Origin of the sequence: Streptomyces sp. NPDC049837, assembly GCF_040674455.1 — a bacterium.
Lineage (GTDB): Bacteria > Actinomycetota > Actinomycetes > Streptomycetales > Streptomycetaceae > Streptomyces.
The window spans coordinates 57672-112760 of record NZ_JBFAMP010000004.1 but is presented as its reverse complement, the minus strand read 5'-3'; the positions used below and the strand labels follow the sequence as shown (position 1 = coordinate 112760).

The window sequence follows — 55089 nt, the reverse complement described above, 5'->3', positions numbered from 1 at the left end:
CGCCGTGGCGAACAAGGCCCTGCCGAGCGTCGTCACCATCGAGGCCAAGTCGGGCGGCTCGGCCGGCGAGGGCGGCACGGGCACCGGGTTCGTGTACGACAAGGAAGGCCACATCCTCACCAACAACCACGTGGTGGAGTCCGCGGCGGAAGGCGGCACCCTCTCCGCGACCTTCTCCAACGGCAAGAAGTACGACGCCGAGGTCATCGGCCGCGCCCAGGGCTACGACGTCGCCGTACTGAAGCTCAAGAACGCCCCGTCCGGCCTCGCCCCGCTCCCGCTGGGCAACTCGGACCGGGTGGCGGTCGGCGACTCGACGATCGCGATCGGCGCGCCGTTCGGCCTGTCCAACACCGTCACCACCGGCATCATCAGCGCCAAGAACCGCCCGGTCGCTTCCGGTGACGGCAGCGGCGCCGGCCGGAACTCGTACATGAGCGCCCTCCAGACCGACGCCTCGATCAACCCGGGCAACTCCGGTGGCCCGCTCCTCGACGCACGCGGCGCGGTGATCGGCATCAACTCCGCCATCCAGTCGGCGGGCAGCGGCGGCCTCGGCCAGTCGCAGGCGGGCTCCATCGGCCTCGGCTTCGCCATCCCGGTCAACCAGGCCAGGAGCGTCGCCGACCAACTGATCAAGACGGGCCAGCCGGTCTACCCGGTGATCGGCGCCACGGTGAACATGACCGAGGAGGGCGAGGGCGCCCGCATCGCCGACCAGGGCGAGGGTGGCACCCCGGCGGTCGTCCCGAACGGCCCCGCCGCCAAGGCGGGCCTCAAGCCCGGGGACGTGATCACCAAGTTCGGTGACCGGACGATCGACAGCGGCCCGACCCTGATCAGCGAGATCTGGACCCACAAGCCCGGCGACAAGGTCACGCTCACCTACGAGCGGGGCGGCAAGGCATCGACGGTCGACGTCACCCTGGGCCAGCGCAAGGGCGACAGCGACTGACGCGCGACTGACGCGTACGACGTCACCCGTACCCGCCTCCCGGCGTGCCCGGAGCCGGGTACGGGCCCACAGTGGGTCCATGACCGCCACACCGCCGCCCGTGACCGTGTCCCCGCCGAACCCCTCCGGCGGCCGAACCGTACACGCCGACGGAAAGACCCTCGGCCTCGCCCACAGCATCGCCGACCTCGTCGACCTGCTCAGCACGGTGGGCCTGGAACTGGGCCCGGACGAAGCGGCCACCACCCACCTGATCCACTGGCAGGGCGGCGGCCCCGCGGTCTGGGCCGAGTCACCCCCCTGACCCCGCTCCGCCGCCCTCCCCCACCCGGTAGTCTGTAGCCGCCCCACTCCAGGCGACACGGGGCAAGGGTGGGTTGCCCGAGCGGCCTAAGGGAACGGTCTTGAAAACCGTCGTGGCGCGAGTCACCGTGGGTTCAAATCCCACACCCACCGCGCAGCAGGTCAGCGTCCGTGCTGGTCGACACACAAGGGGTGCCCCGATCACAGGGCACCCCTTGGTTGTGGGCGGCCTGGACCGGGCGCCTTGGTATGCCGGGCGGGCGGCCGCAAGTGAGCTCAGGCGCTTTCGCGCCACCACCATCCCGGGGTTCGTCGTCGCTGGTCCCAGACGCGTGCCTGACGGTCGGCCGCCGACAGCAGGTGATCGGCCGAGACGATCGCTGCCGCGACATGCAGAGCGCGGACACCATGGGATATGTCTGTCTCGTGTAGATCGACATAGGTCTGGGCGTGCTCTGTGTAGTTGTCGACGTCCTTGGACAGCCGGCGGTGCACGGACTGCTTCGAGACGCCGTAGAAGCCGGCGAGAGCGTCCCACGGAACGCCGCCCTGCCTGTGCACCGCGCAGTTCAGCCGTTCCAGGGACGAGATCTCGCCCCGGATCGAGGGCCAGAGACTTGGGCTGTTGGCCGTTCCTGATGTGGGGTCGGCGAGGTTGCCGAAGGTGGCTGCCAGGTTCAACGCCGCTGCGGAACGGGCCACGAGCAGGTTGCGCATGCGCTCTTCGAAGGGCGAGGCGGTCATAGCAGCACTGTGCCGGAGCGACGTCAGCATTTTGCTGACTTCGGCAGAACTGCCCGGTCGCCACGCTGATGACATGAAGAAGCCCCCTGCTGCAACAGGGGGCAGGGTTCGATCACGTCTGGAGACACGATGAACGACCACCACGCTACCTCGTGCGAGTGCTCCCCCCGGCTCCGTACGCGTGCGGCAGCCACCCGTCTGCTGGAACAAGAGGTGATGGCAGTGGGCCCCGTGTCGGCAGCAGCCGCCCTGTGCGTCGTCGGGGGCGCGCAAGACTTCGCGCCGACCGCTGTACGGCTGATCCTCATGACGATCCTGGTACTGGTCGTCCTCGGAGTTCAGCACCCCTGAGTGCTCGCTCCCCGGTTCGGGAAGTCCCGGTCCGTGGCTACGCGCAGGCGCCACCTCAACCGTTGGGTAGGGGTGGCGCCTTACTGTGCACGGCCTTGTCCTGCTCGTCCTTCGAGTGCCCCGTTCACCGGGCGGCGCTACGGCCCCACGATGGCCCGCAGGGCGGCCAGGTGGGCGTGGTAGGCGTCGCGGCCGGGGGTGGTGAGGCGGAGCCAGACGCGTTGGCGGGTGTCGCGTACCGCCTTGCGCTGTTCGACGTAGCCGGCGTCGACCAGGACGGTGACGTGTTTGCTCAGGACCGAGGCGGAGACGTCGAGTTGGCGTTGGACCGTGGCGAACTCGGCCTCGCCGGCGGTGTCGAGGAGGGCGCAGATGCGCAGCCGGTTGGGGGCGTGGATGGTGGTGTCGAAGCCCGCCATGGGGTCGGGGGCGGAGTCGCTCATGAGGCCTTCCGGTGGAGGCGGACGAAGACGAGGTGGAAGGCGACCGACACCGCCGCGCCGATGGTGGAGGCGGCGAACAGCCACAGCGGCTCGCCGGTGGCGCGGAAGACGAAGGCCGAGCCGAGCAGCACGGCGGGAAGGCCGGTCGCGAGAGGCAGGGTGACGCGCTTGGGGAGCACGTCGAAGCGGAGGGCTACGCCCGTCTTCTTGCGCCAGTTGGAGGCCGCGAACGCGTACAGCGTCATGTACGCCGCTGTCATCACTATGAGGATGATGCCCCAGGTGGCGCGCGGCAGCAGCCATTCCCGATCGGTCAGCGTGCCCCCGTACACCGGCGGTATGGCGGCGGTGTAGAGCGTGAGCGCGGTGGCGAACCAGCGCGGCCAGGGGGTGGCGGACAGGGCGGCGGTGGAGGCCCGGACCTGCTCGGTGTCGGCCAGTGCGGCGAGGGCCTGCTGCGCGGTCGGGCGGATGACGTCCCCGTTGGTTTCCATGTTGGAAACTGTAGGTGGTGAGTTTCCGTTGTGGCAAGTGAAGGTTTTCCGAGGTGGAAAGCGGCATCGGTCGTTAGAGTCGCGGCATGGGGGATTTCGCGAGTCAGGGCCGGACCGTGCTGTGCAAGTCGTGCCACCGGCCGCTCCGTCAGAACCGTCGCTGGTTTCCGCGGCAGTACTGCAACCGCTGGCACAAGGTGAGGCACCGGGTGGCGAGCTTCGTCGGCAGCGTGCTGGACAGCGCCTAGCGGGGTAAATGCGTTGCCGGGTTGGTCGGGGCGGCGCCAGCATCGGGGCATGACCTCTCGTAGCCATCGCCCGTCGCCGTCCGCCGCCGTACGTCCGGTGTGCGGGCGACAGCAGTACGGGCGGCCCTGGCGGGAGCCGGCTTCCGCGCGCTCGTGATCGCCGCGCTGGTCGCGGGGGCGCTCGCCGGGTACGGGATCGCCATACCGGTGGGGGCCGTCGGGGCGTATCTGGTGGCGCTCACCGCCCGGACCGGCCTGAGGGTCGGGGCGTGCGCCGCGCTCGGGGTGGCGACCGCCGACGGGCTGTACGCGCTGGTCGCCGCCGTCGGCGGCTCCGCGCTCGGGCCGGTCCTCGAACCGGTCATGGTGCCGCTGCGGTGGGCGTCGGCCGTGGTGCTGGTGGCGCTGGCCGCGCGCGGTGGCGTGGTGGCCGTACGGCAGTACCGGCGGCGGCAGGCGGCGGCGCGGGACGACGAGGCGCCGGTCGGGGCCCTGCGGGCGTACCTGGGGCTCCTCGGGATCACCCTGCTGAACCCCATGACCGTGATCTACTTCGCGGCGCTCGTGATTGGCAGCCGTGGCGCCGGTGACGCGGGCGGTCCGGCGCAGGCCGTGTTCGTGCTCGCCGCTTTCCTCGCGTCCGCGAGCTGGCAGTTGCTGCTGGCCTGCGGCGGCGCGCTGCTCGGCAGGGTGCTCACGGGCGGCCGTGGGCGGCTCGTCACCGCCCTGCTCTCCAGCGCCCTGATCATCGCGCTCGCCGGCCACCTGCTCATCGCGGCACCGTGAGGCGGGCCGCCGAGGCGATGGTGGCCCGCGCCTCGTGGGCGGTGAGGCCGGTGCGTACGGCGGCGTCGGTGAGGGCGTCCGCGAGGGCGTCGCCGATGCCGTTCTCGTACGCCCGGCAAGCCGCCCAGAACAGCCGGGTGTTGCGCTGTCCCTCGTGGGCGGCGAGCACGAAGCGGACCAGCCCCTCGCCGCGCGGCGGGTTGGCGGGGGCCCGCCTGGTGGTGGTCGGGGCCGGGGGTGCCAGGAGGCGGAGGAGGGCCGGCGGGCAGGGGGCCGGAGCCAGGGCCGCCGTGCCGGGGGCCAGGCGGTAGGCGCCACGGGCCGTGACCGAGCCGGGGCCGACCAGGTAGCCGCCGGCGCCCCGGACGTCGATGCCGGGGGCGAGGCGCCCGGCGGAGTTCGGGACGATCACGTCGGGCGGGCCGGTCAGCCACAGGTGGTGCCCGCCGCTGGGCGTGAGGACGGTGACCGTGGCCGGGACGGTGAACCCCCGCTCCCGGGCGAGGCGTTGGAGGACGGCCGGCTCGGTGTCGAGGTCGACGCCGATCAGGTGGTGCGGCGGGCGCCCGCAGGCGATGCCGTAGCCGGTCGCCCAGGGCGCGAGGGCGAACAGGGCGCGTACGGCGGCGGGGTCGGCCGTCGCGTCGTGGACGCCGTGCCCGGGCAGGCCGCACTCGCCCCGGCAGGGGACCGGTCCGGGGGCGCCGCGGTGCGGGGACGGCAGGGCGGGGAGCTTGGTCGGCGACAGGGGGATGACGGGCAGCCCCCGCTCGGCGGCGGACAGGGCGTGGGCCAGGGCCAGGGTGGCGGAGCGCCGGTCTGTAGCGGCCATGACTCCATGCTCGTACGTTCGTTCGAATAAGGGAAGGGGGAGGGGAGGCGGGGAGGGTGGGGGAAAGATTGGCTGAAAATGCGCCGGAACGATTCCCCTCTTGGGTGCGGCGGCCTTGGGTGGCGCTCCGGCGGCCTGCCACGCCCTGAGCTGCGGTTTTGGGTGAGCGGAGGATGTTTATCGACTTGTCCTCACGCTTGCGGGGGAAATGGGTGCTCCGGGCTGGTTCGCCGGGGATTCGGTGGGCAACTCTTGAACCGCGACGTCGAGAACTCGCCCAGGGCGGTCGGCCAACTGCCTGGGAACAAGCCGTACTTCCGCACGTGGCTCTTGGAGGACTTACATGGCAAGCATCCGTACCGCTCGCGTCATCGCCGCTGTCGCCGCACTGCCCCTCGCCGTCGGGCTCTTCGCGGGTGTGGCCCACGCCGACACCGGTGGTCTCGCGAGCGGCGGATCGAACGCGTCCGCCGCCTCGATCAGCGGCAGCGGGGTCGGTGGTCAGAACGCGGGCAACTCCACGACCGGTCAGCAGGTCGCCAACGGCGGCGGCTCCAACCAGAGCAACACCACGAGTGCGAACGGCCCCGGCTTCACGGCCGTGGGTCAGAGCACCCCCACGGTGACCTTCACCAACCTCTGGTAGGCCGGCCCGCAGGGGGCATGGGGACGAGGTGAAGGGCGGCCTGTGCGGCGGTACTCCGGTACCGGCGTACAGGCCGTCCGTCGTCCCTGCCGTCTTGACAGCGGCTCGATATCTGACGGACAGTCAGAAACTGTGACTGACGACCTGTACGAGCGGCTGAAGGCGTACGAAGGACGGCCCGCCACCACCGCCGGCGTCGGCAAGGACCCCGTCAACGCGCCCATGATCAGGCACTGGTGCGAGGCGATGGGCGACACCAACCCCGCGTACACCGGGCCCGACGCCATCGCCCCGCCCACCATGCTCCAGGTGTGGACCATGGGCGGCCTGTCCGGGCACACGGGTCACACCGGCCGTTCGGACGCGTACGACGAGCTGCTCGCGCTCCTCGACGGCGCCGGCTGTACCTCGGTGGTCGCGACCGACTGTGAGCAGGAGTACGTCCGCGACCTGCGCCCCGGCGACACCGTCACCTTCGACGCGGTTATCGAGTCCGTGTCCGGGCGCAAGACCACCAAGCTGGGGACCGGGCACTTCGTCACCACGCGGACGGACGTACGGGTGGACGGCCGGCTCGTGGGTACGCACCGCTTCCGCATCCTCAAGTACGCGCCCGCCAAGCCCCGCCGCAAGCATCAGCGGCCCCGGCCCGTGATCAACCGGGACAACGCCGGGTTCTGGGACGGCGTCGCCGCGCACGAACTGCTGATCCAGCGGTGCACCGGCTGCGGCACGCTCCGCTTCCCGTGGCTGCCGGGGTGCAACGCGTGCGGGTCGGGCGCGTGGGACACGGTCGCGGCGAGCGGCGAGGGGACGGTCTACTCGTACGTCGTCATGCACCACCCGCCCTTCCCGGCCTTCGACCCTCCCTACGCGGTCGGGCTCATCGAGCTGGCGGAGGGTGTCCGCGTGATCAGCAACATCACCGGCGTCCCGTACGACAAGGTGCGCATCGGCATGCCGGTCCGGCTGGAGTTCCTGCGCGTCGACGAGGACCTGGAACTGCCCGTCTTCCGAGGGGTGCCAGGGGTACCAGGGATACGAGGGGGAGAGGCCGGATGAAGCCCGGGGACGAACTGCCGCCGCTGAGCGTCCCGGTCACCCGCACGCTGATCGTCGCGGGCGCCATCGCCTCCCGCGACTACCAGGACGTGCACCACGACGCGGAGCTCGCCAAGGAGAAGGGCTCCCCCGACATCTTCATGAACATCCTGACGACGAACGGTCTCGTCGGCCGGTACGTCACCGACCACTTCGGCCCCCGCGCCCGCCTCCGCAAGGTCGCCATCCGGCTCGGCGCGCCCAATCACCCCGGCGACACGATGACGCTGACCGGCACGGTGACCGACGTGGACGACGGATCCGGCACGGTCACCGTCCGGATCGTCGGCGCGAACCGGCTGGGCAACCACGTCACCGGCACGGTGACCGTCATGGGGGTGGTGGGATCGTGAGCGTACGCGGGGCCGACACGCTCGGCGGGCGGGCGGCCATCGTCGGGATCGGCGCGACCGAGTTCTCCAAGGACTCCGGGCGCAGTGAGCTGAAGCTGGCCGTCGAGGCCGTGCACGCCGCCCTCGACGACGCCGGGCTCACCCCCGCCGACGTGGACGGCCTGGTCACCTTCACCATGGACACCAGCCCCGAGATCACCGTCGCCCAGGCGGCCGGCATCGGTGAGCTGTCCTTCTTCTCCCGCATCCATTACGGCGGAGGCGCCGCCTGCGCCACCGTCCAGCAGGCCGCCCTCGCCGTCGCCACGGGCGTCGCGGAGGTCGTCGTCTGCTACCGCGCCTTCAACGAACGCTCCGGCCGCCGCTTCGGCGCCGGCGTCCAGCACCGCGAGCCCACCGCCGAAGGCGCCGCGCTCGGCTGGCAGCTCCCGTTCGGGCTGCTCACCCCGGCCTCCTGGGTCGCGATGGCCGCCCAGCGCTACCTGCACACGTACGGTCTGACCCCCGACGTTTTCGGCCACGTCGCCGTCACCGACCGCCGCCACGCGGCCACGAACCCCGCCGCGTACTTCTACGGCAGGCCCATCACCCTCGCCGACCACGCCGCCTCCCGCTGGATCGCCGAGCCCCTGCGGCTCCTCGACTGCTGCCAGGAGACCGACGGCGGCCAGGCGCTCGTCGTCACCACCGCCGAGCGCGCCCGCGACCTGCGCCACCCGCCCGCCGTGGTCGTCGCCGCCGCACAAGGAGCCGGGCGGGCGCAGGAGGCGATGACCGGCTTCTACCGCCACGACCTCACCGGCCTGCCCGAGATGGGCGTCGTCGCCCGGCAGCTCTGGCGCACCTCGGGCCTCCGCCCCGCCGACATCGCCGTCGGCATCCTCTACGACCACTTCACGCCCTTCGTGCTGATGCAGTTGGAGGAGTTCGGGTTCTGCGCCCCCGGCGAGGCCGCCGACTACGTCGCCGCCGGCACCCTGCCCCTCAACACCCATGGCGGCCAGCTCGGCGAGGCGTACCTGCACGGCATGAACGGCATCGCGGAAGCCGTCCGCCAACTGCGCGGCACCTCCGTGAACCAGGTGCCCGGCGCGGCCACGGCCCTGGTCACCGCCGGAACCGGCGTACCCACCTCCGGCCTGATCCTGGGCGCCCCGGACACCGGACCCTGACCCGCCGCACCCGGCACCTCCACCCACAGGAGGTGCGGTGGGCCGCGCCCCTACAACCTGAGGCGGACCCGGGTTCGGCACCTGTGGGCGATCCCCAAGGGCCGCGCCCGCTCATAGCGTGTACCTATGACCGCGACCGCCGGCACCGTCTGCACCGGGGCCTCCACAGCCGCCACCGGACACGCCTCCTACCCGTCGTTCTCGTCGTACGTACGGACCCGGGGACCGGTGCTGCTGCGCACCGCCCGGTCGCTGACCGCCAACCCGTGCGACGCCGAGGACCTGCTCCAGACCGCCCTCGCCAAGACGTACGTCGCCTGGGGGCGCATCGAGGACCACCGCGCGCTCGACGGCTACGTGCGCCGCGCGCTGCTGAACACCCGCACCTCGCAGTGGCGCAAGCGCCGGGTCGACGAGTTCGCGTGCGACGAGCTGCCCGAACCCCTCGGGCTGCCCGAACCCGACCCGGCCGAGCAGCAGGCGCTGCGCGACGCGATGTGGCGCGCGGTGATGAAGCTGCCCGACCGCCAGCGGGCCATGGTGGTGCTCCGGTACTACGAGGACCTCAGCGAAGCCCAGACGGCGGAGGTCCTCGGGGTCTCCGTCGGCACCGTCAAGAGCGCCGTCTCCCGGGCGCTCGGCAAGCTCCGCGAGGACCCGGAGCTGTCCCCCGTACGGTGATCGGCCCGTCCCGATCTACTCCCGGGTAGTGACATACCGCGTGGTATGTGCGCAGAATCTGCACACCCAACTGCCACGTAGCGCCCAACGGGAGGACGCCGTGCTGAGCACCATGCAGGACGTACCACTGACTGTGACCCGCATCCTCCACCACGGGATGACGATTCACGGGACATCGCAGATCACCACCTGGACCGGCGACGCCGACGCCCCGCACCGCCGCAGCTTCGCGGAGGCCGGCGCACGGGCCACCCAGCTCGCGAACGCCCTGCGCGACGAACTCGGCGTCACCGGTGACGACCGGGTCGCCACGCTCATGTGGAACAACGCCGAGCACGTCGAGGCGTACCTGGCGATCCCCTCCATGGGCGCCGTCCTCCACACCCTCAACCTCCGGCTGCCCCCTGAGCAGCTCATCTGGATCGTCAACCACGCCGCCGACCGGGTCGTCCTCGTCAACGGCAGCCTCCTCCCGCTCCTCGCCCCGCTCCTCCCGCACCTGCCGACCATCGAGCACATCGTGGTCTCCGGCCCCGGCGACCGCTCGCTCCTCGACGGCGCCGCGCCCGCCGTCCACGAGTACGAGGAGCTCATCGCCGGCCGCCCCACCACCTACGACTGGCCCGAGCTGGACGAACGCTCCGCCGCCGCCATGTGCTACACCTCCGGCACCACCGGCGACCCCAAGGGCGTCGTCTACTCCCACCGCTCCATCTACCTGCACTCGATGCAGGTGAACATGGCCCAGTCGATGGGCCTGACCGACAAGGACACGACCCTGGTGGTCGTGCCCCAGTTCCACGTGAACGCGTGGGGTCTGCCCCACGCCACCTTCATGACCGGCGTCAACATGCTGATGCCGGACCGCTTCCTCCAGCCCGCCCCGCTCGCCGAGATGATCGAGCGCGAGAGGCCCACGCACGCGGCGGCCGTCCCCACCATCTGGCAGGGCCTCCTCGCCGAGGTCACCGCCAACCCCCGGGACATCTCGTCCATGGCCACCGTCACCATCGGCGGCGCCGCCTGCCCGCCGTCCCTGATGGAGGCGTACGACAAGCTCGGCGTCCGCCTCTGCCACGCCTGGGGCATGACGGAGACGTCGCCGCTCGGCACCATGTCCAACCCGCCCGCCGGCCTCACGGCCGAGGAGGAGTGGCCGTACCGCATCACCCAGGGCCGCTTCCCCGCCGGCGTCGAGGCCCGCCTCGCCGGGCCCGGCGGCGACATCCTGCCCTGGGACGGCGAGTCGGCCGGCGAGCTGGAGGTCCGCGGCCCGTGGATCGCGGGCGCCTACTACGGCGGCGTGACCGGTGAACCGCTGCGGCCCGAGGACAAGTTCACGGCGGACGGCTGGCTCAAGACCGGCGACGTCGGAGTGATCAGCCCGGACGGATACCTCACCCTGACCGACCGGGCGAAGGACGTCATCAAGTCGGGCGGCGAGTGGATCTCCTCGGTGGAGCTCGAAAACGCCCTCATGGCCCACCCCGAGGTCACGGAGGCGGCGGTCGTCGCCGTCCCGGACGACAAGTGGGGCGAACGGCCCCTGGCGACGGTGGTCCTCAAGGAGGGCGCCACGGTGGACTACGAGGCGCTGCGTGCCTTCCTCGGCGAGTCGATCGCGAAGTGGCAGCTCCCCGAGCGCTGGGCGACCGTCCCGGCGGTGCCGAAGACGAGCGTGGGGAAGTTCGACAAGAAGGTGATCCGCAAGCAGTACGCGAACGGGGAGCTGGACGTCACGCGGCTCTGACGGCTGCGAAGAGGGGCGCCCCCACGCGGGGGCGCCCCTCTTGCGTCCCGCGTACCGTCAGTTCGTACCGATCTTCGCCAGCAGGTCCACGATCCGCGACTGCACCTCGGCGCTCGTCGACCGCTCCGCCAGGAACAGCACCGTCTCGCCCGACGACAGTTGAGGCAGCTCCGCCTGCTGGAGGCTCGCCGAGGTGTAGACGACGAGCGGCGTACGGTTGAGCTGCCCGTTCGCCCGCAGCCAGTCGATGATCCCGGCCCGGCGGCGGCGCACCTGCATCAGGTCCATCACCACCAGGTTCGGCCGCATCTGCGCGGCCAGCGTGACCGCCTCGCTGTCCGTGGCCGCCCGCGCCACCTGCATCCCGCGCCGCTCCAGCGTCGCCGTCAGCGCGAGCGCGATCTCCTCCTGCTCCTCGATGAGCAGGACCCGCGACGGGTGCTGCTCGCTGTCCCGAGGCGCCAGCGCCTTGAGCAGTACGGCCGGATCGGCGCCGTACGCCGCCTCCCGCGTCGCCTGGCCCAGGCCCGCCGCCAGCAGCACCGGCACCTCGGCCGCCACCGCCGCCTGGCGCAGCGACTGGAGCGCCGTGCGCGTGATCGGCCCGGTCAGCGGGTCGACGAACAGGGCCGCCGGGAACGCGGCGATCTGGGCGTCCACCTCCTCGCGGGAGTGCACGATGACCGGCCGGTACCCGCGCTCGCTGAGCGCCGCCTGCGTGGAGACGTCCGGGGCGGGCCACACCAGCAGCCGGCGCGGGTTGTCGAGCGGCTCGGGCGGCAGCTCGTCGTCGACGGGCAGCGGCGGCGGCTCGTTGGCCACCTCCACGGCTCCGCCCGGCCCGTCCAGCGGCTCCGGGCCCTCGGCCGCGTCCTCGTCCGGTGCTCCTATTTCGTACGCCCGCCCCTCGGCCGGGGCGGACAGCCGCTGCGGCGGTGGCGTGGGCGTCCCCGGGGCCGGTGTCGCGGGCTGCGGCTGGACCGGGGGCTGCGGGTGCGGCCGGGCACTCTGCTCGGGCGTGGCGGCCGGCCGCTCGCCCTCCGCCGGGGGCGTGGCGAGCTTGCGGCGGCGCCCGGAGCCTGAGGACTGCTGCTGCTGGGCGACCTGCTGGGCGAACGGCACGCCCTGGCCCAGGGTGCGCACGCTGAACGACCGCCCCTGACCGTTGGAGGCCCCGGCGTCGCCCGACGGCACCTCCGGCGGGAGCGGTACGGAACCGGTGCCGCTGCCGGTCCCGGCGGTCGTCTCCTGGGCGGCCCGCCGACGGCCCGTGGGCGCGGGTGCCGGGGCGGGCGCCGGAGCCGGCTGCACCGGGTGCGGCTGCGGCGGAGTGTGGTCGGCGCCCGGCTCGGTGCGTACCGCGTCGTGGCGGCCCTCGTCGTGGGGGCGCTCCTCGGGGCGCCGGTCCGCCGCGGCGGGTGGGAGCGCGAACGCGGTGCGGGCACCGCCCTCGGGCGCCTGAGCGGGCGTGGGCGCCGGTGCCGTCCGGTCCTGGGCCGCCCCGAGCGCCCGGCGGGCCCGCCGCCCGGCCTGCTCGGCGGCCGGAGCGGGAACGGAAGCGGGAGCAGGAGAAGGAGCGGGAGCGGGAGCCGGAGCAGGAATGGCAGCCGAAGCCGGAGCCGGAGCCGGAGCGGAAGCCGTGGCCGCGGGAAGCGCCGGCATGGCGCCCTCGCCGCCGCGCCGCGCCCGGCGCCCGGCAGCCGGAACCGGCACCGCGTCCGCGGGCACGCCCTGCGGCGGCACCGTCTCACCGAGCGCCGCACGGCCCTGCGCGCTCTCGGCAGCCGTCACGACCGCCCCTTCGGCCGGCGCCCCGGCCACGCCTGCCTCCGCCGGGCTCGGCCGCCCGCGCCGCCGCCCGGTCGGCTTCGCGGCCACCGGGTCCTCGGCCTGTACGGGGCTCTCCAGGAACGCCTCAGTCGAAGCGCGCCGCGCCCGCCGCCGCCCGCCGCCGGACGTCCCGCCCCCGGAGGTTTCACCGGACGCCTGCGCAGGCACGACCGCAACCGACGCCTCCGGAGCAACCGACGCCTCCGGAGCCACCGGCGCCTCCGCTACCGGCTTCACCGTCCCGGCGCCCTCGCCCAGCGGCACCTCCAGCACGTAGGCGCTGCCGGGCATCCCCGGCACCTCGTGCGTCTGGAGCACACCGGCGTGCGCCCGTACGATCCCGCGCACGATCGGCTCGTGCACCGGGTCGCCACCGGCGTACGGGCCGCGCACCTCGATCCGTACGACGTCGCCGCGCTGCGCCGCCGCGACGACGATCGTCGAGTCGACGTACCCGCCGCCCGGCACCAGCCGGGCCTTGCCGGTGGAGTCGACCCCGGCGACGTCCGCGATCAGGTGCGCGAGCGCCGTCGAGATCCGTACGCCGTCGACCTCCGCCTCTATCGGCGGGGCGTGCACGGCGAACTGCACCCGCCCGGGCCCGATGAGTTCCACCGCGCCCTCGACACCGGCCGCGACGACCGCGTCGAGCAGCACCTTCTCCTTGCGGAGCGCTTCGTCCCCCACATCCAGCCGCTGGTAGCCCAGCACGTTGTCGACGAGCGTCGTCATCCGGGCGTACCCGGCGGCCAGATGGTGCAGCACCTGGTTCGCCTCGGGCCAGAGCTGACCGGCCGGGTCGGCGGCCAGCGTGCCCAGCTCGCGGCGCAGCTCCTCCAGCGGCCCGCGCAGCGAGTCGCCCAGCACGGCCGTCAACTGGGCGTGCCGTGCCGCCAGCGCCGCGTACCGCTCCTCGCGCTGCTCGATCTCGACGGAGAGCCGCTCGCTGAGGTCGGCCATCTCGGTGGCGTGCCGCTCGGTCAGCTCGGTGACCTCGTCGGCGTGGAGCGTCCTGAGCTCCGTGACCTCGGCCGTGTGCCGGGTCTCCTGCTCCTCGTAGGGGCGCCGGTCGGTGAACGTCATCACCGCACCGACCAACTGCTCCCCGTCCCGTACCGGCGCCGTCGTCAGGTCGACCGGTACGGGGGAACCGTCCTTGGCCCACACCACCTGCCCGCGCACCCGGTGCTTGCGCCCGGACCGCAGGGTGTCGGCCAGCGGCGACTCCTCGAACGGGAACGGCTCCCCGTCCGCCCGGGAGTGCAGCATCAGCCCGTGCAGTTCCTTGCCGCCCAGGTCGCTGGCCCGCCAGCCCAGTATCTGGGCGGCGGCCGGGTTGACGAGGACGATCCGCCCGTCGGTGTCCGTGCCGACGACGCCCTCGGAGGCGGCGCGCAGGATCATCTCGGTCTGCCGCTGGGAGCGGGCCAGCTCGGCCTCGGTGTCGATCGTCCCGGACAGGTCGCGCACCACGAGCATCAGCAGCTCGTCACCGGTATAGGCACTGCCGTACGAGTCGTACGCCTCGCGCCCGTCCTCCAGGCTCGCGCTGGTCACCTCGACCGGGAACTCGCTGCCGTCCGTACGCCGCGCGATCATCCGGGCCGGCTTGGTCCGGCCGCGCTCGTCGGCGGCCTCGGGCCGGCGCATCGAGCCCGGGATGAGCCGGGAGTCGAACGCGGGCAGCAGATCGAGCAGCCCGCGCCCGACCAGCGCCGTACCGGGCGCCTCGAACATCTCGAGGGCGATGGTGTTGGCGTTGACGACCGTGCCGTTGCAGTTGACGAGTACGAGCCCGTCCGGCAGCGCGTCGAGTATGGCTGCGAGGCGAGCAGCGCCTCGGGATGGCCTGCTGCTCACGACGACGCTTCCTCCCACTCGGCCTGTCACTGGAGGGAGTCTAAAGGCAGGTGATGTGGGCCCGACGGCGGTTGTGTGCGGGTTCCTCTACGACCGGGCCATCGGCAGCACCGGCTTCAGGGCGTCCCACCTGGCGATCTCGCAGCCGTCGGTCCGCCTGAAGTGGGCGTCGACGTCCTGGCCCTGCCAGGTCCCGGTGATGTGCGCGGTGGCGTCCCCGCCGTGCTGCTGGGTGCACATCTGGCCCTTGGCGACGGGCGCGAACGGGTCCCTGCCTTCCTGGGCCAGCTCCTCGAGCCGGTCGCACGCACCCTGCACCTTCGGGTGGTTCCCCTCGGCGGTCCGCAGCCCGCACTTGAGCTCGAAGGTGCCGTCCGCCATCGGGTTGCCCGAGTTCTTCACGGTGATGGTCAGCGAGTCGGTCCCGGCCAGCAGCGGCAACGGCAGGGGCCCGCCCCCGCCCGCGACGGCGGCGGGCGCGGCGGCACCGAGCGCGGCGAGGGACGCGGCGGAGGTGAGGACGAGGCGACGCAGCATACGAACTCCTGGGGGTACGGATCCGTCGGGATGCCCGGCATCCCTCACCCCACTAACGCTCCAGCCCCCCGCGCGTTGCGCAAGCCGACCGCCACCACCCCCACGGAACGCCTTTGCCCTGCGCCCCGCCCGCCTAGTACCGTGGGGATCGATTGGTGACACCCCCTTGGACTGTGTCATCATCTGCACGCACCACTCGCGCCTGCGCGAGTGCGCGCACTGGAGGCGTCGCCTAGTCCGGTCTATGGCGCCGCACTGCTAATGCGGTTTGGGTCTTAAAGCCCATCGAGGGTTCAAATCCCTCCGCCTCCGCCGCACCACCCGAAGCCCCGGCCCCACGGCCGGGGCTTCGGCCGTTCCTGGGTTCCCGATCTTGTCCAGCAGGCATTTGCCCAGGTCAGAGGGGGTGCGGTTAACGGATTTCGCGTGACGGCGCAGGTCATGTAATGTTGTTCCCGCAACGCCGACCGGGCAGAAAAGCCCGGGAAGCACAAGCACTCGTAGCTTAACGGATAGAGCATCTGACTACGGATCAGAAGGTTGCAGGTTCGAATCCTGCCGAGTGCACAGTGAGCCAGAGGCCCCGGACGGAAGTCCGGGGCCTCTGGCGTATGTGCGGGGCTTACGGGGCGGGCTCGTAGGTGACCGTGGTGGTGGGGCAGGCGGTGGCCAGGGTGGTGAGGGACTGGCGTTCGGTGGGGTCGAGGGATAGGGACCAGCGGAGTTTGGTGGCGGTCCATTCGGCGGCGTACTGGCAGTGGACCTCCTGGGCCGGGGGGAGCCATTCGGAGGGGTCCTGGTCGGCCTTGCTGCGGTTGGAGCGGGCCGTGACGGCGACGAGGGACGTGGGGGAGCCGAGGTCGTTGGCGTAGGCCTCGCGGCGTTTGTGGGTCCATTGGGAGGCGCCGCTGTCCCAGGCTTCGGCGAGGGGGACCATGTGGTCGATGTCGAGGAGGCCGGAGGGGGTGACCCAGGTCCGGTCGTAGTAGGACCACCAGCGGCCGCCGATCAGTTGACAGCCGGGCAGGACGCGGGGGGCTTCGGTGGCTTCGGCGAGGAGGACTTCGGCGCGGGTGTTGCAGCCGTCATCGGCTACGGCGCCGGCGTTCCAGTGGCGGAAGCTCGTGCGCTGGTAGCCGGTGCGGGACTCGGTGGCGAGGGGGAGGGAGGCGACCGCTTCGGCGAGGGGGAGGGTCTCGGCGGCCTGGGCGGCGGTGGCCGGGGTCGCGAGGGTCAGGGGCAGGGCGGCGAGTGAGGCGGCCGTGGCGGCGCGCGTCAATAGTTTGATCACACCGGTAGGGAAAGCCGCTCATCGTTCCGCCCGGATGGTGGTGGCGCCGGTGGGTGGGCCGGATGGGCTCATGTGTTCACCGCAGGAACGTTCCGCCGTCCCCCGTAACGTGGGCGGCATGGTGTGGCGGTGCAGGGGGATGCGGTGGCCGGGCGGCGGGGACGGGCCCGTGCTGGTGTGGGAGGGCGGGCGCCGCAGTGGCTTGGTGTACGGGCGCGAGATCCGGTTCCGGGTGGAGGGGGAGCGGCGGTGCGCCGGGGCGCGGGGGAACCCGTGCCCGGTGGGGGCCGTCGTGGGCGGGCGCGCCACCGGGGGGCGGTGCGCGGAGTGCGCGCGGCTGGAGCGGGTCCACTCCGTGGCGGCGGACACCGTTCCGGACGACGCGCGGGTCTTCCGGGTGTACCTCGCCTGGTTCGGCCCCGGCATGGTCAAGGTCGGCATCACGGCCGAGGAGCGCGGCGACGCGCGGCTGCGGGAGCAGGGGGCCGTCGCGTACACCTGGCTGGGGCGCGGCCCGCTGATGGCGGCGCGGCGGACCGAGGAGGTGCTCGGCACCGCGCTGGGCGTGCCCGACCGGATCCCGTACGCCGCCAAGCGCGTCGCCCGCGTGGGGCTCCCGGGCGAACCGGAGCGGGCGGCGGAGGTGGCGGCGCTGTACCGGCGGGCCGTCGGGGTGCCCGGCTGGGCGGAGACGCTGGAACGGGTGCCGCCGGCTGTCGTCGACCATGCCGGGGTCTTCGGCCTCGGCATGGTCGACGGGCTGGACGGGGTGGTGAGGGAGCTCGTCGGCGGCGGCCGCCTCGCGGGGACGCTGGTCGCCGCCGCCGGGCCCGACCTTCACCTGGTCGTGCCGGACGGGCGCCGGATCGTGCTCGACACCCGTCTGATGACGGGGTGGGCGCTGGTCGGGGGTGGGGAGGGCGACCTCCTCACGGTTCCCGTCAACGCCGTACCCCGGGGCGTGCAGGGTGGGCTCTTCTGAGCCGGGTGGCTAGTTGGTGAAGTACAGGTACTTCCAGCCGCCGTGGGTGGTGTAGTTGGCGCTGTCACCCGACGACGGGTCGATGTACGACGAGCGCACGCGGGCGCGGATGCCGGACTCGCCGGGTGCCCCGAGGGAGACCCGGGATACGCCGCTCGTGCTCAGCGCGAAGTACTCGGTGCTGCCGTACCACTGGCCGTCGTAGTACACCTGGAGCTCCAGCCGCTGCTTGCGGCCCGCGTAGTACGACATGGTCGTGGTGACCACCGGGCTCACGGACTTGCGGTAGTAGTGGTGTCCGATACCGCTGATCGTGCCGGTCTTGTAGTGCCCGGAGAGCGTCGTCGCGATCCGCACCTTGGCGTACGCGGTGGACTTCACGGTCTTCGGCGCGTACCGCGCGTCACCCGCGAAGACGGCCGTGACCGTCGTGTCGCGGGTCATGTCGACGACGACGGACAGGTTGCCGTTGGCGTCGACCGTGCCGCGCTTGAGGAGCCGCTTGGGTGCGTCGGCGCCGTACGGGTCGGTCCAGATCTCGACGACGCGGTTCTTGTACGTCGTGCCGAGCCGGGCGGTGAACTTCACGTCGGCGCCCTGGCCGTGCACGGTGCCGTTGCCGGTGAGGGTCAGGGACACCGCGGCCCGGGAGACCTGGACCTTCGTGGAGGCCGTGGCCGCGGCGTGCGTGGCGCTGCCCGCGTACGAGACCTTGTAGGTGACCGTGCCGCCGGCCGGCGGGGTGTCGGTGAACGAGAACGCGCCCGAGGCGTCGGTCTTCGCCGGAGCCAGCGCCTTGCCCGCGGGGGTCTCCACGTCGAAGCGGGTCACCGTCAGCGGCGTACCGGCCGGCAGCGCGACGGTCGCGCTGACCTTGCCCGTGACCGTGAGCGGCTTCGCCCGGGCCGCGGTGGCCGGGGCGGTCACCGTGACCGTCGGCACCGACTTGGTGGAGTCGGTGAAGGTGCGCAGCGTGTGGACGCCCTCGCTGTTGCCGGACACCGCGAACAGGCGGCTGCCCGTCGGATCCCAGGCGAGGGCCCCCTCGGCGAGGGTGTCGGCACCGCTGTGCGTACCGGTGTTGGGGAAGTCGTAACGCCGCACCGGGCTGGTGCCACCGGGCAGGAAGACGTGCAGGTCCGGGTCGTACCAGGACATCGTCCCGGCCGCGACCGTACCGTCGGCGGCGACGGCGACACCGTTCGCGTAGTGCGTGTTGGTCTCGTACGCGCCGGCCTGGGACAGGTCGGAGGTCTGCCAGACCGTGTGGGTGCCGCCCGGCGTCGCGGTGATGATCCTGCTGCCGTCCGGGGTGAACGCGGCGTCGGCGATCCGGCCGGAGGCGCCGGCCGCCGCGGTCTGGTCCGCGCGGCCCGACGTGACGTCGTAGACGCGCAGCGCGCCGCCCGACCCCTCCCGGTCCGCCGCCGCGAGCGTGCCGGGCGCGCCCGGGGCCACGGTCAGCAGCGGCGCGCTGTACCAGCCGCTCGCCTGCGCCTGGTCGAGCGTCACGACCGGCTCGGCGCCGGCCACGTCCAGCGAACCGATGTCGCCCTCGCCGGACGGTCCGTACCCGAACCACACCTTGTCGCCGGTGACCGCGAGGCTGCGCGGGTCGGTACCGGTGCCGGTGGGGAACCGTCCGGTCACGGTGACGGTGGCCGGATCGAGCGCCACGATCGCGTCGCTGCCCGGGACGGCCGCGTACAGGCGGTCCGACGCGGCGTTCAGGGCGAGCCCCTCCACGCCGGGCAGCGCGCTGACGGTCGCGAGCACGGTGCCGGAGTAGTCGGTCGCGATGATCTTGCCCTGCTGCGGGTCGCTGAGGAAGACGCGCTGGTGCGCGCCGTCCACGACCATGTCTCCCACGGAGGAGAGGGGAAGCGTCTTGGCGGAGTCGGCCGCTGCCGTACCCGCCGTGCTCGCGACCAGGGCCGCCGAGCTGAAGAGGACCGCGAGCGCCGTCGCGGTCGAGGTGCTGCGCCTGTGCACAGTGATGTGAACCCCCCAGAAGGAACCCGGTGGATGGGCCGGGCGACATGAGAAGGGCCGCACGCCGCCCCCGCGCCCCCCTGAGGCGCCGACCGCGCGACCGATGCAGCGCAGCGTAAGGCATGTCACCGACAACCCTGCCGCCGCCTCCTGGCCGTCCGGGACGAGGGGCGCTTCTCAGGGAATTCACAGAGAGGGGAAAGGGACCTTTCACGCGCGCGCGGCAGCCTCGGAGCATGACCGTCACCTCGCCCCAGGGGCGTACCGGAATGCTCAGGCCCGACGGCAGTGCCGTCCGGGTGCTCGTCGTGGACGACGAGGACGCGCTCGCCGGGCTGTTGTCCATGGCGCTGCGGTACGAGGGGTGGGAGGTGCGCAGCGCCCGGGACGGCGCCGGGGCGGTGCGTTCGGCGCGGGACTTCCGGCCGGACGCCGTCGTGCTGGACGTGACGCTGCCCGGCATGGACCGGCCGGCGGTGCTCGGCAGGCTGCGGCGCGAACTGCCGGACGTGCCGGTGCTGTTCCTCACGGCGAGGGGCGGGGTCGAGGACGCCGTGGAGGACCGGATCGCGGGGCTGACGGCCGGCGGGGACGACTGCGTCACCAAGCCGTTCGGCCTGGAGGAGGTCGTGGCGCGGCTGCGCGGCCTGATCCGGCGCTCGGGCGCGACGGCGGGGCGCGGCGACTCCCTGCTGGTGGTGGGGGACCTGGTGCTCGACGAGGACAGCCACGAGGTGTCGCGGGACGGGCAGTACATCCACCTCACCGCCACCGAGTTCGAGCTGCTGCGGTTCCTGATGCGCAATCCGCGGCGCGTGCTCAGCAAGGCGCAGATCCTGGACCGGGTGTGGAGTTACGACTTCGGCGGCCGGGCCAACGTGGTCGAGCTCTACATCTCGTACCTGCGGAAGAAGATCGACGCGGGCCGCGCGCCGATGATCCACACCCGGCGGGGCGCGGGCTACCTGATCAAGCCGGCGACGGCGTCCTAAAAAACTTATACAGCGTATGGCGAGCCCTTGTACGGTGTACGAGACCAAGTCTCTTACACCGTACAAGGAGCCCTCCCCATGACGGCGACCACCGCCGGGAGCGACCAGGAAACCCCCACGACCGGCGGCCACCCGCAGCGCTGGCTGATCCTCGGCGTGATCTGTCTCGCCCAGCTCACCGTGCTGCTGGACAACACCGTCCTCAGCGTCGCGATCCCCTCCCTCACCAAGGAGCTCGACGCCTCCACCGCCGACATCCAGTGGATGATCAACGCGTACTCGCTCGTCCAGTCCGGCCTGCTGCTCACCGCCGGCAGCGCAGCCGACCGCTACGGCCGCAAGAAGATGCTGCTCACGGGCCTCGCGCTGTTCGGCATCGGCTCGCTGGCCGCCGGACTCGCCCAGTCCTCCGGCCAGTTGATCGCCGCCCGCGCGGGCATGGGCGTCGGCGGCGCGCTGCTGATGACCACGACCCTCGCCGTCGTCGTGCAGATCTTCGACGAGGCCGAGCGGGTCAAGGCCATCGCCCTGTGGTCCACGGTCAGCTCGCTGGGCTTCGCGGCCGGGCCGCTGCTCGGCGGGTTCGTGCTCGACCACTTCTGGTGGGGCGCGATCTTCCTGATCAACATCCCGGTCGCGGTCCTCGGCCTCGCCGCCGTCGCCGCCCTCGTACCCGAGTCCAAACACAAGCAGGGCGACCGGCCCGACCTCGTCGGTGCCGTGCTCTCCACCATCGGCATGACGGCGGTCGTGTACGCGATCATCTCCGGGCCCGACCACGGCTGGACCTCCGGCCAGGTCCTCGTCTCCGCCGCGCTCGGCGTGGCCGTCCTCGGCCTCTTCGCCCTATGGGAGCTGCGCACCCCCCACCCCATGCTCGACATGCACTTCTTCCGCAACCAGCGCTTCGTCGGCGCCGTCGCGGGCGCCATCCTCGTCGCCTTCGGCATGACCGGCTCGCTGTTCCTGCTCACCCAGCACCTCCAGTTCGTGCTCGGGTACGGGCCGCTCGACGCCGGCCTGCGCACGGCGCCGCTCGCCCTCACCGTCGTCGTGCTCAACCTCACCGGCGTCGGCGCGCGGCTGCTGCCCAAGCTCGGTACGCCCTGGACCATCGCCATCGGCATGGGCCTGGTCGCGGCCGGGCTGGCCGCGATCGCCGTCCTCGGCGGGGCGCACGGGTACGGCGGCATGCTGCTCGGGCTCGTCGTCATGGGCGCGGGCGTCGCGCTGTCCATGCCCGCCATGGCCAACGCCATCATGAGCGCCATCCCGCCGGAGAAGGCGGGCGTGGGCGCCGGCATCAACGGCACGCTCGCGGAGTTCGGCAACGGGCTGGGCGTCGCCGTCCTCGGCGCCGTGCTCAACTCCCGCTTCGCCGCGCTCGTCTCCGTATCGGCCGCTTCCCTGCCCGCCGCGCTCGCGGCGGCCGACGGCCCGGCCGAGAAGGCCCGGATCGCCGACGCGTTCGCGACCGGCCTGGAGACCAGCCAGCTCGTCGGCGCGGTGGCGGTCCTGGCGGGCGGCCTGCTGGCGGCGGTGCTGCTGCGGCGCGCGGAACGGCAGCGGGCATAGCATCGGGCCAGGAACGAGGAGGAAGGCCCATGGTGTCGGCGCGACGGACGAGCGTGTGGCTGGAGGGCAAGTCGCCCCGCGCCCGGAAGGCCGACCAGCCGTCCGGGCTCGACCGCGAGAAGATCACCGAAGCGGCGGTGCGGCTGCTCGACGCGGAGGGGCTCGCCAAGTTCTCGATGCGCAAGCTCGCGGCCGAGCTGAACGTCACCGCCATGTCGGTCTACTGGTACGTCGACACCAAGGACGACCTCCTGGAGCTGGCGCTCGACCGGGTGGTGGGCGAGCTGGCCATCCCGGACACCGGGCCCGGGACGGACTGGCGCGAGCAGCTCCGGCAGCTCGCCACCTCCTACCGTGAGCTCTTCGTCGCCCACCCGTGGGCCTCCTCACTGGTCGGCCACTTCCTCAACATCGGCCCCCGCTCGATGGAGTTCTCGCGCACGGCCCAGCAGGTGATCGCCAACACCGGGCTGCCCCTGCACCTCCAGTCCGGTGCGATGGCCTCGGTCTTCCAGTTCGTCTACGGCTTCGGCACGATCGAGGGCCACTTCCGGCAGCGGTGCGCGGAGGCCGGGATGACCCAGGACGAGTTCTTCCAGCACGCCATGGGGATCGTCCGCGAACAGCCCACGTACAAAGAGAACTTCGAGCACGCCGAGCGGATGATGGAGGCCCGTGGCGGCGACACGGTGGCGGAGATGCGGGAGCGGGACTTCCAGTTCGCGCTGGACGTGCAGATCGCGGGCATCGAGGCCATGGTGGTCCCGGACGCCTGAAGCCCCGGTCAGGCCGTGGGCAGGTCGCCCCGCACCGCCTGGCCCCCCTGAATAGCTTGAATGGCCAGCTCCACCCGCAGCGTCGTGCCGATCGCCGAGATGCCCGCCTGGAGCACCTGGTTGTAGTTCATGGCGAAGTCCTCCCGGCGCAACTGCGCCGTCGCCCGGAAGGCGGCGCGCACCCCGCCCCACGGGTCCGGGCCCGTGCCCAGGTACGTCAGGTCGAGGTCGACGTCACGGACGACGCCGTGCAGCGACAGGGCGCCGTGCACGGTCCAGCGGTCGGTGCCCGCCGGGGTGAGGCCATGGCTGCGGTAGGTGATCTCGGGGTACGTGCCGACGTCCAGGAAGTCCGGTGACTTCAGGTGCTTGTCGCGCAGCGCGTTGCCCGTGTCGATGGACGCGGCCGCTATCACCGCGTCCACCCGCGAGGCGGCGAGGTCCGGGGCGATCTCGATCCTCCCGCCGAAGTCGGTGAACCGGCCGTGCACGCTGGAGATGCCCAGGTGCTGCGCGACCGCGCCCACGGAGGAGTGCGCCGGGTCCAGCGTCCAGGCGCCCGGCGGCGGCAGTTCGACGCCGCCCGCCCGTGCCAGCACGACCGTGCCGACGTCGGCCCGCCCGCTCGCCGTCACCAGCGCGGTGGCCGCCGCCGGGGCGTACCCGACGGCCGTCACGATCACCGTGTACGGGCCGGGGGCGAGGGGCGCGTCCGCGACGACGGCCCCCTCGGCGTCGGCGCCGGCCCGCAGCACCTGCGCGCCGGTCATGTCGGTGACGGTCACCACGGCGTGCTGGACGGCCCAGCCGTCGCGGGTGCGTACCCGTGCGCGAAGTCCCATTCCCGTATCTCTCCTCGTACTGGAAGAAGGAGGGGCGGCAGGCCGTCCCCTGCCTGCCGCCCCGGTGCCCGGCCGCGTCTCCGCTCGACGCGCGGCCGGGGGTTCTTGATGCCGCCTACTCGCCGGGGTGGGCGAGTTCGATGTCGTGGCCGTCGACTCCGCCGCCGGCCACCGTCAGGGCACCGGCCACCGGCGGGTAGCCGGTCGCGATGACCGTGTACTCGCCCGCGTCGAGGTCGGCGAACGCGTACGCGCCGTCCTCGCCGGTGGTCGCCGTCGCGACGACGTTCCCGGCCGCGTCGACGAGCGTCACCCGCGCGTCCGCCAGCGGGTGGCGGTCCGCCCCGGCGCGTACCGTGCCCCGGAGCCGGGCGCCCGACCGGAGGAGGGCCTCGACCCGGGTCACGCCCTGGCCGCCGATCTCGACCGGCAGGGCGAGCGGCCGGTAGCCGTCGGCGTTCACCGCGACGGTCACGGTGCCCGGCACCAGCTCGGCGAAGGCGAAGGTGCCGTCCTGGGTGGACGTGCCGGTGGCGAGGACGTCGCCGCGCACATCCGTGACGATCACCATCGCGCCCTCGACGGGCTCCCCGCCCTCGGCCGCCCGGACGGAGCCGACCAGTCCGCTCGTACCGGACAGGAGGATGTCGTACGCCAGCGCCTCCGCCCCGACCACGACCGTGGACGCCTGCGGCTGGAAGCCGTCGGCCGAGGCGATCAGTACGTACGAGCCGGAGCCCGGGGCGTCCAGCGCGTAGCCGCCGTCGGCCTGCGCGACCGCGCGGCCGAGCTGCCGTCCGCCGAGGGAGATCAGCGTGACGGCGGCCCGGGCGACCGGGGCGCCCTCGGCGGTGCGGACGGTGCCGTGGACGGGGGTGCCGCTGGTGGCGACGACGACCGGGGTCTCGGCGACCACCGGGGCCTCGGTCGCGGGCTCCGGCTTCGGCTTGGCGTTCTCCGGCTCCGGCTTCGCGTTGCTCTTCAACGCGACCTCCTTGATGAACAGCGTCACGAGGAAGGCGATCAGGGCGAAGGGGGCCGAGTAGAGGAAGACGTCGCCCACACCGTGCCCGTACGCCGCCTCCATGACCGTGCGGAACGGAGCGGGCAGCGCGTCCAGGTCGGGGATGCCGCCGCCGGCCGTACCGCCGTGGCCCAGCGCCGCGCCCTGCGGGCCCAGGTCGGCGAGGCCGTCCTGGACGTAGTGGGTGACCCGGTTGGCCATGACCGCGCCCAGCGCCGAGACGCCGACGGCGCCGCCCAGGGAGCGGAAGAAGGTGACGACGGACGACGCGGCACCGAGGTCCGAGGGGTCGACCTGGTTCTGGGTGCACAGCACGAGGTTCTGCATCATCATGCCGAGGCCCAGGCCCATGACGGCCATGAAGACCGCGATGTGCCAGTACTCCGTGTCGTACCGGATCGTGCCCAGCAGCCCGAGCCCCGCCGTCAGCAGCACACCACCGCTGACCAGCCACGCCTTCCAGCGGCCCGTCTTGGTGATGACCTGGCCGCTGACCGTGGAGGAGAGGAACAGGCCGCCGATCATCGGGATCGTCATGACGCCCGACATCGTCGGCGACTTGTCGCGCGCGAGCTGGAAGTACTGGCTGAAGAAGACCGTGCCCGCGAACATCGCGACACCGACGAAGAGCGACGCGAGCGAGGCGAGCGTGATGGTGCGGTTGCGGAACAGCCGCAGCGGGATGATCGGGTCGCTCGCCCGTGACTCGACGAGCAGGAACAGCGCACCGAGCAGGACCGACCCGCCGACCATGGCGTACGTCTGCCACGACACCCAGTCGTACTTGTCACCGGCGAAGGTGACCCACACCAGCAGCAGCGAGACGGCCGCGCTGATGAAGAACGCGCCCGACCAGTCGACCTTCACCTGGCGCCGGACGACCGGCAGCTTCAGGGTCTTCTGGAGCACGATGAGCGCGATGACCGCGAAGGGCACGCCCACGTAGAAGCACCAGCGCCAGCCCAGCCAGTCGGTGTCGGTGATGACGCCGCCGAGCAGCGGGCCGCCGACGGTGGCGACGGCGAAGGTGGCGCCCAGGTAGCCGCTGTAGCGGCCGCGCTCGCGCGGGGAGATCATCGCGGCCATCACGATCTGCGCGAGGGCCGACAGGCCGCCGACGCCGATGCCCTGCACGACACGGCAGGCGATGAGCATGCCGGCGTTCTGGGAGAGGCCGGCCACGACCGAGCCCAGCACGTAGATGACCAGCGCTATCTGGACCAGCAGCTTCTTGGAGAAGAGGTCCGCGAGCTTGCCCCACAGCGGGGTGGTCGCCGTCATCGCGAGCAGCGAGGCGGTCACGACCCAGGTGTAGGCGCTCTGGCCGCCGCCGAGGTCGGAGATGATCTCCGGCAGGGCGTTGGAGACGATCGTCGAGGACAGGATGGCGACGAACATCCCGAGCAGCAGCCCGGAGAGCGCCTCCATGATCTGCCGGTGCGTCATCGGCGCGCCGCCGCCACCGTCATGGGTCTTGGCGTGGTGGCCGCCCCGCACACCGGATGGTGTGGTCGTAGCCATGAACTTCCTTACGTACGTGGTGTGGTGTGGGGCCGGCAGTCTCCGAAGGAGGTACGGAGCCGGGCCAGCATCGCGTTGAGCTGTCCGACCTCGTCGTCGGACCAGTCCTTCAGGTGGTGGGCGAACAGGTCCGCCGACCGACGGCCGAGGTCGTCGAGCAGGGCCTTGCCCGCGGGCGTGAGGCGGAGGATGCGGGAACGTCTGTCGCCCGGGTGGGGCTGCCGTTCGATCCAGCCGCGCTCGGCGACATGCGCCACATGCCGGCTGGTCACCGACATGTCGACGGCGAGCAGCTCGGCGAGGCGGCTCATGCGCATCTCGCCGTACCGGTCGAGGAGGGCGAGGACGGCGGCGGAGCCGGCCGGGCACTCGACGGGCAGCAGCCGCGAGAGTCCGCGCTTGACGGCACCGATGGCGCTCAGTTGCCGGGCCAGCTCTTCGTACTGACTCCGCTCGGCCATGGGCACCCCCGGCATCTTGTTGCTTAGGGCAACCATAGAAGAGGTTGGTTGCTACAGGCAAACGAAAAGGGGGTGAACGCGACTAAAGTCCTGGCAAAGCGGTCCAGGGCTGGGCGGAGGTAGCCCAGGGTTGGGCCGAGGGCCCGCGTTCGCTAGGGTCCTGCCCCATGGCACACAACCCCCAGGGCCCCGACGGCAACTACGACCCGGCGGGCAGCACGCAGATGTTCCGCGCCTTCGTCGACGAGGGCACGCCCCAGCGGCAGCAGCAGGTGGCGGCCCAGTCGGGCTCGCGGGTCGGCCTGATCGCCGGCATCGTCGCGGTCGTCGTGATCGTCGCCGCGGTCGCCTGGCTCGCGCTCGGCTGATCATTTCCTTCAGGTCCAGGAGGCGGTGACGTCCCGGGTCTCGATGTGCATGCCCAGCGGCACCCGCCAGGCGTCCACACAGACCGTGTACGTCCCCGTCTTCGTCGCGCCCGCGGCGATCGGAGCGGGCAGCGGCTGAGCCGTCTCGACGGTCGCCCAGTCGACACCGAGCGCACCGATGACGTGCGTCGCGAAGGTGGCGGTACCCGAACGCACCGGTGAGCCGCCGGTGTTGCGGAACTCCACGGTGACCTTCTCGCACCAGCGCCGGTCGCCGGGCGCCCGGATCGGTTCGCCGACCGCGAGGGCGGCGGGCCGGGGCGGCGCAGTGGCGCTGGGCGGCGCGGTGGTGCCGGGCTGCTGCGGCTCGTGCGGCTCGTGCGGCTCGTGCGGCTGCTGGGGCGGTGCGGTGGGCGGCGCGCCCGGGGTGGCTGTCGTGCCCGGCGTGGGCGGCACGGACGGCCCGGTCGTCGCGCCCCGCGCGGGCGGACCGGCCGTGCGGGGGGCACCGGGCGGTGCGAGCGACGCGGACGGCGCCCTCGTCCCCGTACCGGACGGTCCACGGCCGTCCAGCGGTACGAGTACGACCTCACCCGACGGCGGAACCGGCCCCGAGCCGCCGGGGCGGCCGACACCGGGCCCGACCGCTCCCGTGGCCGCGCGCCCTTCCCCGGCGCCGTTCCCGCACGCGGTCAGCGCCCCGCTCACGCAGAGCGCCACCGCCATCGCCGTTGGCCCAAGTCGACGGTTCATCGCGCCAGTGTGGATGACGAACCGTCAGTTATGAACCCCCTTGCCATGAGGGGCGTCAGTCGGAGATGAGCCCCTCGCGGAGCTGCGCGAGCGTGCGCGTCAGCAGTCGCGAGACGTGCATCTGCGAGATGCCGACCTCCTCGCCGATCTGCGACTGGGTCATGTTGGCGAAGAACCGCAGCATGATGATCTGCCGCTCGCGGGGCGGGAGTTTGGCCAGCAGCGGCTTGAGCGACTCCCGGTACTCCACGCCTTCCAGGGCGCTGTCCTCGTACCCGAGCCGGTCCGCCAGCGAGCCCTCGCCGCCGTCGTCCTCGGGGGAGGGCGAGTCCAGCGACGACGCCGTATACGCGTTGCCGACCGCGAGGCCGTCGACCACGTCGTCCTCCGACACGCCCAGCACGGCGGCCAGTTCGGGGACGGTCGGCGACCGGTCGAGCTTCTGCGCCAGCTCGTCGCTCGCCTTGGTCAGCGCCAGCCGCAGCTCCTGGAGCCGGCGCGGCACGCGCACCGACCACGAGGTGTCGCGGAAGAACCGCTTGATCTCACCGACGACCGTCGGCATCGCGAACGTCGGGAACTCCACGCCCCGTTCGCAGTCGAACCGGTCGATCGCCTTGATCAGGCCGATGGTCCCGACCTGGACGATGTCCTCCATCGGCTCGTTGCGCGAGCGGAAGCGGGCGGCGGCGTAGCGCACCAGCGGCAGGTTCAGCTCGATGAGCGTGTCCCGCACGTACGTGCGCTCCGGGCCGTCCGCGCCTTCGGCGTCCAGGGCTGCGAGCCGCAGGAACAGGGAGCGGGACAGGGTGCGGGTGTCGATGGCTTCCGGCGCCGTGTCGGGAAGCGGTGCGGGTTCGCTCTGGCTCTGCGCGGGCACGGACGCCGGCACGGGCGTGAGCGTGAGCACCTTCGAGCTGCCCTGTTCTGCGGACATGCCACCCCCTTGAGGTCGCGGACGGTCGCGTGGGCCGCGACCATCGGAGGAACGCAGCCTCCACCTGAATACCGGCGCCGAGACTGCGGCAAACGCGGTTCCAGCAGAATGTCACATGTCGGCAACACGCTGTAGTGACTTGTCGACAAGAATGCGGCAAGTATGCGCAGGAAACTGGGGGTGTGGGGCCTTTTGACCGCTCGATCCAGGGCTGAACGGGTCTACCCGATCAGGTTACGCATCGATTCGATTTGCGGACCTCAGGCGGGCGAAGCTCCGCGCCAGAAGCCTTGACACATGCATCTGTGAGACGCCCAGTTCCTGGCTGATCTGAGACTGGGTCAGGTTGCTGTAATAGCGGAGCATCAGGATCCGCTGCTCCCGTTCGGGCAGTTGCACCAGCAGGTGCCGCACCAGGTCCCGGTGCTCGACCCCGGCCAGCGCCGGGTCCTCGTAGCCGAGCCGGTCCAGCAGCCCCGGCATGCCGTCGCCCTCCTGGGCGGCCTCCAGGGACGTCGCGTGGTACGAGCGGCCGGCCTCGATGCAGGACAGCACCTCGTCCTCGGAGATCTTCAGCCGCTCGGCGATCTCGGCGGTCGTGGGCGACCTGCCGTGAGCCGTCGTCAGATCCTCCGTCGCGCCGTTGACCTGCACCCACAGCTCGTGCAGCCGGCGCGGTACGTGGACGGTGCGGACGTTGTCGCGGAAGTACCGCTTGATCTCGCCGACGACGGTGGGCATCGCGAACGTCGGGAACTGCACGCCCCGGTCCGGGTCGAACCGGTCGATCGCGTTGATCAGCCCGATCGTGCCGACCTGGACCACGTCCTCCATGGGCTCGTTGCGGGACCGGAAGCGGGCGGCGGCGTAGCGCACCAGCGGCAGGTTCGCCTCGATGAGCGCCCCGCGCACCCGGGTGTGCTCCGGGGATCCGGGTTCCAGCGTCTTGAGCTGGCCGAACAGCACCTGGGTGAGCGCTCGGGTGTCGGCGGCCCGCCCCTGTGCCTTGGTGCGGGCCTCCGATTCGTTCTGGGGCGGCACCTGTTGAGGCGTCGTACTGGCCGGCACGTTCACGCCACCCCTTCGCGGTCGGTCTCGCGGGTCTCGCGGTCAATTACGGTCAACTCATCCGTCAAAAGCGGTCATAGCATCACAAGACATGTCCACTGTGTGCAAGCACCTGATAACGTCGTGTTGTCGACGTACACACACGAAAAGCCCCGCACCAGTGGGGTGCGGGGCTCCCGTCCCGGAGGCGCCGGAGGTGGCGCAGGGGCTCAGAACTCGTAGTCGGCGATCACCCATGTGGCGAACTCGCGCCACTTGCCGGCGGCGGCCTGGTGGGCCGGGTGCTCGAGGTAGCGCTTCAGTGCGTCCTTGTCCGCGACCGCCGAGTTGATGGCGAAGTCGTACGCGATGTCCCGGTCGGTGATGTTCCAGGCGCACTCCCAGAACTCCAGCTCCGGGATGAGCCCGCCGAGCTCCTCGAACGCCTTCACGCCCTCGGCGACGCGCGGCTCGTCGCGCCGCACCCCGTCGTTGAGCTTGAACAGGGCCAGGTGGCGGATCACGGGAACTCCTAGTTGACGAGCTCGGTCATGAAGTCGCCGACGCCCTGCGCGGCGCTCGAAATGCCCTCGAACCCTACCCCTACGAGGTCGGCGGCGCGCTGCGGGGAGTTGATGATCGTGTAGAGCACGAAGACGACGAGGACGTACAGCGTGATCTTCTTGGCCTGCACCATCTGACCCTGGCTCCCCGTCTCTCCCCTGCGATCCCGTGGGCGGTCGGGTGAGTCTAACCGAGCCTTTAAGGACCAAGGCCCTCCCCACCGGGGCCTTTTGCCGGTCCCGCCGGGAAGGGGCGGGGCGGGAGCATGGACGGTGAGCCCGGCAGGCCTGGCAGGAACCCGCCGGGTGGGCGAACCGGCCCCACTGCGGCGGTCCGTGCCGCGCGCTTCCCCCCAGAGCGGCTCGGACTCGCGGGTCCGGTTCTCATCGGGGGGAGCGGCTTGTCCCCCCGATGCCGCTCCCCCCGTCCACTTTCTCCCGCGAACGCGGAAGGGCCCCGACGCCGATGCGCCGGGGCCCTTCACACAAGAGCGGTAGCGGAGGGATTTGAACCCTCGGTGACTTGCGCCACACTCGCTTTCGAGGCGAGCTCCTTCGGCCGCTCGGACACGCTACCGAGAGAGAGCTTAGCCCAAAGGTGCCGCTACGAAGAAATCCGTTGTCGGCGGCGTACGACGTCACATCGGCGGTCGTGTACGGCGGTCACGTCAGCGGTCGCGGAAGAAGCGGGTGAGGAGCGCCGCGCACTCCTCCGCCAGCACCCCCTGGATCACCTCCGGCCGGTGGTTGAGCCGCCGGTCCCGTACGAGGTCCCACAGCGAGCCGACCGCGCCCGCCTTCTCGTCCACGGCCCCGAACACCAGCCGGTCCACCCGGGACTGCACGAGCGCGCCCGCGCACATCACGCACGGCTCCAGGGTGACGACCAGCGTGCACCCCGTCAGCCGCCACTCCCCGTACGCCTCGGCGGCCCGGCGCAGCGCCAGGACCTCCGCGTGCGCGGTCGGATCGCCGGTCGCCTCGCGTTCGTTGTGGCCGGTCGCGAGCACCTTGCCGTCCGGGGACAGGACGACCGCGCCGACCGGCACGTCGCCGGCCCGCGCGGCTCGCTCGGCCTCCTCCAGCGCGTGGCGCATCGGCGCCCGCCACGGCTCCCGGACGGGGTCCCGAGCGGGGTCCGGGGCGGAGGGCGTGGGTGCTGTCGGTGCGGGACGCACTAGCGGACGGCCTCCAGCACCTCCGCGGCGCCGAGCGCGTCCGCGATCTCGGACAGCGCGTCGCTCTCCAGTGCCAGCAGGTCCTTCTCGGACATGCCCAGGTCGGCCAGGACCAGCCGGTCGCCGACCGGCCCCTCCGGCACGGCCCCGGCCGTCACCGCCGATTCCTCCTCGTCGTCGTCCTCGACCGGCTCCCCGTCCTCGGTGCCGTCGAGGTCCAGCGCGTCCAGGTCGGGGCCGTCGTCCTCCTGGTCGTCGCCCAGCAGTTCCTTGGTGAGGATCTCCCCGTACGAGGAGCGGGCGGCGGCCGCTCCGTCGGATACGTAGATCCGAGGGTCGTCCTCACCCTCCACGCGGACGATGCCGAACCATGCGTCCTCCTGCTCGATGAAGACGATCACTGTGTCGTCGTCCACCGAGGCCTCGCGGGCAAGCTCGGTCAGATCCGACAAGGTCTCCACATCGTCGAGCTCTGTGTCGCTCGCTTCCCACCCGTCTTCGGTGCGCGCGAGCAGTGCGGCGAAGTACACCGTGACTCTCCCACTGATCAGAGGTGTGACGATCGGGCGGCACGCTCCTGAATGCCCCGCCCACTCGGCATCGTGGCAGATGCGAGGCCCTCAGGAGAGGTGTTCCGCTCTTGCGTCGTGCACCAGTCTGAGTCCGATGCCGGTCGGTGTCACCAGCGGAACGTACGCATCCGCATTGCCTGACGCATCCTGGCGGCTCTCGCCCGGCGCGGCTGGACGCGGTCGCGCAGTGCTTTCGCCTCGTTCAGCTCGCGCAGGAACTGGGCGCGGCGGCGCCTGCGCTCGGCGTCGCTCTCCTGGCGGTCCGGCGCCCGGCCGTCCTGCTCCCGCTCCGGCTCTTCCGGCTCCGGCATCGCGACCACCCCCAGGCTGGGTCCGTCCACCCCACCTTCCCTCCGCGGCGGGGGTTGATGCCAGTGCGGGCTACTGTTGAGGGCATGCGGATCCACGTCGTCGACCACCCGCTGGTGGCGCACAAACTCACCACGCTGCGCGACAGGCGCACCGACTCCCCGACCTTCCGGCGGCTCGCCGACGAGCTGGTCACCCTGCTCGCGTACGAGGCCACCCGGGACGTGCGCACCGAGCAGGTCGACATCGAGACCCCGGTGACCCGGACGACCGGCGTGAAGCTGTCGAGCCCGAAGCCGCTGGTGGTGCCGATCCTGCGGGCGGGCCTGGGCATGCTCGACGGCATGGTGCGGCTGCTGCCGACCGCCGAGGTGGGCTTCCTCGGCATGATCCGCAACGAGGAGACGCTGGAGGCGTCCACGTACGCCACCCGGATGCCGGAGGACCTCTCCGGGCGCCAGGTGTACGTCCTGGACCCGATGCTGGCCACGGGCGGCACGCTGGTCGCCGCGATCCAGGAGCTGATCAAGCGCGGCGCGGACGACGTGACGGCGGTCGTGCTGCTGGCGGCGCCCGAGGGCGTCGAGGTCATGGAGCGCGAGCTGGCGGGCACGCCGGTGACGGTCGTGACGGCCTCGGTCGACGAGCGGCTCAACGAGCACGGCTACATCGTCCCGGGCCTCGGCGACGCGGGCGACCGGATGTACGGCACGGCCGACTAGCGGTCCGGACAGGACAGGGCCCAGTGGTTCGGTAGGGCCGCCCAGCGGTTCGTAGGGCCGCTCAGCACTTTCCGGAGGGCGCGGGCGCGGGCTTGGCCAGGGCGGCCAGGGCGGCGGTCGCGTCCTTCGGCGGTGTCAGGGTCTTGAACGCCGTACCGATGATCAGGTCAACGTCCGCCGTCGCCCGGGTGTCCATCTTGAGCGCGGCACCCTTGAGCTGCGTACCGAGGACGGGGAAGGCGTTGTCGCGGGCCCCGGTGGCGCCGAGCAGTATCCCGGGGCCGGGGACCTTCTTGTCGTACGCGGCCGGGGCGTTGCCCACCTTGCCGATGACGAAGCCGCGCTTCTTCAGCTCGTCGGCGGTCGACTTGGCGAGGCCCGCGCGGGGTGTCGCGTTGTAGACGTTCACCGTGATCTGGGCGGGCTTGAGCGGTACGTGGATGGGCTTCACGGCGTTCTTGCGGGGCTTGCACCCGGGCCCGGCCGCGGTGCGGGCGCGGCTGTCGGTGCCGCCCCCGCCGAAGACATCGATGAGCTGTAGCGTTCCCCAGCCGCCCAGGCCCAGGGCGACCACTGTGGCGAGCGCCGCGGCCATGATCCGGCGCCGGCGTCGGGGGCGGCGCATACGCGGGTAGGCATCACCCGTAATGCGGTACTTTCCGCCCATACCGGGGGGAGTGAGCATGCTCATGGGCGCAGCGTAATGCCGCCCGGTGACTATGCCTACTAAACGATCAGCCCATGGGGGCCGGACGGGTGGGAAAGGGCCCGAAAGGCTGACATGGCGGTGTCGCCGGCGGTGGCCGACCGCTCAGTCCGGTCCGGGTCGGTCCGGTCCGGGTCAGTCCAGTTCGAGCACGCGGGCGTGCAGTACCTGCCGCTGTTGCAGAGCCGCGCGTACGGCGCGGTGCAGTCCGTCCTCGAGGTAGAGATCGCCCTGCCACTTCACGACGTGCGCGAAGAGATCGCCGTAGAAGGTCGAGTCCTCGGCGAGGAGCGTCTCCAGGTCGAGCTGCCCCTTGGTGGTCACGAGCTGATCGAGGCGGACCGGGCGCGGCGCGACATCCGCCCACTGCCGGGTGCTTTCCCGGCCGTGGTCGGGATACGGCCGCCCGTTACCGATGCGCTTGAAGATCACACGGAAAGCCTACCGGGCGAGCGGCTCCCGGCGCAGCCACGCGACGCCAGTCCGATGGGGACGAAATTCGAGTGGGGGGCGAAATTCGAGCAAACCAGGACGGGCGCGCCGCGGGGGTGTACCCGCGGCGCGCCTCCTGGGGGTGCTGCTGCCTCCCGGGCTGCTGTTACTCGGTCACGTCGTGGTCGTGACCGTCGTGCAGGCCGCCGCCGCTGCCCGCGTCGCCGTCCGTGGGGACGGTGACGACCGGCTTGCGCAGCGAGCTGAGGTCGTGGGCGTAGACACCCACGGCGTTGGCGATGACGTCGATGTTGGCGTCGAACGCCGTCATGTTGATGTTCTTGATGTCGTCGCACTTGGCGTGGTAGCACGCGTCGTACGCGACCCCCGCCGTGCCGCCGAACTTCTCCGCCTGCTTGGCGGTCTTCAGGCCCTCGGCGCCGGTGAACGTGCCGCCGGACGGGATGCCGACCGCGATGAAGGGGCCGTAGTCGGAGCGGCCGGTGAAGTCGGTGCCCTCGTGCGGGCGGCCCTGCTTGTCCATGAACTCGTTGATGTCGCGTTCGAGCTGGGCGGACCCGGCCGGGCCGGCGGGCGCGCCGACGCCGTCGGAGTTGTCGCCGTCGTAGACGAACAGCCCGTAGTTCGGCGAGGCGATCATGTCGAAGTTCAGGTAGAGCTTGATCTCCTTGCGGTCGAGCTCGCTGAGGTTGTCGACGTAGTGCTCGGAGCCGAGCAGGCCGTTCTCCTCGGCCGACCACCAGGCGAAGCGCACCTTGTTGGTGGGCTTCTGCTTGGACTTGGCCAGGTCCAGGGCGACTTCCAGCAGACCGGCCGAGCCGGAGCCGTTGTCGTTGATGCCGGGGCCGGCGCTCACCGAGTCGAGGTGCGAGCCGAGCATCACGGTGTTGGCGGCGTTGCCGCGGGCGGTCTCCGCGATGACGTTGTTGGTGGTCCGCTTCTCCTGGAGCTGGCGGATCTCGAAGTTCACCTCGACCGGGCCCTTGGCCAGGTCGGCGACGAGCGCCTGGCCGTCGGCCTGCGATATGCCACCGGTCGGTATCTTGCCGGCCTCGGGGGCGCCGAGGGTGCCGCCGAGCGAGCCGGGGACGTTGTTGTAGACGATCGCGCCGATCGCGCCCGCGGCCGCCGCCTGGGCCTGCTTGTCGGCGAAGGTGCAGCCGCCGCGCTTGATCAGGGCGATCTTGCCGGTGAAGGTGCCGGACGCGTAGTCGGCGGCCTCGCAGCCGGGCGTCGCGTCGTCGGCGGGGGCCGGGACGGCGGCGAGGCCGGCCTTGACACCGCCCACGGGCGTCGACTTGGTGTAGGTCATCGCCCCGATGGTGATGTCGCGCGGCGTGGGCGAGACGACGGAGAGCTTCTCCGCCTGGGTCTGCGTGTAGATGAACTCGAACTTCTGGTACGAGACCTGGTAACCGGCCTTCTTGAGCTGCTGGTACACGTACGCGGCGGAGGCGTCGTGTCCGAGCGAGCCGGCCGCCCGGTGGCCGCCGGCCGAGTCGGCTATCTGCTGGAACTTCTCCAGGTGCTTGTAGGCGTCCTTGGCGGACGCCTCCCGGACCAGCTTCTTGGAGAGGTGCGCGGCGTCCTTGGCCGCCTCCTTGCCGGGGTCACCGGCGGAAGCGGGGGATGCGGAAGCCAGCAGGAGCGGGGTCGCGAGTGCGGCTGCGGCCAGGGTGGCCACGGCTCTGCGATGGGATGCGTTCACAGAGGTCCTTCCCGGTGCGAACGAGGTTGAAGGGAAGCTAGCGATCTCCCACGCTCCTGTGAACAGATGTGCCACAACTCACGCCACATTCCGTACGATTGGCAACGGAACATGTCACTCCGCCGCCGAAGATCCTGTCTTCCTGGTCGATTTGGCGGTCTTGGCGGCACTGGCGCTCTTCGTCGCCTTGGCGGCGCGTTTCGTCTCCTGCTTGTACGCGCGGACCTTGGCGAGCGATTCCGGCCCGGTGATGTCGGCGGCCGAACGGTACGAGCCCTCCTCGCCGTACGCCCCCGCCGCCTCCCGCCAGCCCTCGGGCGTGACGCCGTACTGCTTGCCCAGCAGCGCCAGGAAGATCTGCGCCTTCTGCTTGCCGAACCCGGGCAGCGCGAGCAGCCGGTCGAGCAGCTCCCTGCCGGTGGCGGCGTCCGACCACACCGCGCTCGCGTCACCGCCGTACTCGTCCACCAGGTACTGGCAGAGCTGCTGCACCCGCTTGGCCATCGAGCCGGGGTAGCGGTGCACGGCGGGCTTGGCGGACAGCAGGCCGACGAAGGCCTCCGGGTCGTACGCCGCGATCTCGTGCGCGTCGAGGTCGTCGGTGCCCAGCCGCTGGGCGATCGTGTACGGCCCGGAGAACGCCCACTCCATGGGCACCTGCTGGTCCAGGAGCATGCCGACGAGCGCGGCGAGCGGGCTGCGGCCCAGCAACTCGTCGGCCTCGGGTTGCTGGGCGAGGTGGATCGTGGTCGTCATGGTTCGATGATCGCGCCGGTGGTGGCGTGGCGCACGGCGGGGGCGGCGGGCCGGGGGCGCGCCGGTGGTCGCCGGTGATGGGGCCCCCTGCTCGCGTCTGCGGCTACGGCCCGGCGTACCGGTCCAGCGCGGCCACCACGTGCCGGCGGGTGGCCTCCGTGCCCAGGTGGCCCGCCTCGTCGACCACGACCAGCTCCGCGTCCGCCCAGGCCCGGCTCAGCTCCCACGCGGTGTCCAGCGGCCCGCCCAGGTCGAGCCGCCCGTGGACCAGCACGCCCGGAATGCCCGCCAGCCGGTGGGCGCCGCGCAGCAGGGCGCCCTCCGCCAGCCAGGCGCCGTGCGAGAAGTAGTGCGTGCAGATGCGCACGAGGGCCAGGCGGGCGGCGTCGGGGCGGCCGCCGTACGGGGCGCCGCCGCCCTCCAGGGAGACCACCGCGTCCTCCCAGGCGCACCAGTCGGCCGTGGCCCGCTCCCGCACGGCGGGGTCCGGGTGGCCGGCGAGCCGGGCGTACGCCCCGACCAGGTCGGTGCCCGCGTCGGGTCCCGCTCCCTCGCGGAACCGGGCCCACGCCTCCGGGAAGAACCGCCCCACCCCCTCGTACAACCAGGCGATCTCGGAGCGGCGGGTGGTCGTGACCGCCGAGATCACGATCTGCGCGACGCGCTCCGGGTGGGTCTGCGCGTACGCGAGGATCAGCGTCGAGCCCCAGGAACCGCCGAAGAGCAGCCAGCGGTCGATGCCGAGGTGCTCGCGCAACCGCTCCATGTCGGCGATCAGGTGGCCGGTGGTGTTGACGCTCAGGTCGGTGGCCGGGTCGCTCGCGTGCGGGGTGCTGCGGCCGCAGCCGCGCTGGTCGAACAGGACGACCCGGTAGCGGGCCGGGTCGAAGAGCCGCACGGACGCCGGACTGGAGCCGGAGCCGGGGCCGCCGTGCACGACGAGGGCGGGCTTGCCGGCCGGGTTCCCGTGGACCTGCCAGTGGACGAGGTTGCCGTCGCCGACGTCGAGCATGCCGTGCTCGTACGGCTCGCTGAGCGGATACACCCGGGCGGCCCCTCCTCATTTCTGACAGCGCTGTTACATTACCGTCGATGGAACTGCTCGGCACCCGCCTCCGCCACCTGCTGGACCTGCTCGACGGCGACGTCGCCGCCGTGTACGCCGACCTGGGCCTCGCGGGGTTCCGCCCGCGCTACACGCCCGTGGTCCGGCTGCTGGCCGCCGACGGCCCGCGCGCCATCCGCGACATCGCGGCGGCGACCGGGGTCACGCACTCGGCGGCAAGCCAGACCGTCGCCCAGATGGTCAAGGACGGGCTCGCCGTCCTCGCCCCGGACCCGGCCGACGCGCGCCGCCGGGTGGCCCGCCTGACGCCGGAGGCGGAGGCGCTGTTGCCCGTGCTGGACGCCGAGTGGACGGCCACGGCGGCAGCGGCGGCCGCTCTGGAGGCGGAGCTCCCGTACCCCCTGGGCCGCCTCATCGACGAGACCCTCGCCGCCCTGTCCCGCCGCCCGATGCGCGACCGCATCGCGGACGCCCTGCCGCCGGGGGCCGGCTCCCAGGGCGCCCTGCCGCCGGAGGCCTGACGGCGACGCCGGTCAGCCGAGTGCTTCGCCCACGAGCCGCACGCCTTCCGTGACGGTGCCCGGCAGGCCGGCCGCGTAGCCCATCACCAGGCCAGGTGGGCAGGGGAGTTGGGCATGCCACGACAGGGGGTGCACCTTCACGCCCCGGGCCAGGGCCGCCGCCGCGAGCCGCGTGTCCACCACCTCGCGTGCGCCGAAGGTGACCGTCAGGTGCAGCCCCGCCGCCGCCCCGTGCACGACCGCCCCCGGCAGGTGCCGCCCGATCGCGGCGATCATCGCGTCCCGCCGCTGCCGGTGCCGCCCGCGCACCAGGCGCAAGTGCCGCTCCAGGACGCCCGATTCCATGAGCCGCGCCAGGACGAGCTGCGGCAGTGCCGCGCTCCCGAGGTCCATGAACCGCTTGGCGTCCACCAGTGCGTCCCGGTACGCCGGCGGCGCCAGCACCCAGCCGATCCGCAGCGCCGGAGCGAGCAGTTTGGACACGCTGCCGGCGTAGATCACCCGGTCCGGGAGCATCGCCCGGAGGGCCGGCACCGGGGCCCGGTCGTAGCGGTGCTCGGCGTCGTAGTCGTCCTCGACGACCAGGCCGCCCTGCTCGGCCGCCCAGCGCATCAGGGCGCGCCGCCGCTCGCCGCCGAGGACGACGCCCATCGGGAACTGGTGGGCCGGGGTCAGCAGCACCGCCGGTGCGCCCACCGCGTGCAGGGCGTCCACGCGTACGCCCTCGGCGTCGACCGGCACCGGCGGCGTGGCCAGGCCACCGGCGCGCAGGTGCTGCCGGGTGCCGAGGGAGCCCGGGTCCTCCACGGCCAGCTCGCCCATGCCGTCGGCGCGCAGGACTTGGGCGATGAGCCCGAGCGCCTGGGCGGTACCGGAGACGATCAGCACCTCGGCCGGGTCGGCGCGGATGCCCCTGTTGCGGGCCAGCCACGCGGCGACGGCACGGCGCAGCTCGGGCGCGCCCCGGGGGTCGCCGTAGCCGAGGGCGGCGGCGGGGAGGGAGGCCAGTACGGCGCGTTCGGCGCGCAACCAGGCGGCGCGCGGGAAGGAGGTGAGGTCGGGCAGGCCGGGTGAGAGGTCGATACGGGCGGGTGCGGCGCGCAAGGCGTCGTAGATGTCGGGTCCCGGTTCACCGGGTCCGTACAACTCCCGCGTACGAGGCGGGTCCTGCCGCTCCACGACCGGCACTCCCAGCGGCGCCGCGACGACCACCGTGCCGCCCCGCCTCCGCCCGGCGACGTGCCCGTCCTCGCCCAGCCGCCGGTACGCCTCGGTCACCACGCCCCGCGATACGCCCAGTTCGGCGGCGAGCACCCGCGTCGCGGGCAACCGGCTCCCCACCGGCAGCCGCCCGTCGGCGACCGCGTCCCGCAGCCGCGCCGCCAGCCACTCCGCGAGCCGCCCCGGCGGGGCCTGCGCGACGTCGAGCTGGAGGAAGTCGACCGCCCTGACGGGCGTTCCGCCGGCGGACACCGCGGTCACGGACGCCCCGTCCACGGACGTCCCGTTCACGGACGTCCCGTTCACGGACGTCCCGTTCACGGACACCGGGTTCGCGGACGTCCCGCCCCCGGAGGCCCCGCCCCAGGACCCGTTTATGGCCCCCTCTTCAGGACCTTCTTTGGACCTGTTCACGGGACCATCGTGCCGCCGAGGCTCTGATCATGAGCACCCGACCACCCAAGGCCGCCACGGCTGCCACGGCCGCCATGGCCACGTACGTCCACGGCTACTCCCCGTACGAATCGCGCCGCCTCGGCGCGCAGGCCGACACCCTCGCCGCCCTCCTCCACTCGGGCACGGCCTACCCGCCCGGCAGCCGGGTCCTGGAGGCGGGTTGCGGTGTCGGCGCCCAGACCGTGCACCTCGCGCTGTCCAGCCCCGGCGCCCGGCTCGTCTCCGTCGACGTCTCCGCCGCCTCCCTGGAACGGGCACGCGCGCGCGTGGCGGCGCACGTACCCGGCGCCCGGGTGGAGTGGCATCAGGCGGACCTGCACGAACTGCCCTTCCCGGACGGCCACTTCGACCACGTCTTCGTGTGTTTCGTCCTGGAGCACCTGCCGGACCCGGGGCGCGCCCTGACCGCCCTGCGGCGGGTGCTGCGCCCGGGCGGTACGGTCACCGTGATCGAGGGCGACCACGGCTCGGCGCTCTTCCACCCCGACAGCCACCACGCGCGCGTGGCCATCGACGCCCAGGTCCGCCTCCAGGCGGCGGCGGGCGGTGACGCGCTGGTCGGGCGACGCCTCCAGCCGCTGCTGTCGGCGGCCGGGTACGACGACGTCGTCGTCCGCCCGCGCACGGTGTACGCCGACCGGACACGGCCGGCGCTCGTGGAGGGGTTCACGCGCGGCACGTTCATCGCCATGGTCGAGGCAGTCCGGGACCGGGCGCTGGCGGCGGGCCTGGTCACTCCCGCCGACTGGGACCGGGGGATCGCCGACCTGTACCGCACGGCGAGCGAGGACGGCACCTTCCACTACACGTTCTTCAAGGCGACGGCTGTACGTCCGGGCCCTCCTGACGGTCCTGACCGTCCTGGCCCTCCTGGCCGGCCCGGTCCCGGTCCCGGTCCCGCAGGCGGGCGGCCCGCGTCCGCAGGTAGCGGGCCTCCGGCACGCTGAGCGTGCGCGCGGCGGCCGCCTGGTAGGCCGCCAGGGCACCCTCGGTGTCGCCCGCCCGCTCCAGCAGGTGCGCGCGTACGGCGTCCAGCCGGTGATGACCCGCCAGCCGCTCCTCGAAGGACCCGAGTTCCACGAGCCCGGCCTCGGGCCCGTGCGCCATGGCGAGGGCCACCACGCGGCTCAGCTCGGCCATCGGGTCGGGTTCGGGGGCGCGGCGCAGCAGCAGGTCGTAGAGCGCCAGGATCTGGGGCCAGTCGGTGTCCTCCGGCCGCTCCGCCTCGTCGTGCAGCGCGGCGATGGCCGCTTGGAGCTGGTACGCCCCGGCCGGTCCCTCCGCCAGGGCCTCCTCGACCAGGGCGGTGCCCTCACGGATGGCGTCCCGGTCCCAGAGGGCGCGGTCCTGCTCGTCCAGCGGGATCAGCTCCCCGTGCGGCCCGGTGCGCGCCGCGCTGCGGGCCTCGGTGAGCAGCATGAGCGCCAGGAGCCCGGTCACGGCGCCCTCCCGGGGCAGCAGGCGGCGCACGGCGCGGGTGAGGCGGATGGCCTCGCGGGCGAGGTCCGCGCGGTGGAGTTCGCGACCGGAGGTCGCCGTATAACCCTCGTTGAAGATGAGGTACAGCACCTGGAGGACGGCCGCGAGCCGCTGGTCGCGGTCCTCCGGCCGGGGCGGGCGGAAGGGCACGCCCTTGATCCTCTGCTTGGCCCTGCTGATCCGCTGGGCCATGGTCGCCTCCGGGACCAGGTGGGCGCGGGCGATCTCGGCCGTCGTCAGGCCGCCCACCGCGCGCAGCGTCAGCGCGATCTGGGCGGCCGGCGTCAGGTCCGGGTGGCAGCACAGGAACAGGAGGGTGAGCGTGTCGTCCTCGGACGGCGCCCGGCCCTCCCCGGACGCGCCTTCCCCGGGCGGCGGCGCGGTGAACGCGTCGCGGGGTGCGAGCGCCGCCTCCGCCTCCTCGCGCCTGCGCCGCGCCTCGTCGGCCCGGAGCTGGTCCATCAGCTTGCGCGACGCCACCCGGATCAGCCACCCGCGCGGGTTGTCCGGCACCCCGTCGCGGGGCCACTGGCGCGCGGCGGCGAGCAGGGCCTCCTGTACGGCGTCCTCGGCGGGGTCGAAGTGCCCGTACCGGCGTACGAGCGCGCCGAGGACCTGCGGGGCGTGGTGCCGCAACAGGTCCTCGACGTCGTGGTTCACGGTGCCTCAGCAGATGTCGGTGCCGTTCTCCATGATGGGCCGGATGACGACGGGGTACTCGGGCGCGCCTGCGGGCTGCGGGCAGCGGGCGACGCGCGCCGCGATCTCGGTGACCCGGTCGAGGCTCGCGCAGTCGAGCACCCAGTACCCGGCGAGCACCTCCTTCGTCTCCCCGTACGGCCCGTCCGTGATGACCGGCCGGCCGTCCTCGCCCAGGCTGACGAGGCGGGTCCGGCGCGGCTCGGCGAGCCCCTGGCCGTCGACGAACTCACCCGACTCGGCGAGGTCGTCGTTGATCTCCTGCATGAACGCGAACATCGCCTGGATCTCCTTCTCGCTCCAGGCGGGGCTGTGCGCGGAGGCCTTGCCGCTCATGGCGTCGTAGTCGGCCTGCGTGCCCTGCACCATCACCAGGTACTTCATGATGCCGGTCCTTTCATGGGGTGCCTCGGATGCCTCGGAGGCTCATGGATGGCGTTCACATGGGACGTCGGACCCGGCGACCCGTTCTCGACACAGTGCTTCGGTCTCGGCTTCGGCCCCGGCGAGAAAAGCCTCACAGAAACACACCGGGCACGGTGAGCAACTGCCCCTCTTGGCCGCGTTTGTCGCTCGCGCGGAATGCGGGGCGCGCCCGAAGGAGGGATATTGCCCCTCCACACCCCCCGAGCCGGTCATACGATCATCGCCGGTCGTGGTGTGCGAGGTTGTCGTCGTCCACAGCGGCCGCTTCCGCTTTCCACCGCTCGGCCGCCAGACCCAGCCCCAGATCACAAGTCCCAGCCCGAGCCTCCAGCCCGAGCCTCCAGCCCGAGCCTCCAGCCCGAGCCTCCAGACCAAGTCTCCAGACCTTTCCGACCAAAAGGGCTCCTGTGAAGATTCGCCGTATGCTCGCGACGGCTGTCGTCGCCGCCGTCACCACGCCCGCCGTGCTGCTCTCCGTCACGCCCGCGTACGCCGAGGTGCCGCCGCCCGTCGGCAGGTCCTTCGCGGGCAACGCCGCCAAGCCCTCCCTCAAGGAGCTGGAGAAGGCGGCGGCCGAGGCGCAGAAGGCGTACGACGCCGCCGTCGCCGAGGAGGTCGCCGCCCTCCAGGCGCTCATCGACGAACAGTCCGACGAGGCACCCCTCGCCGTGGCGGCCGTCACGGCGGCCAAGGAGGCGAAGGCCGCGGCCACGGCCAAGGAGGCCGCCGACAAGGCGCTCGCCGAGGCCCAGGCCGCCCTGAAGGAGCTGCCCGAGACCGCCACGGAGGCGGAGAGGGCGCAGGCGGAGAAGGACGTCGCCGACGCGCAGGCCGCCGCCGAGGCCGCCGCCCGGGCCAAGGACGCCGCCGACGCCAAGGCGGAGGCGGCCGACACGGCGCGGGACGACGCGCTGGTCGCCGCGTCCCGGCGCATTCACCTGGCGCGCCAGGAAAAGGCGAAGGCCCTCGCCGCCAAGGAGGCCGCCGACAAGGCGCTTGCCGAGGCGCGCGAGGAGGCCGAGGCGGGCGCGTGCGTCGCCGAGGACCGGCTCACCGTCACCGCGACCGGCCTGCCCGCGAAGGTCACCGCCGGTACGACGGTCGACTTCACGGTCCGCGTCACCAACGGCACCGACCGGACCCTCGACGAGGTCTGGCCGTACGTGGAGGTCGAGGCGGGCGGCGACCTGCTGGACGTCCAGTGGTCCACGGCCGCCTCCCCGGCCTGGCAGGACGTGGACGCCGACCACTACGCGGGCGCCGTCGACAAACTCGCGCCCGGCGCCCACGCCGACGTAAAGCTGCGCGTGAAGACCGACGCCAAGACGCCGGCCGGCCCCGGGGTCGCCTCCCTCGCCGCCGACTACGCCAACGACGACAAGTCTTGCGGTGGGACTCCCGAGTTCTACGAGTACGCCTTCGACGTCGTCGCCGCGTCCACCACCCCGGCCCCGACCACCACCCCCACCGCCACACCCGACCCGCAGCCCCAGGGCACGACGTCGCCCCTCCCCGTCACCACGACCCCCTCCCCCGGCACCCTCGCCGCCACCGGTGCCTCCTCCGCCACGCCCCTCGCCCTGGCGGCGGGCGCGGCCGTGGCACTGGGCGCGGGCACGCTGTTCGCCGCCCGCCGCCGGAAGGCCACCACGGAGCGCTGACGAACCCCGAGGGGCCGGCCCGACCCCGGGTCCGGCCCCTCTTCCCTCATGGGAATCCGGCGCGACATCCTGGACCTGTCCGCCGGATCGAAGGACGTACGCCATGCCTGAGCTGCCGGACGTCGAGGGCTTCCGGAAGGTGCTGGAATCCTGCGCGAAGGGCAGGGTCATCGAGCGCGTAGACGTGCGCGACGCGGGCGTACTGCACGGGGTGAGCACGCGGCGGCTGCGCGACGCTCTGGAGGGCCGGCGGTTCACGGAGGCGGAGCGGCACGGCAAGTGGCTGCTCGCCCGCACCGACGGCGGCCCCACCCTCATGCTGCACTTCGGCATGACCGGGCTTCTGGTCTGCGGCCACCCCGACGACGCGGCGGAGCCCCACGACCGCGTCCTGTTCACCGTCGGCGCCGGCCGGCAGCTCCGCTACCGCGACCAGCGCAAGCTCCAGGGTCTCTGGCTGGCCGCCGACGACTCCGCCGTCGAACGGCTGCTGGACCGCCAGGGACCCGACGCCATGGCGGTGGGCCGTGCGGAGTTCGAGGCCGCGCTCTCGGCCCGCCACGGCCGCGTCAAGACGGTCCTCACCGACCAGTCCGTCCTGGCCGGACTGGGCAATCTGCTCGCCGACGAGATCCTGTGGCGCGCCGGACTGCGCCCCACCTGCCGGGCGAACGACCTCACCGAGGCCGAACGCCGCCGCCTGTACACCCACATGCGGCGCACCCTGCGCTCCGCGGTCACCGCCGGCCGCGTCCCCCCACGCGACTCCTGGCTCACCGGCCACCGCGACGACCCCACCCCGACCTGCCCCCGCTGCCACGGCCCCCTGCGCCGCTCCCGCATGGCAAGCCGCTCCACGGTGTGGTGCCCCCGCTGCCAACCGGACGAGTCATGAGCCCCCGCCCCGGCCGGATGCTCCCGGCAGCCGCCGCCGGCCTGCCGGTCCTCGTCCGGACCTTCCAGTCCGCCTGACCCGCGAAACCGCGTACAAAGCCAGAGGGCCGGACCGCTTGTGCGGTCCGGCCCTCTGGGCTGGCGGAGGATACGAGATTCGAACTCGTGAGGGGTTGCCCCCAACACGCTTTCCAAGCGTGCGCCCTAGGCCTCTAGGCGAATCCTCCGCCGCAAACAATACAAGACGTTGAGGAGTGCTCGCGAACCCGTTCCCGCCGGGGACCTCCCAGGGCGGCTGTGGGTGCCGGCGGGGGCCGGGGGGTGGCCCGGGGGGCCCGTGGGATCGGGTAGGCTGGGCGCAGCCCCTCACGTGGCGCTATCTGACTGAACTCCCCCAGGGCCGGAAGGCAGCAAGGGTAGGTCGGCTCTGGCGGGTGCGTGGGGGGCGCTTGCGTTGGCGGGGGAGGGCCGGTGGGCCGGGTCGATTGTCGGTGGGGCCCGATATCGTCGTAAGGGTGTCGTCCCTTGCGCTGTACCGCCGCTATCGTCCCGAGTCCTTCGCCGAGGTCATCGGGCAGGAGCATGTCACCGACCCGTTGCAGCAGGCCCTGCGGAACAACCGGGTCAATCACGCGTACCTGTTCAGTGGGCCGCGCGGGTGCGGGAAGACGACCAGTGCCCGGATCCTGGCGCGGTGCCTGAACTGTGAGCAGGGTCCCACGCCCACACCGTGCGGGGAGTGCCAGTCGTGCCAGGACCTGGCGCGGAACGGGCCGGGGTCGATCGACGTCATCGAGATCGACGCCGCATCGCACGGTGGCGTGGACGACGCCCGTGAGCTGCGCGAAAAGGCGTTCTTCGGGCCGGCGAGCAGCCGGTACAAGATCTACATCATCGACGAGGCCCACATGGTCACCTCGGCGGGCTTCAACGCCCTGCTGAAGGTGGTCGAGGAGCCGCCGGAGCACCTCAAGTTCATCTTCGCGACGACCGAGCCCGAGAAGGTCATCGGCACCATCCGGTCGCGTACGCACCACTATCCGTTCCGGCTCGTGCCGCCCGGGACGCTGCGGGACTACCTGGCCGAGGTGTGCGGCAAGGAGCAGATCCCCGTCGAGGAAGGCGTGCTGCCGCTCGTCGTGCGGGCCGGCGCCGGGTCGGTGCGTGACTCGATGTCCGTGATGGACCAACTGCTGGCCGGCGCCGCCGAGGACGGTGTGACATACGCCATGGCCACGGCGCTCCTCGGCTATACGGACGGCTCGCTGCTCGATTCGGTGGTGGACGCCTTCGCCGCCGGGGACGGGGCCGCCGCGTTCGAGGTCGTCGACCGGGTCATCGAGGGCGGCAACGACCCCCGGCGGTTCGTGGCCGACCTGCTGGAGCGGCTGCGCGACCTGGTGATCCTGGCCGCCGTGCCGGACGCCGCCGAGAAGGGGCTCATCGACGCGCCCGCCGACGTGGTCGAGCGGATGGCGGCCCAGGCGTCCGTGTTCGGGGCCGCCGAGCTCAGCCGGGCCGCCGACATCGTGAACACCGGGCTCACCGAGATGCGCGGGGCGACCTCGCCGCGCCTCCAGCTCGAGCTGATCTGCGCGCGCGTGCTGCTGCCCGCCGCGTTCACCGACGAGCGGTCGCTGCTGGCCAGGCTGGACCGGCTGGAGCGGGGCTCGGTGGTCCAGGGCGCCGCGTTCCAGGCGACGGGGCCGGGCCCCGCCATGGGGTACGTACCCGGGCCCGAGGCCCACGCCCAGGTGCCGCCGGTCGTGCCGGGCGGTGGACCCGCCGCCGCCCGCGCGGCGGTGCGGGGGCCGGGGGACGACGCCCCGGCGCCGCAGCCCGGACCCGCCGCCCCGGCGCCCGCCCAGGTCGCGCCCCCCGCAGCGCCCGCGCCGCCCCCGGAGCCGGCTCCCGCGCCACCGGCCACACCGCCGGCCACACAGCCCGCCGCATCCCGGCCCGGGGCGTGGCCCTCCGCCGCCGCGCCCGGGTCCCAGGAGTCGGCCGGCCGGCCGGGTGCCTGGCCCTCCTCCGCGTCCGCGCGGCCCGCCGCCCCGGCGCACCAGCCGGAGCCGTCGGCGCCCGCGCCCACAAGCGCCCCCGCCCCCGCCCCCGCTCCCGGTATGGCCCAGGGCGCCGCCCAGGTGCGGAACATGTGGCCCGACATCCTGGAAGCGGTCAAGAACCGCCGCCGCTTCACCTGGATCCTGCTCAGCCAGAACGCCCAGGTCGCCGGCTTCGACGGCACCACCCTCCAGTTGGGCTTCCTCAACGCCGGCGCCCGGGACAACTTCGCGAGCAGCGGCAGCGAGGACGTCCTGAAGCAGGCCCTCGCCGAGCAGTTCAACGTCCAGTGGAAGATCGAGGCGATCGTCGATCCGTCGGGCGGCTCCGCGCCCCCGCCCCAGTCCGGCGGCGGAGGCGGCGGCTTCACGGGCGGCAGCGGCGGAGGCGGCGGCGGTGGCTACGGCGGCGGGCGCCCGCCCCAGTCGCCCGCGCCCGGCCCGCAGGCCGCCCCCCGCCCCGTACAGCAGACGTCACAGCAGACGCCGCAGGCCCCGGCCCCCCGGCCGGCGCCCTCGCCGGCCCCGGCACCGGCTTCCGGGCCGTCCGGGACGGAGCCCCCGAGGGCGCCCGCCGCCCGGCAGCCGGTCAGGCCCGAGGACGACATGCCGGAGGACGACGACCCGGACCTCGTCGACTCGGCGCTCTCCGGCCACGAGCTGATCGTGCGCGAGCTCGGGGCGACGGTGGTGGAGGAATATACGAACGAGTAGCGGAGGCGTCCTCGGTGGCCCGCACAAAGATCGCCCCGCTCCGCGGGCTACCCTGGCTGGCGTGAAGGTCCTCGTCATCGGCGGCGGCGCCCGCGAACACGCCCTGTGCCGCTCTCTCTCCCTCGATCCCGACGTCACCGCTCTGCACTGCGCGCCCGGCAACGCCGGAATCGCGGAGGTCGCCGAGCTCCACCAGGTCGACGCCCTCGACGGCGACGCGGTCGCCCGCCTGGCCACCGGCCTGGAGGCCGACCTGGTCGTCGTCGGCCCGGAGGCACCGCTCGTCGCCGGGGTCGCCGACGCCGTACGGGCGGCCGGCATCCCCTGCTTCGGCCCCTCCAAGGAGGCCGCGCGGTTGGAGGGCTCCAAGGCGTTCGCCAAGGACGTGATGGCCGCCGCCGGCGTCCCCACGGCCCGCTCGTACGTCTGCACCACCCACGACGAGATCGACGAGGCGCTCGACGCCTTCGGCGCCCCGTACGTCGTCAAGGACGACGGCCTCGCGGCCGGCAAGGGCGTCGTCGTCACCAGTGACATCGAGCAGGCTCGCGCCCACGCCCGCTCCTGCGAGCGCGTGGTCATCGAGGAGTACCTGGACGGCCCCGAGGTCTCCCTCTTCGCGATCACCGACGGCACGACCGTGCTGCCGCTCACCCCCGCCCAGGACTTCAAGCGCGCACTCGACGGCGACGAGGGCCCCAACACCGGAGGCATGGGTGCGTACTCGCCGCTCCCCTGGGCCGACCCCAAGCTGGTCGACGAGGTCATGGCGACCGTCCTCCAGCCGACCGTCGACGAGCTGCGCCGCCGCGGCACTCCCTTCCAGGGACTGCTGTACGCGGGCCTCGCGATCACCTCGCGGGGCGTTCGGGTCATCGAGTTCAACGCCCGCTTCGGCGACCCCGAGACCCAGGTGGTCCTGGCCCGCCTGAGGACGCCGCTCGCGCGGGTCCTGCTGCACGCCGCCAATGGCACTCTCGACAGCGAGCCGCCGCTGAACTGGCGTGAGGACGCCGCCGTCACCGTGGTGGTCGCCTCGCACAACTACCCCGGCACGCCGCGCACCGGTGACCCGATCGAGGGCCTGGACGAGGTCGCGGCGAAGGACGCGCCCCACGCGTACGTCCTGCACGCCGGGACCAGGCGGGAGGGCGACGCCGTCGTCAGCGCGGGCGGCCGCGTCCTGTCCGTCACCGCGACCGGCAAGGACCTCGCCGAGGCCCGGGAGCGGGCGTACGCGGCGGTCGGACGTATCCGGCTTGACGGCTCGCAGCACCGTACGGACATCGCGCGCAAGGCCGCCGGGGCGTGAAACCCCGGGCGATCGCGCGAGTGAACCGCGCGGTTCGCCGGACCGTCTTCACCTTTGCCCAAAGCCATTCCATCGAGTGACGGCTGACCCATCCGGATGACGCCTGCCGATGCCCCAACTAGGGTGCCGCGCAAGCGTTCCGGCACTTGGCCCACCGGCATTGCGATGTCAGTGGTGGGTGCCACAGTGGGGGAGTGACCAACACCGCTGCGAGGCAGTCCGCCGCAGGGCAGAAGGGGGTGACGTACGGCCGTGTCCGATTCCGGTACTCGTTTCGGAATGGGTGAGGAGCTGGGCGCACGGGCCGCGCATGCCCGGGCCCTGGCCGTGCTGCGGGTGCGCGGCAGGGCGCTGGCCGTGGCGCTGCTGCCCGCCGCGCTCGCCGTCGTACTGCTGGCCGGTGGCGCCACGGGCCATCTGTCCGGCGCAGGCTGGGACGCCGCGCGCTGGGTGGTGTCGGTGTTCGCGGTCGTCGTGCTGCTGGCGGCCGCCGTGGTCGCGACCGTGATCGCGCGGGCCCGCCCGGCGCTCACCCCGACGGTCGAGATCCCCCGGGAGTCGGCCCCCGACCTGTACCGGATGGTGCAGGACCTGGCGGGGCGGCTCGATGTGCCGGTGCCGTCCGGGATAGCGCTGACCCCGGACTGCGACAGTTGGCTCGAGGACCGTACGCACCCGGCGCACGGCATACCGGGCGTGCCCGGCGTGCACCGCTCCGACACCCCGCCCGTCCTGGTCATAGGGTCACCGTTCCTCTGGTGGATGCGGGTCGCCGAGCTGCGGGCGGTGCTGGCGCCGGTCGTCGCCGGTACGGGACCGTCCGCGCACCCCGACATAGCGGCGGCCCGCCGTTTCGTCCGGGGCCTGGACGCGGCGGTCGCGGCGGCGGACCGGCCGGGGCTCGATCCGGTACGGCGCCTGGGGGCGCGTCTCGTCGGCGCCGTGGTGCGGGTGCTGCTGCGCAACTGCCGGGTGCACGCGGCCGAGATGGAGCGGGCCGTGGCGGCGGCCGCGTCGGAGCGTGCACAGGCTGTGGATTACGGTCTGCGGATCGTCGCCCAGGAGCAGGTCGGGCTGGCGTACGCGGGCTGGGACCGGCTGCTGACCCGGGTCGCCCTGCCCGCCTGGCGCATGGGCCGCTGGCCCTCCCGGCTGGACGCGGGCGTCGTCTCGGCGCTGACCGAACTGTCGCGCCGGGACCGGCTGGCGGAAGGGTTCGCCTCCCGGCTGGGCGAGCGGCCGGCGTGCGACCTGCTGGAGGAGCCCGGGCTCGTCGACGAGGCCACCTCGCTGCTCGCCGCCCGCCTTTTCCACGGCGGGCCGGCGGAGGCGGGCCCCGGCTGGGCCCCGGTGGACTGGCAGCAGTACCCGGACGAGGTCGTCGACCGCAAATGGCGTACGGAGGCGGCCCGCCTCCACCGGGTCCTCGACCGCCTCGGCGTCGACCGGGACGCGGAGGCGACGCTGGCCCGGGTGATGGACCACCTGGCCACCGCCCACACCGGCGAAACGCTCGCCGCCGCGATCACCGCCGAACTCTCCCGCGAGGCCACCACCGGCCCCCCGGCGCCCGGCCCGGCTCCCGTACCCGCTGCGGCCCCCGCGCCCGAAACGGCCCCCGCGACGGCCGACGCCCCGGACCCCGGCGTGACCACCCCCGAGCCGACGCCCGAGCCGGACACGCCCCGCGCCCCTGCCCCGGACGCCCCCACCGCCGCCCCCGCGCCGCCCGAGGCCCCCACGCCCCCGGCCACCCCCGCGCCCCCGGCCGCCCCAACCCCCGCGCCCCTCCAGCCCCCCGTACCGCCACCCACCCCAACCCCCACCACCCCCACCACCCCACCACCCCCCATATCCGTCCCCGGCGACCTGGACCATGCCGCGTGGGGGCCCGGGGGCGACGCGCTGCCGTTGTTCCCGTTGCAGCCGCCGCGCAGTGGGCGGGAGCTGCTGGCCGACCACGTGACCGCCATGGTCTGCTGCGCGGCCGTCGACACGGCGGGCGCGGCACCCGGGCTGGACTGGCTCGACGGGCCGACCCTGCTGGTGGGCGGCAAGCGTCACCCGGACCTCGCCGCCCGGGTGCTGAGCCTCATAGAGGACGCCGATCCGGAGCCCCTCCGCTCCTGGCTGGCGACCGTCGGCGTACGCCCCGAGAAGCCCGTACGCCTCGTCTGACCGACGTGGGGCGGACGCGCGACCGGCGCGCCAAAACCGGAATGCCACGTTCCGTTCTCGCCAATTAACGACGAACGGTGACGGAGTGAGTGCGTTATGTGATGTGCTGGAGACCGGCACTGACAGTCGCGGGGGAGTCGAGGGAGGGGCGCACATGGGGGCGGAACAGATTCGGCGGTGGGAATCGGGAGCCCTCGCCCATGCCGTCACGGACCCGTTCGGCCAGGGGCCGCTGCCCTGGCTCCGCGGCAGCGAGCAGTACTTCGGCGACACCGGCCAGGTCGTCCCCTGGTACGCCGACCCCGCCCTCGCCCGCGGCGGGCACGGCGGACCGCGCTCCGCCGACGACGTACGCCGGCAGATCAAGGGTTTCGCCTCCACCGGCGCGGTCGCTCCCGGTGAGGCGATCGACTTCCACATCACCGTGGACCCGCCCCAGCAGTTCTCGGTCGACATCTATCGGATCGGGCACTACGCGGGCGACGGCGCCGCCAAGATCACCACCAGCCCGCGCCTCTCCGGCATCGTCCAGCCGCCGCCGCTCACCGCCGACCGGACGGTCTCCTGCCACCACTGGTGGCTCTCCTGGCGGCTCCAGGTGCCGTCCTACTGGTCGATCGGCGCCTACGTGGCGGTCCTCACCACCCTCGACGGCTACCGCTCCCACATCCCCTTCACCGTCCGCGACAGCCACCCCGCCGACCTGCTCCTGCTCCTCCCGGACATCACCTGGCAGGCGTACAACCTCTATCCGGAGGACGGCCGCACCGGCGCCAGCCTCTACCACGCCTGGGACGAGGACGGCCGCCTGCTCGGTGAGGAGGACGCCGCCACCACCGTCTCCTTCGACCGCCCCTACGCGGGCGCGGGCCTGCCGCTCCACGTCGGCCACGCCTACGACTTCATCCGCTGGGCGGAGCGGTACGGCTACGACCTCGCCTACGCCGACGCCCGCGACCTGCACGCCGGCCGCATCGACCCGACCCGGTACCGGGGCCTGGTCTTCCCCGGCCACGACGAGTACTGGTCCGTGCCCATGCGGCGCACGGTGGAGCAGGCCCGCGACCAGGGCACCTCGCTGGTGTTCCTGTCCGCCAACACCATGTACTGGCAGGTCGAGCTGGCGCCGTCGCCCTCCGGCGTCCCGGACCGGCTCCTCACCTGCCGAAAACGCCGGGGCCCGGGCAAGCCCACCCTGTGGCGCGAGATCGACCGGCCCGAGCAGCAGCTCCTCGGCATCCAGTACGCGGGCCGGGTCCCCGAACCGCACCCGATGGTCGTCCGCAACGCCGAGCACTGGCTCTGGGACGCCACGGGTGCCGGCGAGGGCGACGAGCTGCCCGGCCTGGTCGCCGGCGAGGCCGACCGGTACTTCCCGCGCACCGCCCTCCCCGAGCACCGGCGCCGCATCCTGCTCGCCCATTCCCCCTACCGGGACGGCGAGAACAACGTGCGCCACCAGGAGACCTCCCTCTACCGGGCCCCGTCCGGCGCCCTGGTGTTCGCCTCGGGCACGTTCGCCTGGTCACCGGCCCTGGACCGGCCGGGTCATGTCGACCTCCGTATCCAGCGCGCCACGGCCAACCTCCTGGACCGCATCTGCAAACGGGACTAGAACCCCCCTGAAAGGCTCATCCCGAAGATCCTTCCTGAAGATCCCGCACGTTCCACACGCTCCGCGAGACCCCTGGCCAAAGCCCCGGCTCCCGCATGCGGGAGAATCGGAGTCGATTGGACAGAACCACGGGGAGGAACCGTGTCCGGATTCGTCGAAAAGCCCGAACCCGTCGAGGTCCCGGGCCTGGTGCATCTGCACACCGGCAAGGTGCGCGACCTGTACCAGAACGAGGCGGGCGAGCTCGTCATGGTCGCCAGTGACCGCATCTCCGCCTACGACTGGGTGCTGCCCACCGAGATCCCGGACAAGGGGCGCGTCCTCACCCAGCTCTCGCTCTGGTGGTTCGACCGGCTCGCCGATCTCATCCCCAACCACGTCATCTCCACCGAGCTGCCCGCCGGCGCCCCCGCCGACTGGGCGGGCCGCACCCTGATCTGCCGGTCGCTTCGCATGGTCCCGGTCGAGTGCGTGGCCCGCGGCTACCTCACCGGCTCCGGCCTCGCCGAGTACAACGAGTCCCGTACGGTCTGCGGCCTCGCCCTCCCCGAAGGCCTCACCGACGGCTCCGAGCTGCCCGCGCCGATCTTCACCCCCGCCACCAAGGCGGCCGTCGGCGACCACGACGAGAACGTGTCGTACGAGGAGGTCGCCCGCCAGGTCGGCCCGGAGACCGCCGCCCAGCTCCGCCAGTCGACCCTCGCGATCTACTCCCGCGCCCGGGACATCGCCCGCGACCGGGGCATCATCCTCGCGGACACCAAGTTCGAGTTCGGCCACGACGGCGACGGCCTGGTCCTCGCCGACGAGGTGCTGACGCCGGACTCCTCGCGCTTCTGGCCGGCCGACGCCTGGGAGCCGGGCCACGCGCAGCCGTCGTACGACAAGCAGTACGTCCGCGACTGGCTGACCTCGCCGGCCTCCGGCTGGGACCGCAAGAGCGAGCAGCCGCCCCCGCCCCTCCCGCAGCAGGTCGTGGACGCGACCCGCGCGAAGTACCTGGAGGCGTACGAGCTGCTGACCGGCCACTCCTGGCAGTGAGCCGGTAAGCGGAGTGAACGAAGAAGCCCCCCGGCCGACCGGCCGGGGGGCTTCCATCTGAGCGGACGACGAGGCTCGAACTCGCGACCTCAACCTTGGCAAGGTTGCGCTCTACCAACTGAGCTACGTCCGCATGCGCCGTAGCGCGAGACCACTATACCCAACCTCGCTCCCGCGCGAGACGTGCCGCCGCATGACGGTTCTCGGCGCCCAGCTTCGAGGCGGCCGACGACAGGTAGTTCCGTACCGTCCCGGGCGACAGGGACGCCCGCTCGGCGATCTCCGCGATGGGCGCCCCGTCCACCGCCAGCTCCAGCACCTCCGCCTCCCGGGCGGTCAGCGGGGAGTCCCCGGCGGAGATGGCGTCGGCGGCCAACTCCGGGTCGACGTAACGGCTTCCGGCGTGGACGGTGCGGATGATCTCGGCGAGCCGCTGGGCGCTGACGGTCTTCGGTACGAAGCCCCGCACACCCGCCGCGAGGGCCCGTTTCAGGTGCCCGGGACGCCCGTGCCCGGTCACGATCATGGTCCGGCAGCCGGGCAGCTCGGTCCGCAGCGATGTGGCGACCTTCACACCGTCGGCACCTGGCATCTGGAGGTCCAGCACCGCGACGTCCGGCCGGTGCGCCCGCGCCATGGCGAGCGCCTCGGGCCCGGACGCCGCCTCGGCGACGACGACGAGATCGTCCTCCAGCCCGAGCAGGGCGGCCAGGGCGCCCCGTATCAGGTGCTCGTCATCGGCCAGCAGTACGCGTACGGGGGCGGTCACCGCGCCCCCTCCGGCACCGAGGCGCCCTCCTCCGGCACCGAAGCCCCCTCCGCCGCCGAGGCTCCGTCCTCCAGGACCGGGGCCCCGACCGGCACCCGTGCCGTCACCCGGAACCGCCCGCCGCTCACCCGCCCGGCCTCCAGCGTCCCGTCCAGCGCCGCCAGCCGCTCCCGCAGCCCGGCCAGCCCCGACCCGGTCCCAGGACCCGAACCGGCCCCGGCGGAAGAACCACCGTCCACCCCGTCGTTCTCCACCACCAGCACCACGCACCTCTCCTCCGCACCAACCGCTCCCGACCCCGGCCCCGACCCCGGCACCACTCCCGGACCCGGCCCCCGCACCGACACCGACACCGTGCAC

General features: G+C 72.8%; 53 protein-coding genes, 6 tRNA genes, 1 other RNA gene and 1 pseudogene (2 of these 61 running past the window's edge). 29 read left to right on the top strand and 32 right to left on the bottom strand.

The window, feature by feature from the left end; all coding sequences use genetic code 11:
* From AB0J57_RS11945 to AB0J57_RS11935, 3 genes are all read left to right on the top strand, one after another.
* Positions 1–955, top strand: partial view of a trypsin-like peptidase domain-containing protein gene (locus AB0J57_RS11945; RefSeq protein WP_366127926.1) — the 3' portion only. The gene continues 491 nt to the left of window position 1, outside the view; the window shows 955 of its 1446 coding nt (coding positions 492–1446); its start codon lies off the left edge, out of view; it ends in the stop codon at positions 953–955.
* 79 nt (positions 956–1034) lie between these two features.
* Positions 1035–1259, top strand: coding sequence for a hypothetical protein (locus AB0J57_RS11940; protein WP_366127925.1), 225 nt, complete (start codon positions 1035–1037; stop codon positions 1257–1259).
* A gap of 67 nt (positions 1260–1326) precedes the next feature.
* Positions 1327–1411 (top strand) — tRNA-Ser (locus tag AB0J57_RS11935).
* Positions 1412–1534: 123 nt separating this feature from the next.
* Here AB0J57_RS11935 and AB0J57_RS11930 read toward each other — a convergent pair.
* The gene (locus AB0J57_RS11930) at positions 1535–2002 is read right to left on the bottom strand and encodes a hypothetical protein (protein ID WP_366127924.1); all 468 of its coding nucleotides are present in this window, start codon (positions 2000–2002) and stop codon (positions 1535–1537) included.
* Between the two features lie 216 nt (positions 2003–2218).
* On the opposite strand from AB0J57_RS11930, the gene AB0J57_RS11925 reads away from it, so the two are divergent.
* Positions 2219–2353: a hypothetical protein gene (locus tag AB0J57_RS11925; protein ID WP_366127923.1), complete on the top strand. Its 135-nt coding sequence runs from the start codon at positions 2219–2221 to the stop codon at positions 2351–2353.
* A 137-nt stretch (positions 2354–2490) separates the two neighbouring features.
* Here the strand turns inward: AB0J57_RS11925 and AB0J57_RS11920 are convergent, their stop codons facing one another.
* Positions 2491–2796 (bottom strand): transcriptional regulator, encoded by a 306-nt coding sequence (locus AB0J57_RS11920; protein ID WP_366127922.1) that lies wholly within the window; start codon positions 2794–2796, stop codon positions 2491–2493.
* Positions 2793–3290 (bottom strand): hypothetical protein, encoded by a 498-nt coding sequence (locus tag AB0J57_RS11915; protein WP_366127921.1) that lies wholly within the window; start codon positions 3288–3290, stop codon positions 2793–2795. Before AB0J57_RS11915 ends, AB0J57_RS11920 begins: the two co-directional genes overlap by 4 nt.
* A gap of 401 nt (positions 3291–3691) precedes the next feature.
* Here AB0J57_RS11915 and AB0J57_RS11910 point away from each other — a divergent pair, with 401 nt between their 5' ends.
* Complete coding sequence (locus AB0J57_RS11910) at positions 3692–4324, top strand: LysE family transporter (protein ID WP_366128499.1); 633 nt, start codon at positions 3692–3694, stop codon at positions 4322–4324.
* Here AB0J57_RS11910 and AB0J57_RS11905 read toward each other — a convergent pair.
* On the bottom strand, positions 4308–5156 hold the full coding sequence (locus tag AB0J57_RS11905) for a bifunctional DNA primase/polymerase (RefSeq protein WP_366127920.1): 849 nt from the start codon (positions 5154–5156) through the stop codon (positions 4308–4310). The two genes, AB0J57_RS11910 and AB0J57_RS11905, sit on opposite strands and share 17 nt — an antisense overlap.
* 343 nt (positions 5157–5499) lie before the next feature.
* Here AB0J57_RS11905 and AB0J57_RS11900 point away from each other — a divergent pair, with 343 nt between their 5' ends.
* The 6 genes from AB0J57_RS11900 (at position 5500) to AB0J57_RS11875 (ending at position 10859) form a co-directional block, all read left to right on the top strand.
* On the top strand, positions 5500–5802 hold the full coding sequence (locus tag AB0J57_RS11900; RefSeq protein WP_366127919.1) for a hypothetical protein: 303 nt from the start codon (positions 5500–5502) through the stop codon (positions 5800–5802).
* A 132-nt stretch (positions 5803–5934) separates the two neighbouring features.
* Entirely contained in the window at positions 5935–6864 is a 930-nt protein-coding gene (locus AB0J57_RS11895; protein WP_366127918.1) for a bifunctional MaoC family dehydratase N-terminal/OB-fold nucleic acid binding domain-containing protein, read from the top strand.
* Positions 6861–7256: a MaoC family dehydratase gene (locus AB0J57_RS11890; protein ID WP_366127917.1), complete on the top strand. Its 396-nt coding sequence runs from the start codon at positions 6861–6863 to the stop codon at positions 7254–7256. The genes AB0J57_RS11895 and AB0J57_RS11890 overlap by 4 nt, the downstream gene beginning before the upstream one ends.
* Positions 7253–8428, top strand: coding sequence for a lipid-transfer protein (locus AB0J57_RS11885; RefSeq protein WP_366127916.1), 1176 nt, complete (start codon positions 7253–7255; stop codon positions 8426–8428). The genes AB0J57_RS11890 and AB0J57_RS11885 overlap by 4 nt, the downstream gene beginning before the upstream one ends.
* 126 nt (positions 8429–8554) lie before the next feature.
* Positions 8555–9109: a SigE family RNA polymerase sigma factor gene (locus AB0J57_RS11880; protein WP_366127915.1), complete on the top strand. Its 555-nt coding sequence runs from the start codon at positions 8555–8557 to the stop codon at positions 9107–9109.
* 100 nt (positions 9110–9209) lie between these two features.
* Entirely contained in the window at positions 9210–10859 is a 1650-nt protein-coding gene (locus AB0J57_RS11875) for a long-chain fatty acid--CoA ligase (RefSeq protein ID WP_366127913.1), read from the top strand.
* A 57-nt stretch (positions 10860–10916) separates the two neighbouring features.
* Here AB0J57_RS11875 and AB0J57_RS11870 read toward each other — a convergent pair whose 3' ends face one another.
* Positions 10917–14549, bottom strand: coding sequence for a PAS domain-containing protein (locus tag AB0J57_RS11870; RefSeq protein ID WP_366127912.1), 3633 nt, complete (start codon positions 14547–14549; stop codon positions 10917–10919).
* A gap of 87 nt (positions 14550–14636) precedes the next feature.
* The gene (locus AB0J57_RS11865) at positions 14637–15086 is read right to left on the bottom strand and encodes an SSI family serine proteinase inhibitor (protein WP_366127911.1); all 450 of its coding nucleotides are present in this window, start codon (positions 15084–15086) and stop codon (positions 14637–14639) included.
* A gap of 221 nt (positions 15087–15307) precedes the next feature.
* On the opposite strand from AB0J57_RS11865, the gene AB0J57_RS11860 reads away from it, so the two are divergent.
* Positions 15308–15398: transfer RNA gene (locus AB0J57_RS11860), tRNA-Ser, on the top strand.
* Positions 15399–15580: 182 nt separating this feature from the next.
* Positions 15581–15653, top strand: a tRNA-Arg gene (locus tag AB0J57_RS11855).
* A 55-nt stretch (positions 15654–15708) separates the two neighbouring features.
* On the opposite strand, the gene AB0J57_RS11850 is transcribed toward AB0J57_RS11855, so the two are convergent.
* On the bottom strand, positions 15709–16377 hold the full coding sequence (locus tag AB0J57_RS11850; RefSeq protein ID WP_366127910.1) for an HNH endonuclease family protein: 669 nt from the start codon (positions 16375–16377) through the stop codon (positions 15709–15711).
* A 118-nt stretch (positions 16378–16495) separates the two neighbouring features.
* On the opposite strand from AB0J57_RS11850, the gene AB0J57_RS11845 reads away from it, so the two are divergent.
* A complete protein-coding gene (locus tag AB0J57_RS11845; protein ID WP_366127909.1) occupies positions 16496–17359 on the top strand; it encodes a DUF2797 domain-containing protein in 864 nt (287 codons plus the stop codon).
* 9 nt (positions 17360–17368) lie between these two features.
* On the opposite strand, the gene AB0J57_RS11840 is transcribed toward AB0J57_RS11845, so the two are convergent.
* The gene (locus AB0J57_RS11840; RefSeq protein ID WP_366127908.1) at positions 17369–19351 is read right to left on the bottom strand and encodes a WD40 repeat domain-containing protein; all 1983 of its coding nucleotides are present in this window, start codon (positions 19349–19351) and stop codon (positions 17369–17371) included.
* 236 nt (positions 19352–19587) lie between these two features.
* Here AB0J57_RS11840 and AB0J57_RS11835 point away from each other — a divergent pair, with 236 nt between their 5' ends.
* The 3 genes from AB0J57_RS11835 (at position 19588) to AB0J57_RS11825 (ending at position 22694) form a co-directional block, all read left to right on the top strand.
* A complete protein-coding gene (locus tag AB0J57_RS11835; protein ID WP_366127907.1) occupies positions 19588–20343 on the top strand; it encodes a response regulator transcription factor in 756 nt (251 codons plus the stop codon).
* A gap of 78 nt (positions 20344–20421) precedes the next feature.
* Positions 20422–21918 carry an MFS transporter gene (locus AB0J57_RS11830; protein ID WP_366127906.1) on the top strand — a complete coding sequence of 499 codons (1497 nt, stop codon included), beginning with the start codon at positions 20422–20424 and terminating at the stop codon, positions 21916–21918.
* A gap of 29 nt (positions 21919–21947) precedes the next feature.
* The gene (locus AB0J57_RS11825) at positions 21948–22694 is read left to right on the top strand and encodes a TetR/AcrR family transcriptional regulator (RefSeq protein WP_366127905.1); all 747 of its coding nucleotides are present in this window, start codon (positions 21948–21950) and stop codon (positions 22692–22694) included.
* An 8-nt stretch (positions 22695–22702) separates the two neighbouring features.
* On the opposite strand, the gene AB0J57_RS11820 is transcribed toward AB0J57_RS11825, so the two are convergent.
* The 3 genes from AB0J57_RS11820 to AB0J57_RS11810 all read right to left on the bottom strand — a co-directional run bounded on the left by AB0J57_RS11820 (position 22703) and on the right by AB0J57_RS11810 (position 26542).
* Positions 22703–23536, bottom strand: coding sequence for a YceI family protein (locus AB0J57_RS11820; RefSeq protein WP_366127904.1), 834 nt, complete (start codon positions 23534–23536; stop codon positions 22703–22705).
* 115 nt (positions 23537–23651) lie between these two features.
* A complete protein-coding gene (locus AB0J57_RS11815; protein WP_366127903.1) occupies positions 23652–26081 on the bottom strand; it encodes an MFS transporter in 2430 nt (809 codons plus the stop codon).
* A gap of 8 nt (positions 26082–26089) precedes the next feature.
* On the bottom strand, positions 26090–26542 hold the full coding sequence (locus AB0J57_RS11810) for a MarR family transcriptional regulator (RefSeq protein ID WP_366127902.1): 453 nt from the start codon (positions 26540–26542) through the stop codon (positions 26090–26092).
* A 167-nt stretch (positions 26543–26709) separates the two neighbouring features.
* On the opposite strand from AB0J57_RS11810, the gene AB0J57_RS11805 reads away from it, so the two are divergent.
* Positions 26710–26910: a hypothetical protein gene (locus AB0J57_RS11805; RefSeq protein WP_366127901.1), complete on the top strand. Its 201-nt coding sequence runs from the start codon at positions 26710–26712 to the stop codon at positions 26908–26910.
* 9 nt (positions 26911–26919) lie between these two features.
* Here the strand turns inward: AB0J57_RS11805 and AB0J57_RS11800 are convergent, their stop codons facing one another.
* The 9 genes from AB0J57_RS11800 to AB0J57_RS11760 all read right to left on the bottom strand — a co-directional run bounded on the left by AB0J57_RS11800 (position 26920) and on the right by AB0J57_RS11760 (position 32271).
* Complete coding sequence (locus AB0J57_RS11800; RefSeq protein WP_366127900.1) at positions 26920–27663, bottom strand: hypothetical protein; 744 nt, start codon at positions 27661–27663, stop codon at positions 26920–26922.
* Positions 27664–27718: 55 nt separating this feature from the next.
* Entirely contained in the window at positions 27719–28600 is an 882-nt protein-coding gene (locus AB0J57_RS11795) for an RNA polymerase sigma factor SigF (RefSeq protein WP_366127899.1), read from the bottom strand.
* 234 nt (positions 28601–28834) lie between these two features.
* The gene (locus AB0J57_RS11790) at positions 28835–29641 is read right to left on the bottom strand and encodes an RNA polymerase sigma factor SigF (RefSeq protein ID WP_366128498.1); all 807 of its coding nucleotides are present in this window, start codon (positions 29639–29641) and stop codon (positions 28835–28837) included.
* Positions 29642–29877: 236 nt separating this feature from the next.
* Entirely contained in the window at positions 29878–30171 is a 294-nt protein-coding gene (locus AB0J57_RS11785) for a Dabb family protein (protein ID WP_366127898.1), read from the bottom strand.
* Positions 30172–30179: 8 nt separating this feature from the next.
* A complete protein-coding gene (locus AB0J57_RS11780) occupies positions 30180–30344 on the bottom strand; it encodes a hypothetical protein (RefSeq protein ID WP_198944136.1) in 165 nt (54 codons plus the stop codon).
* A 358-nt stretch (positions 30345–30702) separates the two neighbouring features.
* Positions 30703–30787 (bottom strand) — tRNA-Ser (locus AB0J57_RS11775).
* Between the two features lie 91 nt (positions 30788–30878).
* Positions 30879–31307 (bottom strand): tRNA adenosine(34) deaminase TadA, encoded by a 429-nt coding sequence (gene tadA, locus AB0J57_RS11770; RefSeq protein ID WP_366127897.1) that lies wholly within the window; start codon positions 31305–31307, stop codon positions 30879–30881.
* Between the two features lie 80 nt (positions 31308–31387).
* Positions 31388–31918: a hypothetical protein gene (locus tag AB0J57_RS11765; protein WP_366127896.1), complete on the bottom strand. Its 531-nt coding sequence runs from the start codon at positions 31916–31918 to the stop codon at positions 31388–31390.
* Positions 31919–32067: 149 nt separating this feature from the next.
* The gene (locus AB0J57_RS11760) at positions 32068–32271 is read right to left on the bottom strand and encodes a hypothetical protein (RefSeq protein ID WP_366128497.1); all 204 of its coding nucleotides are present in this window, start codon (positions 32269–32271) and stop codon (positions 32068–32070) included.
* Positions 32272–32355: 84 nt separating this feature from the next.
* Between AB0J57_RS11760 and upp the strand changes: the two genes are divergently transcribed.
* Positions 32356–32991, top strand: coding sequence for a uracil phosphoribosyltransferase (gene upp / locus AB0J57_RS11755; RefSeq protein WP_351824145.1), 636 nt, complete (start codon positions 32356–32358; stop codon positions 32989–32991).
* A gap of 61 nt (positions 32992–33052) precedes the next feature.
* Here upp and AB0J57_RS11750 read toward each other — a convergent pair whose 3' ends face one another.
* The 5 genes from AB0J57_RS11750 to pip all read right to left on the bottom strand — a co-directional run bounded on the left by AB0J57_RS11750 (position 33053) and on the right by pip (position 37659).
* The gene (locus AB0J57_RS11750) at positions 33053–33682 is read right to left on the bottom strand and encodes a LytR C-terminal domain-containing protein (RefSeq protein WP_366127895.1); all 630 of its coding nucleotides are present in this window, start codon (positions 33680–33682) and stop codon (positions 33053–33055) included.
* A gap of 150 nt (positions 33683–33832) precedes the next feature.
* Positions 33833–34129 carry a type II toxin-antitoxin system VapB family antitoxin gene (locus AB0J57_RS11745; RefSeq protein ID WP_003999914.1) on the bottom strand — a complete coding sequence of 99 codons (297 nt, stop codon included), beginning with the start codon at positions 34127–34129 and terminating at the stop codon, positions 33833–33835.
* 166 nt (positions 34130–34295) lie between these two features.
* A complete protein-coding gene (locus AB0J57_RS11740) occupies positions 34296–35834 on the bottom strand; it encodes a M28 family metallopeptidase (RefSeq protein ID WP_366128496.1) in 1539 nt (512 codons plus the stop codon).
* Between the two features lie 138 nt (positions 35835–35972).
* Positions 35973–36614, bottom strand: coding sequence for an HhH-GPD-type base excision DNA repair protein (locus AB0J57_RS11735; RefSeq protein ID WP_366127894.1), 642 nt, complete (start codon positions 36612–36614; stop codon positions 35973–35975).
* 103 nt (positions 36615–36717) lie between these two features.
* The gene (gene pip, locus AB0J57_RS11730) at positions 36718–37659 is read right to left on the bottom strand and encodes a prolyl aminopeptidase (protein WP_366127892.1); all 942 of its coding nucleotides are present in this window, start codon (positions 37657–37659) and stop codon (positions 36718–36720) included.
* 47 nt (positions 37660–37706) lie between these two features.
* On the opposite strand from pip, the gene AB0J57_RS11725 reads away from it, so the two are divergent.
* Positions 37707–38201 (top strand): helix-turn-helix domain-containing protein, encoded by a 495-nt coding sequence (locus AB0J57_RS11725; RefSeq protein WP_366127891.1) that lies wholly within the window; start codon positions 37707–37709, stop codon positions 38199–38201.
* Between the two features lie 12 nt (positions 38202–38213).
* Here the strand turns inward: AB0J57_RS11725 and AB0J57_RS11720 are convergent, their stop codons facing one another.
* Positions 38214–39683, bottom strand: a complete 1470-nt coding sequence (locus AB0J57_RS11720) for a PLP-dependent aminotransferase family protein (RefSeq protein WP_366128495.1) — start codon at positions 39681–39683, stop codon at positions 38214–38216.
* A 182-nt stretch (positions 39684–39865) separates the two neighbouring features.
* Here AB0J57_RS11720 and AB0J57_RS11715 point away from each other — a divergent pair.
* Positions 39866–40468 (top strand): annotated as a pseudogene (locus AB0J57_RS11715) (methyltransferase domain-containing protein); the annotation flags it as partial.
* A 223-nt stretch (positions 40469–40691) separates the two neighbouring features.
* Here AB0J57_RS11715 and AB0J57_RS11710 read toward each other — a convergent pair.
* Both AB0J57_RS11710 and AB0J57_RS11705 read right to left on the bottom strand, forming a co-directional pair.
* Positions 40692–42017 (bottom strand): DUF6596 domain-containing protein, encoded by a 1326-nt coding sequence (locus AB0J57_RS11710; RefSeq protein WP_366127890.1) that lies wholly within the window; start codon positions 42015–42017, stop codon positions 40692–40694.
* Positions 42018–42023: 6 nt separating this feature from the next.
* Positions 42024–42440 (bottom strand): YciI family protein, encoded by a 417-nt coding sequence (locus AB0J57_RS11705; protein WP_366127889.1) that lies wholly within the window; start codon positions 42438–42440, stop codon positions 42024–42026.
* A gap of 464 nt (positions 42441–42904) precedes the next feature.
* Between AB0J57_RS11705 and AB0J57_RS11700 the strand changes: the two genes are divergently transcribed.
* A complete protein-coding gene (locus tag AB0J57_RS11700) occupies positions 42905–44143 on the top strand; it encodes an LPXTG cell wall anchor domain-containing protein (protein WP_366127888.1) in 1239 nt (412 codons plus the stop codon).
* Between the two features lie 103 nt (positions 44144–44246).
* Positions 44247–45038: a DNA-formamidopyrimidine glycosylase family protein gene (locus AB0J57_RS11695; RefSeq protein ID WP_366127887.1), complete on the top strand. Its 792-nt coding sequence runs from the start codon at positions 44247–44249 to the stop codon at positions 45036–45038.
* Between the two features lie 138 nt (positions 45039–45176).
* On the opposite strand, the gene AB0J57_RS11690 is transcribed toward AB0J57_RS11695, so the two are convergent.
* A tRNA-Ser gene (locus tag AB0J57_RS11690) sits at positions 45177–45264 on the bottom strand.
* Positions 45265–45394: 130 nt separating this feature from the next.
* Here AB0J57_RS11690 and ffs point away from each other — a divergent pair.
* The 6 genes from ffs to AB0J57_RS11660 all read left to right on the top strand — a co-directional run bounded on the left by ffs (position 45395) and on the right by AB0J57_RS11660 (position 53960).
* Positions 45395–45493: signal recognition particle sRNA small type (ffs, locus tag AB0J57_RS11685), an RNA gene on the top strand.
* A 59-nt stretch (positions 45494–45552) separates the two neighbouring features.
* The gene (locus AB0J57_RS11680) at positions 45553–47814 is read left to right on the top strand and encodes a DNA polymerase III subunit gamma and tau (protein ID WP_366127886.1); all 2262 of its coding nucleotides are present in this window, start codon (positions 45553–45555) and stop codon (positions 47812–47814) included.
* A gap of 61 nt (positions 47815–47875) precedes the next feature.
* A complete protein-coding gene (gene purD, locus AB0J57_RS11675; RefSeq protein WP_366127885.1) occupies positions 47876–49126 on the top strand; it encodes a phosphoribosylamine--glycine ligase in 1251 nt (416 codons plus the stop codon).
* A 279-nt stretch (positions 49127–49405) separates the two neighbouring features.
* Positions 49406–51304 carry a hypothetical protein gene (locus AB0J57_RS11670; RefSeq protein WP_366127884.1) on the top strand — a complete coding sequence of 633 codons (1899 nt, stop codon included), beginning with the start codon at positions 49406–49408 and terminating at the stop codon, positions 51302–51304.
* A gap of 154 nt (positions 51305–51458) precedes the next feature.
* Positions 51459–52919 (top strand): N,N-dimethylformamidase beta subunit family domain-containing protein, encoded by a 1461-nt coding sequence (locus tag AB0J57_RS11665; RefSeq protein ID WP_366127883.1) that lies wholly within the window; start codon positions 51459–51461, stop codon positions 52917–52919.
* Positions 52920–53060: 141 nt separating this feature from the next.
* Entirely contained in the window at positions 53061–53960 is a 900-nt protein-coding gene (locus tag AB0J57_RS11660; RefSeq protein WP_366127882.1) for a phosphoribosylaminoimidazolesuccinocarboxamide synthase, read from the top strand.
* A gap of 60 nt (positions 53961–54020) precedes the next feature.
* Here AB0J57_RS11660 and AB0J57_RS11655 read toward each other — a convergent pair.
* From AB0J57_RS11655 to AB0J57_RS11645, 3 genes are all read right to left on the bottom strand, one after another.
* A tRNA-Gly gene (locus tag AB0J57_RS11655) sits at positions 54021–54093 on the bottom strand.
* Between the two features lie 21 nt (positions 54094–54114).
* Positions 54115–54729, bottom strand: a complete 615-nt coding sequence (locus tag AB0J57_RS11650) for a response regulator transcription factor (protein WP_366127881.1) — start codon at positions 54727–54729, stop codon at positions 54115–54117.
* Positions 54726–55089: the 3' end of a histidine kinase gene (locus AB0J57_RS11645; RefSeq protein WP_366127880.1), read on the bottom strand. Its footprint extends 1007 nt past the window's final position; the window shows 364 of its 1371 coding nt (coding positions 1008–1371); its start codon lies beyond the right edge, outside the window; its stop codon occupies positions 54726–54728. The genes AB0J57_RS11650 and AB0J57_RS11645 overlap by 4 nt, the downstream gene beginning before the upstream one ends.

Coding starts and splice junctions, on each gene's coding strand:
- AB0J57_RS11940 (WP_366127925.1), top strand. CDS start 1,035: ATGACCGCCACACCGCCGCCCGTGACCGTGTCCCCGCCGAACCCCTCC.
- AB0J57_RS11930 (WP_366127924.1), bottom strand. CDS start 2,002: ATGACCGCCTCGCCCTTCGAAGAGCGCATGCGCAACCTGCTCGTGGCC.
- AB0J57_RS11925 (WP_366127923.1), top strand. CDS start 2,219: ATGGCAGTGGGCCCCGTGTCGGCAGCAGCCGCCCTGTGCGTCGTCGGG.
- AB0J57_RS11920 (WP_366127922.1), bottom strand. CDS start 2,796: ATGAGCGACTCCGCCCCCGACCCCATGGCGGGCTTCGACACCACCATC.
- AB0J57_RS11915 (WP_366127921.1), bottom strand. CDS start 3,290: ATGGAAACCAACGGGGACGTCATCCGCCCGACCGCGCAGCAGGCCCTC.
- AB0J57_RS11905 (WP_366127920.1), bottom strand. CDS start 5,156: ATGGCCGCTACAGACCGGCGCTCCGCCACCCTGGCCCTGGCCCACGCC.
- AB0J57_RS11900 (WP_366127919.1), top strand. CDS start 5,500: ATGGCAAGCATCCGTACCGCTCGCGTCATCGCCGCTGTCGCCGCACTG.
- AB0J57_RS11890 (WP_366127917.1), top strand. CDS start 6,861: ATGAAGCCCGGGGACGAACTGCCGCCGCTGAGCGTCCCGGTCACCCGC.
- AB0J57_RS11880 (WP_366127915.1), top strand. CDS start 8,555: ATGACCGCGACCGCCGGCACCGTCTGCACCGGGGCCTCCACAGCCGCC.
- AB0J57_RS11865 (WP_366127911.1), bottom strand. CDS start 15,086: ATGCTGCGTCGCCTCGTCCTCACCTCCGCCGCGTCCCTCGCCGCGCTC.
- AB0J57_RS11845 (WP_366127909.1), top strand. CDS start 16,496: ATGGTGTGGCGGTGCAGGGGGATGCGGTGGCCGGGCGGCGGGGACGGG.
- AB0J57_RS11835 (WP_366127907.1), top strand. CDS start 19,588: ATGACCGTCACCTCGCCCCAGGGGCGTACCGGAATGCTCAGGCCCGAC.
- AB0J57_RS11830 (WP_366127906.1), top strand. CDS start 20,422: ATGACGGCGACCACCGCCGGGAGCGACCAGGAAACCCCCACGACCGGC.
- AB0J57_RS11825 (WP_366127905.1), top strand. CDS start 21,948: ATGGTGTCGGCGCGACGGACGAGCGTGTGGCTGGAGGGCAAGTCGCCC.
- AB0J57_RS11820 (WP_366127904.1), bottom strand. CDS start 23,536: ATGGGACTTCGCGCACGGGTACGCACCCGCGACGGCTGGGCCGTCCAG.
- AB0J57_RS11815 (WP_366127903.1), bottom strand. CDS start 26,081: ATGGCTACGACCACACCATCCGGTGTGCGGGGCGGCCACCACGCCAAG.
- AB0J57_RS11810 (WP_366127902.1), bottom strand. CDS start 26,542: ATGGCCGAGCGGAGTCAGTACGAAGAGCTGGCCCGGCAACTGAGCGCC.
- AB0J57_RS11805 (WP_366127901.1), top strand. CDS start 26,710: ATGGCACACAACCCCCAGGGCCCCGACGGCAACTACGACCCGGCGGGC.
- AB0J57_RS11800 (WP_366127900.1), bottom strand. CDS start 27,663: ATGAACCGTCGACTTGGGCCAACGGCGATGGCGGTGGCGCTCTGCGTG.
- AB0J57_RS11795 (WP_366127899.1), bottom strand. CDS start 28,600: ATGTCCGCAGAACAGGGCAGCTCGAAGGTGCTCACGCTCACGCCCGTG.
- AB0J57_RS11780 (WP_198944136.1), bottom strand. CDS start 30,344: ATGGTGCAGGCCAAGAAGATCACGCTGTACGTCCTCGTCGTCTTCGTG.
- tadA (WP_366127897.1), bottom strand. CDS start 31,307: ATGCGCCACGCGCTGGAGGAGGCCGAGCGAGCCGCGCGGGCCGGCGAC.
- AB0J57_RS11760 (WP_366128497.1), bottom strand. CDS start 32,271: ATGCCGGAGCCGGAAGAGCCGGAGCGGGAGCAGGACGGCCGGGCGCCG.
- upp (WP_351824145.1), top strand. CDS start 32,356: ATGCGGATCCACGTCGTCGACCACCCGCTGGTGGCGCACAAACTCACC.
- AB0J57_RS11750 (WP_366127895.1), bottom strand. CDS start 33,682: ATGAGCATGCTCACTCCCCCCGGTATGGGCGGAAAGTACCGCATTACG.
- AB0J57_RS11735 (WP_366127894.1), bottom strand. CDS start 36,614: ATGACGACCACGATCCACCTCGCCCAGCAACCCGAGGCCGACGAGTTG.
- AB0J57_RS11725 (WP_366127891.1), top strand. CDS start 37,707: ATGGAACTGCTCGGCACCCGCCTCCGCCACCTGCTGGACCTGCTCGAC.
- AB0J57_RS11705 (WP_366127889.1), bottom strand. CDS start 42,440: ATGAAGTACCTGGTGATGGTGCAGGGCACGCAGGCCGACTACGACGCC.
- AB0J57_RS11700 (WP_366127888.1), top strand. CDS start 42,905: ATGCTCGCGACGGCTGTCGTCGCCGCCGTCACCACGCCCGCCGTGCTG.
- AB0J57_RS11695 (WP_366127887.1), top strand. CDS start 44,247: ATGCCTGAGCTGCCGGACGTCGAGGGCTTCCGGAAGGTGCTGGAATCC.
- AB0J57_RS11670 (WP_366127884.1), top strand. CDS start 49,406: ATGGGTGAGGAGCTGGGCGCACGGGCCGCGCATGCCCGGGCCCTGGCC.
- AB0J57_RS11665 (WP_366127883.1), top strand. CDS start 51,459: ATGGGGGCGGAACAGATTCGGCGGTGGGAATCGGGAGCCCTCGCCCAT.